This is a genomic window from Streptomyces lasalocidi, from assembly GCF_005280215.1.
In the GTDB taxonomy this organism is placed as follows: Bacteria; Actinomycetota; Actinomycetes; order Streptomycetales; family Streptomycetaceae; genus Streptomyces; species Streptomyces longwoodensis.
This window is the reverse complement of sequence record NZ_SZNQ01000001.1, coordinates 4,126,091-4,182,204: the sequence shown is the minus strand read 5'-3', so window position 1 is coordinate 4,182,204 and position 56,114 is coordinate 4,126,091. Positions and strand designations below refer to the sequence as shown.

The 56,114-nt window shown below is 72.2% G+C and carries 53 protein-coding genes, 1 tRNA gene and 1 pseudogene (1 of these 55 cut by a window edge); 15 read left to right on the top strand and 40 right to left on the bottom strand.

Going from position 1 to position 56,114, the window contains the following annotated elements; genetic code table 11:
- From E4U91_RS18795 to E4U91_RS18705, 19 genes are all read right to left on the bottom strand, one after another.
- On the bottom strand, window positions 1–1,072 hold the 5' portion of the coding sequence (locus tag E4U91_RS18795; RefSeq protein ID WP_137307937.1) for a cytochrome P450. Its footprint begins 134 nt before the window's first position; 1,072 of the gene's 1,206 nt are visible here — the first part of the coding sequence; the start codon lies at window positions 1,070–1,072; its stop codon lies beyond the left edge, outside the window.
- Window positions 1,073–1,155: 83 nt separating this feature from the next.
- Window positions 1,156–1,821, bottom strand: a complete 666-nt coding sequence (locus E4U91_RS18790; RefSeq protein WP_137307936.1) for a response regulator — start codon at window positions 1,819–1,821, stop codon at window positions 1,156–1,158.
- Complete coding sequence (locus E4U91_RS18785) at window positions 1,818–3,164, bottom strand: sensor histidine kinase (RefSeq protein ID WP_174867823.1); 1,347 nt, start codon at window positions 3,162–3,164, stop codon at window positions 1,818–1,820. Before E4U91_RS18785 ends, E4U91_RS18790 begins: the two co-directional genes overlap by 4 nt.
- A gap of 94 nt (window positions 3,165–3,258) precedes the next feature.
- On the bottom strand, window positions 3,259–4,005 hold the full coding sequence (locus E4U91_RS18780; protein ID WP_137307934.1) for a response regulator: 747 nt from the start codon (window positions 4,003–4,005) through the stop codon (window positions 3,259–3,261).
- A complete protein-coding gene (locus E4U91_RS18775; RefSeq protein WP_241678625.1) occupies window positions 4,002–5,447 on the bottom strand; it encodes a sensor histidine kinase in 1,446 nt (481 codons plus the stop codon). Before E4U91_RS18775 ends, E4U91_RS18780 begins: the two co-directional genes overlap by 4 nt.
- A complete protein-coding gene (locus E4U91_RS18770) occupies window positions 5,440–6,672 on the bottom strand; it encodes an acyltransferase family protein (RefSeq protein ID WP_137307933.1) in 1,233 nt (410 codons plus the stop codon). The genes E4U91_RS18775 and E4U91_RS18770 overlap by 8 nt, the downstream gene beginning before the upstream one ends.
- Window positions 6,665–7,768 carry an alpha/beta hydrolase gene (locus E4U91_RS18765; protein WP_137307932.1) on the bottom strand — a complete coding sequence of 368 codons (1,104 nt, stop codon included), beginning with the start codon at window positions 7,766–7,768 and terminating at the stop codon, window positions 6,665–6,667. The genes E4U91_RS18770 and E4U91_RS18765 overlap by 8 nt, the downstream gene beginning before the upstream one ends.
- A gap of 252 nt (window positions 7,769–8,020) precedes the next feature.
- Complete coding sequence (locus tag E4U91_RS18760; RefSeq protein ID WP_137307931.1) at window positions 8,021–8,905, bottom strand: alpha/beta hydrolase; 885 nt, start codon at window positions 8,903–8,905, stop codon at window positions 8,021–8,023.
- Between the two features lie 316 nt (window positions 8,906–9,221).
- Window positions 9,222–10,418 (bottom strand): kynureninase, encoded by a 1,197-nt coding sequence (gene kynU, locus E4U91_RS18755; protein WP_137307930.1) that lies wholly within the window; start codon window positions 10,416–10,418, stop codon window positions 9,222–9,224.
- On the bottom strand, window positions 10,411–11,250 hold the full coding sequence (locus E4U91_RS18750; protein ID WP_137307929.1) for a tryptophan 2,3-dioxygenase family protein: 840 nt from the start codon (window positions 11,248–11,250) through the stop codon (window positions 10,411–10,413). Before E4U91_RS18750 ends, kynU begins: the two co-directional genes overlap by 8 nt.
- A gap of 158 nt (window positions 11,251–11,408) precedes the next feature.
- Complete coding sequence (locus E4U91_RS18745) at window positions 11,409–11,822, bottom strand: DUF3151 domain-containing protein (protein ID WP_067240975.1); 414 nt, start codon at window positions 11,820–11,822, stop codon at window positions 11,409–11,411.
- A 229-nt stretch (window positions 11,823–12,051) separates the two neighbouring features.
- A complete protein-coding gene (locus tag E4U91_RS18740) occupies window positions 12,052–13,584 on the bottom strand; it encodes an MFS transporter (protein ID WP_137307928.1) in 1,533 nt (510 codons plus the stop codon).
- Between the two features lie 73 nt (window positions 13,585–13,657).
- Window positions 13,658–14,680 (bottom strand): class II fructose-bisphosphate aldolase, encoded by a 1,023-nt coding sequence (gene fbaA, locus E4U91_RS18735; RefSeq protein ID WP_137307927.1) that lies wholly within the window; start codon window positions 14,678–14,680, stop codon window positions 13,658–13,660.
- A gap of 146 nt (window positions 14,681–14,826) precedes the next feature.
- Complete coding sequence (gene pyrE / locus E4U91_RS18730) at window positions 14,827–15,399, bottom strand: orotate phosphoribosyltransferase (protein WP_137307926.1); 573 nt, start codon at window positions 15,397–15,399, stop codon at window positions 14,827–14,829.
- A gap of 10 nt (window positions 15,400–15,409) precedes the next feature.
- Entirely contained in the window at window positions 15,410–16,198 is a 789-nt protein-coding gene (locus tag E4U91_RS18725) for an aldose epimerase family protein (RefSeq protein ID WP_137307925.1), read from the bottom strand.
- A gap of 562 nt (window positions 16,199–16,760) precedes the next feature.
- Window positions 16,761–17,540: an SRPBCC family protein gene (locus tag E4U91_RS18720; protein ID WP_137307924.1), complete on the bottom strand. Its 780-nt coding sequence runs from the start codon at window positions 17,538–17,540 to the stop codon at window positions 16,761–16,763.
- 52 nt (window positions 17,541–17,592) lie between these two features.
- On the bottom strand, window positions 17,593–19,227 hold the full coding sequence (locus E4U91_RS18715; RefSeq protein ID WP_137307923.1) for a polyamine aminopropyltransferase: 1,635 nt from the start codon (window positions 19,225–19,227) through the stop codon (window positions 17,593–17,595).
- A gap of 204 nt (window positions 19,228–19,431) precedes the next feature.
- Window positions 19,432–19,977 carry a DUF2617 family protein gene (locus E4U91_RS18710; RefSeq protein WP_137307922.1) on the bottom strand — a complete coding sequence of 182 codons (546 nt, stop codon included), beginning with the start codon at window positions 19,975–19,977 and terminating at the stop codon, window positions 19,432–19,434.
- A gap of 202 nt (window positions 19,978–20,179) precedes the next feature.
- Entirely contained in the window at window positions 20,180–20,449 is a 270-nt protein-coding gene (locus E4U91_RS18705) for a hypothetical protein (protein WP_137307921.1), read from the bottom strand.
- A gap of 140 nt (window positions 20,450–20,589) precedes the next feature.
- Between E4U91_RS18705 and E4U91_RS18700 the strand changes: the two genes are divergently transcribed.
- Complete coding sequence (locus tag E4U91_RS18700) at window positions 20,590–21,783, top strand: pyridoxal phosphate-dependent aminotransferase (RefSeq protein WP_137307920.1); 1,194 nt, start codon at window positions 20,590–20,592, stop codon at window positions 21,781–21,783.
- Between the two features lie 19 nt (window positions 21,784–21,802).
- On the opposite strand, the gene E4U91_RS18695 is transcribed toward E4U91_RS18700, so the two are convergent.
- Both E4U91_RS18695 and E4U91_RS18690 read right to left on the bottom strand, forming a co-directional pair.
- Window positions 21,803–22,138: a hypothetical protein gene (locus tag E4U91_RS18695; protein WP_137307919.1), complete on the bottom strand. Its 336-nt coding sequence runs from the start codon at window positions 22,136–22,138 to the stop codon at window positions 21,803–21,805.
- A 97-nt stretch (window positions 22,139–22,235) separates the two neighbouring features.
- A complete protein-coding gene (locus E4U91_RS18690; RefSeq protein ID WP_137307918.1) occupies window positions 22,236–23,990 on the bottom strand; it encodes a cation:proton antiporter in 1,755 nt (584 codons plus the stop codon).
- 404 nt (window positions 23,991–24,394) lie between these two features.
- On the opposite strand from E4U91_RS18690, the gene E4U91_RS18685 reads away from it, so the two are divergent.
- Window positions 24,395–25,582: a hypothetical protein gene (locus tag E4U91_RS18685; protein WP_174867822.1), complete on the top strand. Its 1,188-nt coding sequence runs from the start codon at window positions 24,395–24,397 to the stop codon at window positions 25,580–25,582.
- 18 nt (window positions 25,583–25,600) lie between these two features.
- Here E4U91_RS18685 and E4U91_RS18680 read toward each other — a convergent pair whose 3' ends face one another.
- Together E4U91_RS18680 and clpB are read right to left on the bottom strand one after the other, a co-directional pair.
- Window positions 25,601–26,134, bottom strand: a complete 534-nt coding sequence (locus E4U91_RS18680) for a type III secretion system chaperone family protein (RefSeq protein WP_067240999.1) — start codon at window positions 26,132–26,134, stop codon at window positions 25,601–25,603.
- 183 nt (window positions 26,135–26,317) lie between these two features.
- Window positions 26,318–28,915, bottom strand: coding sequence for an ATP-dependent chaperone ClpB (clpB, locus tag E4U91_RS18675; RefSeq protein ID WP_137307917.1), 2,598 nt, complete (start codon window positions 28,913–28,915; stop codon window positions 26,318–26,320).
- Window positions 28,916–29,056: 141 nt separating this feature from the next.
- On the opposite strand from clpB, the gene E4U91_RS18670 reads away from it, so the two are divergent.
- Window positions 29,057–29,467, top strand: a complete 411-nt coding sequence (locus E4U91_RS18670) for a pyridoxamine 5'-phosphate oxidase family protein (RefSeq protein WP_137307916.1) — start codon at window positions 29,057–29,059, stop codon at window positions 29,465–29,467.
- Between the two features lie 154 nt (window positions 29,468–29,621).
- Here E4U91_RS18670 and E4U91_RS18665 read toward each other — a convergent pair whose 3' ends face one another.
- Window positions 29,622–29,960, bottom strand: a complete 339-nt coding sequence (locus E4U91_RS18665) for a Rieske (2Fe-2S) protein (protein WP_067241006.1) — start codon at window positions 29,958–29,960, stop codon at window positions 29,622–29,624.
- 304 nt (window positions 29,961–30,264) lie between these two features.
- Here E4U91_RS18665 and E4U91_RS18655 point away from each other — a divergent pair, with 304 nt between their 5' ends.
- On the top strand, window positions 30,265–31,275 hold the full coding sequence (locus E4U91_RS18655) for a helix-turn-helix transcriptional regulator (RefSeq protein ID WP_391310433.1): 1,011 nt from the start codon (window positions 30,265–30,267) through the stop codon (window positions 31,273–31,275).
- 553 nt (window positions 31,276–31,828) lie between these two features.
- On the opposite strand, the gene E4U91_RS18645 is transcribed toward E4U91_RS18655, so the two are convergent.
- Window positions 31,829–32,869 carry a helix-turn-helix transcriptional regulator gene (locus E4U91_RS18645; RefSeq protein ID WP_137307915.1) on the bottom strand — a complete coding sequence of 347 codons (1,041 nt, stop codon included), beginning with the start codon at window positions 32,867–32,869 and terminating at the stop codon, window positions 31,829–31,831.
- A gap of 231 nt (window positions 32,870–33,100) precedes the next feature.
- Here E4U91_RS18645 and E4U91_RS18640 point away from each other — a divergent pair, with 231 nt between their 5' ends.
- On the top strand, window positions 33,101–33,682 hold the full coding sequence (locus E4U91_RS18640) for a hypothetical protein (protein WP_137307914.1): 582 nt from the start codon (window positions 33,101–33,103) through the stop codon (window positions 33,680–33,682).
- Between the two features lie 134 nt (window positions 33,683–33,816).
- Here the strand turns inward: E4U91_RS18640 and E4U91_RS18635 are convergent, their stop codons facing one another.
- A complete protein-coding gene (locus E4U91_RS18635; protein ID WP_137307913.1) occupies window positions 33,817–34,920 on the bottom strand; it encodes a sugar ABC transporter substrate-binding protein in 1,104 nt (367 codons plus the stop codon).
- Between the two features lie 296 nt (window positions 34,921–35,216).
- On the opposite strand from E4U91_RS18635, the gene E4U91_RS18630 reads away from it, so the two are divergent.
- Window positions 35,217–37,253, top strand: coding sequence for a fibronectin type III domain-containing protein (locus E4U91_RS18630; protein ID WP_137307912.1), 2,037 nt, complete (start codon window positions 35,217–35,219; stop codon window positions 37,251–37,253).
- Between the two features lie 89 nt (window positions 37,254–37,342).
- Here the strand turns inward: E4U91_RS18630 and E4U91_RS18625 are convergent, their stop codons facing one another.
- The 5 genes from E4U91_RS18625 to E4U91_RS18605 all read right to left on the bottom strand — a co-directional run bounded on the left by E4U91_RS18625 (window position 37,343) and on the right by E4U91_RS18605 (window position 42,690).
- Window positions 37,343–37,789 (bottom strand): heat shock protein transcriptional repressor HspR, encoded by a 447-nt coding sequence (locus tag E4U91_RS18625; RefSeq protein ID WP_137303384.1) that lies wholly within the window; start codon window positions 37,787–37,789, stop codon window positions 37,343–37,345.
- A gap of 5 nt (window positions 37,790–37,794) precedes the next feature.
- The gene (dnaJ, locus tag E4U91_RS18620) at window positions 37,795–38,970 is read right to left on the bottom strand and encodes a molecular chaperone DnaJ (RefSeq protein WP_137307911.1); all 1,176 of its coding nucleotides are present in this window, start codon (window positions 38,968–38,970) and stop codon (window positions 37,795–37,797) included.
- Window positions 38,971–39,027: 57 nt separating this feature from the next.
- The gene (gene grpE, locus E4U91_RS18615) at window positions 39,028–39,696 is read right to left on the bottom strand and encodes a nucleotide exchange factor GrpE (protein ID WP_137307910.1); all 669 of its coding nucleotides are present in this window, start codon (window positions 39,694–39,696) and stop codon (window positions 39,028–39,030) included.
- Complete coding sequence (gene dnaK / locus E4U91_RS18610) at window positions 39,693–41,540, bottom strand: molecular chaperone DnaK (protein ID WP_137307909.1); 1,848 nt, start codon at window positions 41,538–41,540, stop codon at window positions 39,693–39,695. The genes grpE and dnaK overlap by 4 nt, the downstream gene beginning before the upstream one ends.
- A gap of 94 nt (window positions 41,541–41,634) precedes the next feature.
- Window positions 41,635–42,690, bottom strand: a complete 1,056-nt coding sequence (locus E4U91_RS18605) for an MraY family glycosyltransferase (RefSeq protein ID WP_137307908.1) — start codon at window positions 42,688–42,690, stop codon at window positions 41,635–41,637.
- A 206-nt stretch (window positions 42,691–42,896) separates the two neighbouring features.
- Here E4U91_RS18605 and E4U91_RS18600 point away from each other — a divergent pair, with 206 nt between their 5' ends.
- Complete coding sequence (locus E4U91_RS18600; RefSeq protein WP_137307907.1) at window positions 42,897–45,179, top strand: (Fe-S)-binding protein; 2,283 nt, start codon at window positions 42,897–42,899, stop codon at window positions 45,177–45,179.
- A gap of 107 nt (window positions 45,180–45,286) precedes the next feature.
- Complete coding sequence (locus tag E4U91_RS18595) at window positions 45,287–46,303, top strand: Yip1 family protein (RefSeq protein WP_137307906.1); 1,017 nt, start codon at window positions 45,287–45,289, stop codon at window positions 46,301–46,303.
- 73 nt (window positions 46,304–46,376) lie between these two features.
- Here the strand turns inward: E4U91_RS18595 and E4U91_RS18590 are convergent, their stop codons facing one another.
- Genes E4U91_RS18590 through E4U91_RS18575 form a run of 4 tightly spaced genes read right to left on the bottom strand, consistent with a single transcriptional unit; the run spans window position 46,377 to window position 48,796 of the window.
- Entirely contained in the window at window positions 46,377–46,883 is a 507-nt protein-coding gene (locus E4U91_RS18590) for a GNAT family N-acetyltransferase (protein ID WP_137307905.1), read from the bottom strand.
- A 2-nt stretch (window positions 46,884–46,885) separates the two neighbouring features.
- Window positions 46,886–47,299, bottom strand: a complete 414-nt coding sequence (locus tag E4U91_RS18585) for an arsenate reductase ArsC (protein WP_137307904.1) — start codon at window positions 47,297–47,299, stop codon at window positions 46,886–46,888.
- Window positions 47,292–48,389: an ACR3 family arsenite efflux transporter gene (arsB, locus tag E4U91_RS18580; protein ID WP_137307903.1), complete on the bottom strand. Its 1,098-nt coding sequence runs from the start codon at window positions 48,387–48,389 to the stop codon at window positions 47,292–47,294. The genes E4U91_RS18585 and arsB overlap by 8 nt, the downstream gene beginning before the upstream one ends.
- Window positions 48,386–48,796, bottom strand: a complete 411-nt coding sequence (locus E4U91_RS18575; protein WP_137307902.1) for an ArsR/SmtB family transcription factor — start codon at window positions 48,794–48,796, stop codon at window positions 48,386–48,388. The genes arsB and E4U91_RS18575 overlap by 4 nt, the downstream gene beginning before the upstream one ends.
- A 78-nt stretch (window positions 48,797–48,874) precedes the next feature.
- Here E4U91_RS18575 and E4U91_RS18570 point away from each other — a divergent pair, with 78 nt between their 5' ends.
- The 3 genes and pseudogenes from E4U91_RS18570 to E4U91_RS18560 form a co-directional block, all read left to right on the top strand.
- Window positions 48,875–49,354, top strand: a complete 480-nt coding sequence (locus E4U91_RS18570) for an ArsI/CadI family heavy metal resistance metalloenzyme (protein ID WP_137307901.1) — start codon at window positions 48,875–48,877, stop codon at window positions 49,352–49,354.
- Window positions 49,355–49,571: 217 nt separating this feature from the next.
- On the top strand, window positions 49,572–49,805 hold the full coding sequence (locus tag E4U91_RS18565; protein ID WP_137307900.1) for a YozE family protein: 234 nt from the start codon (window positions 49,572–49,574) through the stop codon (window positions 49,803–49,805).
- Window positions 49,806–49,917: 112 nt separating this feature from the next.
- Window positions 49,918–50,037: pseudogene (locus tag E4U91_RS18560) on the top strand (IS5/IS1182 family transposase); the annotation flags it as partial.
- Window positions 50,038–50,111: 74 nt separating this feature from the next.
- Here E4U91_RS18560 and E4U91_RS18555 read toward each other — a convergent pair.
- On the bottom strand, window positions 50,112–51,182 hold the full coding sequence (locus E4U91_RS18555; RefSeq protein ID WP_241678624.1) for a hypothetical protein: 1,071 nt from the start codon (window positions 51,180–51,182) through the stop codon (window positions 50,112–50,114).
- A gap of 193 nt (window positions 51,183–51,375) precedes the next feature.
- Here E4U91_RS18555 and E4U91_RS18550 point away from each other — a divergent pair, with 193 nt between their 5' ends.
- Complete coding sequence (locus E4U91_RS18550) at window positions 51,376–51,888, top strand: RipA family octameric membrane protein (RefSeq protein WP_174867821.1); 513 nt, start codon at window positions 51,376–51,378, stop codon at window positions 51,886–51,888.
- Window positions 51,889–52,126: 238 nt separating this feature from the next.
- The gene (locus tag E4U91_RS39605; protein WP_277755320.1) at window positions 52,127–52,252 is read left to right on the top strand and encodes a hypothetical protein; all 126 of its coding nucleotides are present in this window, start codon (window positions 52,127–52,129) and stop codon (window positions 52,250–52,252) included.
- A 227-nt stretch (window positions 52,253–52,479) separates the two neighbouring features.
- Here E4U91_RS39605 and E4U91_RS18540 read toward each other — a convergent pair whose 3' ends face one another.
- Window positions 52,480–52,989: a phosphoribosyltransferase gene (locus E4U91_RS18540; RefSeq protein ID WP_137307897.1), complete on the bottom strand. Its 510-nt coding sequence runs from the start codon at window positions 52,987–52,989 to the stop codon at window positions 52,480–52,482.
- Between the two features lie 7 nt (window positions 52,990–52,996).
- Entirely contained in the window at window positions 52,997–53,572 is a 576-nt protein-coding gene (gene dcd / locus E4U91_RS18535; protein WP_137307896.1) for a dCTP deaminase, read from the bottom strand.
- 543 nt (window positions 53,573–54,115) lie between these two features.
- Between dcd and E4U91_RS18530 the strand changes: the two genes are divergently transcribed.
- Window positions 54,116–54,186: transfer RNA gene (locus E4U91_RS18530), tRNA-Gly, on the top strand.
- A gap of 87 nt (window positions 54,187–54,273) precedes the next feature.
- On the opposite strand, the gene E4U91_RS18525 is transcribed toward E4U91_RS18530, so the two are convergent.
- Entirely contained in the window at window positions 54,274–54,762 is a 489-nt protein-coding gene (locus E4U91_RS18525; RefSeq protein WP_137307895.1) for a DUF5994 family protein, read from the bottom strand.
- Between the two features lie 177 nt (window positions 54,763–54,939).
- Between E4U91_RS18525 and E4U91_RS18520 the strand changes: the two genes are divergently transcribed.
- On the top strand, window positions 54,940–55,194 hold the full coding sequence (locus E4U91_RS18520) for a hypothetical protein (protein WP_137310889.1): 255 nt from the start codon (window positions 54,940–54,942) through the stop codon (window positions 55,192–55,194).
- A gap of 23 nt (window positions 55,195–55,217) precedes the next feature.
- On the opposite strand, the gene E4U91_RS18515 is transcribed toward E4U91_RS18520, so the two are convergent.
- Window positions 55,218–55,619: a DUF5994 family protein gene (locus tag E4U91_RS18515; protein WP_137307894.1), complete on the bottom strand. Its 402-nt coding sequence runs from the start codon at window positions 55,617–55,619 to the stop codon at window positions 55,218–55,220.
- Between the last annotated feature and the right edge of the window lie 495 nt (window positions 55,620–56,114).

Here is a 56,114-nt window from a genome sequence, read left to right as displayed (position 1 = left end):
CCAGGGGGGCGCCGATGCAGTAGTGGATGCCGGCGCTGAAGGAGATGTGCGGGTTGTCCGCGCGGGTCAGGTCCAGGCGCTCCGGGTCGGTGAACACGGCCGGGTCGTGGTTGGCGGACCCGAACAGCAGGGCCACCTCGGCACCCTTCGGGACGGTCGTGCCGTCGATGTCGATGTCCTCCAGCACCCAGCGCTCGAAGAGCTGCAACGGGGTGTCGTACCGCATCAGCTCCTCGACCGCCGACGGCACCAGCGCGCGGTCGGCGCGCAGCGCGGCCAGCTGGTCCGGGTGGCGGAACAGCGCGTACCAGCCGTTGACCGTGGCGTTGACGGTCGCCTCGTGACCGGCGTTGAGCAGCAGCACGGCCGTGGAGATCATCTCCTGCTCGGTGAGCCGGTCGTCCTCGTCGTGGGCGGCGATGAGCCCGGAGATCAGGTCCTCGCCCGGCTCCTCGCGCCGCGCGGCGATGAGCGCGCGCAGGTAGTCCGAGAACTCCACCGACGCCCGCACGGCCCGCTCCGCCGTCTCCTCGGACGGACTCAGCTCGTACATCCCGCAGATCGCGGCCGACCACGGCCGCAGCAGGTGCCGGTCCCCCTCCGGGACGCCCAGCATCTCCGCGATCACGGCGACGGGCAGCGGCTCGGCGACCTCCGTGAGCAGGTCCCCGCCGCCCCGCGCGCGCAGCCCCTCCACCAGCTCACCGGCCAGCTGCTCGATGTAGGGCCGCAGGCGCTCCACGGTCCGCGGTGTGAACGCCTTCGACACCAGCCGCCTGATCCGGGTGTGGTCCGGGGGCTCCAGGTCCAGCATCCCGTGGTCGTTGAGCGTGTGGAACGGCTCGTGCTCCGGCGGCGGCGCCGTCCGCCCGAACTCCTCGTGCGCGTACCGGTGCAGGTACGTCCGCCCCAGCCGCCGGTCCCGCAGCAGCGCCGACACGTCGGCGTGACGCGGCACCAGCCACTGGTCGGTGGCCTCGAAGTACCGCACCCTCCCCTGGGCGCGCAGCTCGGCATAGGCGGGGTACGGGTCGGCCACGAACGCCGGGTCCCACGGATCGAAGGCAACCATGCGGGGACGCTACCCGCCCGGCCCCCCACTGACCAGGGGCTTCCCGGCGGGCTTCCCGCACACCGGCCCCCGCTGTCCGCCGGCTACCCCGGCGTCACCAGCCGCGCCTCGTACGCGAACACCGCCACCTGCGTACGGTCCCGCAGCCCCAGCTTCACCAGGATCCGGCTGACGTGGGTCTTGATCGTCGACTCGGCGACCACCAGCCGCTCGGCCATCTCGGCGTTGGACAGGCCCTGGGCGATGTGGATCAGCACCTCCGTCTCCCGCTCGGTGAGGTCGCCGTAGGCGGCCTGGGCCGACGGCGGCAGGCGCGGGGTGTCACCGAGCTTGGAGAACTCCGTGATCAGCCGCTTGGTGACCGAGGGCGCCAGCAGGGCCTCGCCCGCCGCCACCACCCGCACCCCGTCGGCCAGCTGCCGCGCCGAGGCGTCCTTCAGCAGGAACCCCGACGCCCCGGCGCGCAGCGCCTGGTAGACGTACTCGTCCAGGTCGAACGTGGTCAGCACCAGCACCTTCGCCGTGGTGTCCGAGGCCACGATCTCCCGGGTCGCCTCGATGCCGTTCAGCTCGGGCATGCGGATGTCCATCAGCACCACGTCGGGGGCCAGCTCACGCACTCGCCGCACCGCCTCCCGGCCGTTCACCGCCTCACCGACCACCTCGATGTCCGGCATGGCGTTGAGCAGGACCGAGAAGCCCTCGCGGACCATCATCTGGTCGTCCGCGACCAGCACCCGGATCGTCACGCCTCCTCCTCGCCCGTGGACCGCGCCGGCAGGAACACCGTCACCTCGTAGCCCCCGGCCTGCGTCGGGCCGGCCGTCATCTCACCGTCCAGCATCGACACCCGCTCCCGCATCCCCGTGATCCCGTGCCCGGCGCCCGGCGACGGCCGCACCTGGCCCGGCTCCGGGGGCGCGGAGTTGACGACGCGCAGGCCCAGCCCGCCCAGGACGTAGGCGACCTCCACCCGGGCACCCGCGCCCGGCGCGTGCCGCAGGGCGTTGCTCAGCGCCTCCTGCACGATCCGGTACGCCGACAGCTCCACCCCCTGCGGCAGCTCCCGCACCGCCCCGGTCACCGTCTTGCTCACGTCCAGGCCCGCCTCCCGCACGTTGGCCAGCAGCGCGTCCAGGTCGGCGAGCGTGGGCTGCGGAGCGTCCGGCGCCTCGTAGTCCTCGGCGCGGACCACGCCCAGCACCCGGCGCAGCTCGGTCAGCGCCGCCACCGCGTTCTCCCGGATGGTGGCGAACGCCTTCTCCAGCTCCTCCGGCGGGTTCTCCACCCGGTAGGGCGCGGCCTCCGCCTGGATGGCGACCACCGACATGTGGTGCGCGACCACGTCGTGCAGCTCGCGGGCGATCGTGGTGCGCTCCTCCAGCAGGGTCCGGCGGGACCGCTCGTGCGCGGTCGCGGTGCGCTGGGCGGTCACCTCCTGCCGGGCGTCGCGCCGGATGTGCCAGACGGTGACCGCCAGCAGGGCGATCGCGGAGACGACCAGCATCGGCGCGGTGTTGGAGCCGTAGTCGTCGCCGCCGCCGAACAGGAACTCCGCGACGAAGCCGTAGGCCCCCGTGAGCGCCCACATCCAGGCCGCCGTGCGCGGGCGGGTGCGTATCGCGACGATCGTCAGCACCGCCACGTGGGAGACGCCCGAGCCCGGCAGCCACGGCCAGTCCAGCAACGAGCCGTTGAGCACGGTCACGACCGTCGTCACCACGAAGGACAGCCAGAAGGCGCCGACCGGGCGGATCAGGGTGAGCAGCACCGGCACGGCGACCAGCAGACCGCCGAGCGTCGGCCCCAGACCCCCGCCGCCCGAGGCCCAGCCCACCAGCATGGCGAACACGGCCACGCCCGCCACCAGCCAGTGCGGCGTCCACAGGGCGTACTGCCGCATGCGGGGCGTGAGGCGGCCGGTGATGGGGCCGTCCACGCTCATCGCGGGCAGCGGGCGGTAGGCGAACGCGTCGTGGAACAGGTCCTGGCGCAGGCCCCGCAGGGCGCCCGCCGCGAGCCGGTACTCCGGGCTGCGCGGTCGGCCGCCCGCTGCGGGCGGGGCCGTCTGGGTGTGGGTCGTCTCGGTCACGCTCCCCAAACTAGAGGCGGCGGGAGGTCCCCGGCGTCACCAGTGAGAGGGGTCCTGCGCCATCCGTCTCAGGTACTACGGGTCCTGCCGCGGCTCAGTACCCCGACGGGCGCACCAGTCCCGACTCGTACGCGAACACCGCCGCCTGGGTGCGGTCCCGCAGGCCCAGCTTGACCAGGATCCGGCCCACGTGGGTCTTCACGGTCTGCTCGGCCACGACCAGGTGCCGGGCGATCTCCGCGTTGGACAGGCCCTGAGCGATCAGCGTGAGCACCTCCGTCTCGCGCTCGGTGAGGTCGCCGACGCGTTCCTTCAGCGGCGGGCGGAGCGTGCCGTTCAGCCGGGAGAACTCGGTGATCAGCTTGCGGGTGATCCCCGGCGCGAGCAGTGCGTCCCCGGCCGCGATCACCCGGACCGCCTCGGCGAGCTGGTCGGCGGAGGCGTCCTTCAGCAGGAACCCGGACGCCCCGGCGCCCAGCGCGTCGTACACGTGCTCGTCCAGGTCGAAGGTCGTCAGCACCAGGACCTTGATGTCCGGTGTGGCCTCCTTGATGCGCCGGGTCGCCTCGATGCCACCGAGCTCGGGCATGCGGATGTCCATCAGCACGACGTCCGGGAGCAGGCCGGCGACCTGCTCCACCGCGTCGAGGCCGTGCACCGCCTGGCCGATCACGTCGATGTCGGGGTAGGCGTTGAGCAGCACGGTGAAGCCCTGCCGGACCATCTGCTGGTCGTCGGCGATCAGCACACGGATCGTCCCGCCGGCGGGGCCGCCGGCCGGGCCGCTGGAGGGACCGCCGGCGGGGTCCTGGACGGGATCGGTGGTCGGGCCGCTGGTCATGGGGTGTGGTCTCCTGTCGGGGGCGGGTCCGGGAAGAACAGTTCCATGCCGTCCGGGGGTTCGGTGTCCTCGTCCGGTGCGGTGGGCCGGGCGGTGCCGTCGCGCGGCAGGAAGGCGAGCACGCAGAACCCGCCGTGCAGCGTGGGGTGCGCGGTGACCCGGCCGCCGAGCATCGCCGCCCGCTCGCGCATGCCGAGCAGGCCGTGCCCCATGCCGGCTCCCGCACGGGATCCCGCACCGGATTCCGCACCGGTGGGCCGCGCGGCGGGCCGGGTCGGGCGGGAGTTCGTTATCTCCAGGCACAGGCCGTCCGGCCGGTGCGTGAGCTCCACGCGCACCCGGGCGCCCGGCGCGTGCCGCATCGCGTTGCTCAGCGCCTCCTGCACGATCCGGTACGCCGACAGCTGCACACCCGGCGGGTACACCGGCGCCGGTCCCCTGATCTCGCTGACGACGTCGAGCCCGGCTGCCCGGGTGTTCTCGATCAGCGCGTCGAGCCGGTCGAGGGTGGGCTGCGGCGCGTCGGCCGTGGCGCCGCCGGTGGCGCCGAGCCCGTACGGGTCGTCGGGGTTCTCCGAGCGCAACACGCCCAGTACCCGGCGCAGTTCGGCCAGGGCCTCCAGGGCGTTCTGCCGGATGCCGTCCAGGTTCTCCCTGAGCTCCCGCGGCGGGTTCTCCACGAGGTGGGGTGCGACCTGGGCCTGGATGGAGATCACCGACATGTGGTGCGCGACCACGTCGTGCAGCTCGCGCGCGATGCGGTTGCGCTCCTCCAGCAGGGTGCGCCGGGCGCGCTCCTCGGCGGTGATGCCCGCCTGCTCGACGAGCTGGTGGCGGGCCACGCGACGGCCGCGCAGCGCGGTGCCGAGGACGACGACACCGGCGAAGAGCGCCACCCCGAGGGCGCCGGTCGGCGTGTAGGAGGCGCCCCCCAGGACACCCTCCAGCCCGTACGTGACCAGAGCGGTCACCGCCAGGACCTCGGCGGACACCCGGGTGGGCAGGCGCAGCGCCAGCAGGAACAGGACCAGGCACTGGGCGACCAGACCCGGCGGCCCCCACGGCCAGGGCGGTTCGATCCGCCCCGGCCCGAGCATCTGCTGCCGGGCGCCCAGCGCCACCACCACGGTCACCGCCGTCGACAGCCACCAGGCCGGCACCGGCCGCCACAGCGCGAGGGCCACCGCGACGCCCTGCGCGGTCGCGCACAGCAGACCGAACTGCGGGCCGAGGCGGTAACCCTGCGCGAACTGGTCCGCGTTGGCGACCGCCACCCCGAACGCCACCAGGCAGACCAGGCCGTGCGGCAGCCACCGCAGCCACACCGACGGCGGCAACGGCGCCGCCCGCAGCGTCCACAAGTCCTCGCGCAGCACCCGCAGTCCGCGGATCAGCCGCTTCTCCACCCCGTCCACCCCGTCCACCTTCACCACCCTATGCACGGCGCACCGTCTCCCCGGCGGCCCTGTCCGACGCCCGCCCCACCCGCACGACGCGGCCCCCGCCCGCACTGCGCGCCCGGCGGGGCCGCCCCTGCTCGAACCCGTGGAACGCCGCCCAGCACACCGCCAGCGCCAGCGCGAACACCGGCAGCCACAGCAGCCGGGCGGCCACCCAGGTCAACCGGTCCGGCACGGTGTGCAGTCCGGGCAGCCGGCCGGCGGCCAGAGCGGTGGCCGTGGTCGCCATCATGGCCGTCTGGTGCCACAGGAACACCGTCATCGCCGACAGGTTCACCAGCGCGACCACCGCCCACACCACGGGCCGGCGCAGCGCCCGGCGCAGCCGCTCCCGCAGCAGCAGGGCCAGCCCGCACTGGGCCAAGCCGAACGTCACCGCGGCCAGCGTCGGCGGGTTCAGGTTGGAGACCGCCGCGCCGGGCACACCGACCATCGACGCCGGATAGCCCGCGCGGGCGACCAGCAGCGCCGTCGCCAGCGCGCCGCCCGCCAGCAGCACCCAGCCCGCCCGCGGACGCTCCAGCTCGCCCCGGGTCCACGCCGCGCCCAGGGTGTACGGCACCAGCCAGCCCGCGGCCAGGTTGACCCAGCCGAGCCAGGCGGGGCCCCCGAGGCCGAAGCGCACCAGGTCGACGTGCAGGACGACCACCAGCGACCAGAGCGGGTTCAGCCGGGTCAGCAGCGGGGTCGCCGCCGTCAGCGCCGCGAACACCAGCAGGAACCACAGGGGCGACAGCGCCAGCTTCAGCACCGTGTGCAGGGTGACGAAGGACGCGCCCGTCAGCAGCAGCCCCAGCGCCGCCACCGCCCACACCCCCAGCACGGCGGCGACCGGCCCGAACAGCCGCGCCAGCCGCGCCCGCAGCCAGGCGCCGTACGACGTGCCCCGGGCGCGGGCCGAGGCGAGGCCCTTCGTCGCCACGTGCCCGCCGACCATGAAGAACACCGCGAGCGTCTGGAACACCCAGGACACCGGGGCCAGCCAGGGCAGGTGCCCCAGCGGGCTGGCGGCGCGCAGGGTGGTGCCGTCCGCGACCAGGGCGGTCACCAGCCAGTGGCCGAGCACCACGCCGAGGATCGCGCAGGCGCGCAGGGCGTCCACCGCGCGGTCGCGGTCGGGCGGGGTGGCGGCGTCGATCCGCACGGCCGCCCGCCGTATCCGCGCGCGGAGCGCGGGGGCCGTCGTGCCGTGGGTCGTCCTACGCACGGGTCACCTCCGCGGTGCGGCCGAGGACGATCCGGGCGACGTTGGCCAGGGAGGCGGAGCCCGGTGCGAAGTAGTCGCTGTGGCCGCCCGGTCCGGCGGCGAAGACGTCGGCGCCGAAGGACGGGGACACCGGGTCGGTGCCGAAACCGACGGTCGTGCCGAACAGGTCCGCGCTGACGTGCGGGACGTGCGCCACCCAGTCGTCGGCGCCCCGGGCCGCCCACACCCGGGCCCGGGTGTGCAGGCCGGCCGCGGTGTCCGCGCCCGTGCCCGGACTGCCGAGCAGGACCAGGTCGCCGACGTCCGCGCCGGCCGCCGTGCGGGCGCACACCACCGAGCCGTAGGAGTGGCACACCAGTGTCAGGCGGGCGCCGGGGCCCGTGACGCCCCGCAGCTCGTGCAGGAAGTCCCCCAGGCGCGGGGCCGCTTCGTCGGCGCGGGCCGTGGTCGTCACCGCCGTGCTGACCGTGCCCGGCGTGCGGTAGCCGAGCCAGGCGACCACCGCCGTACGGGTGCCGGGCGTGGCCGTCCGGGTGAGCCGGTGGTGCAGGGACGCGGCGGCCGTGCGCAGGCGGGCGTAGGTGTCCAGCGAGGTGTCGGAGCCCGGGACCAGCACCGCGACCCGGTCGGCGTGGGCCAGGTCGCCGAACACCTCGGTGACCAGACCGGGCCCGCGCCCGTCGAAGGCCAGCAGGGCGCCGCCCGGGGCCGCCAACGCGCGCTCCGCAGCCGCGCGGTGACCGTCGCCGTGGGCCGCGGCCATGCGGGAGGCCAGCGCCGCGTTGGCCCGGTTGGCGGCGTACGCCTGCGTCAGCGTCGCCGCGGTGACCGGGGCGAGGGCGGCCGGACGGGGAGCGGGGATGCCGGGACGGGCCGCGCCGGACAAGGGGACGACCAGGGCGACGACCACGAGGGCGGCGAGCAGCGCCCGCAGGGGCCGCAGGCGGGGCCGGTCCCGCGCCGTGTCCCCGCGCACCTCCCCGTCCCGGTCCGCGCCACCGACCGCACCCGTCCCCCGGCCCGCTTCCCGGGACACCCCCGCGTCCGTCTCCGCGTCCGTCTCCGCGCCCGTCGCCCCGCCCGTCACCGCGCCCATGCCCGTCGCCCTCCCCGCCCGGCCGGTCCGCCCGTCGGACCGCTCTGGCTGGGAAGTTACGGATCAGCGCACGTCGTTCGCGTCCCGCCGCAGAGCTGTTCCGCGACGTAGCTCTCAGGTACTACGGGTACGACAGGGGGCGCGCGCACCCGATCCACCGGCCAAACAGCCACCCGACCCACCGGCGAACCGGCCGCGCCCCACCCACCGGCGAACCGGCGGCCCTCGAACCACCGGCGAACCGGCCGCGCGTCACCACGCCAGTTGGGCGATCTCCTCCGCCACCACCGCGCACGCGTCCGCCACGGGGTCGATCAGCGGGAAGTGGCCGACGTCCGCCAGCAGCGTCAGCCCCACGACTTCGCCCGCCTTGGCCGCGGCGTCCGCGTAGGCCTCGGCGACCGCCTGCGGGACCACGCGGTCGGCGCGCCCCTGGACGAGCGTCGTGGCGATGCCGGTCGGCAGCAGCAGGGCCGGGTCGGCGTACGGTCGGCGCTGCTCGAACAGGTGGTCGGTGCCCAGCAGTTGGCGTGTGGCGCCCCCGCACACGTCCAGCTTGTCCGCGACGGCGAGGTCGGCGATCGGGGCCAGCGCGACCACGCCCCGCAGCGGCGCCGGGCGGTCCGTGCGCCACGGGGCGTCGGCGGGCAGGAGGTGCCGGGCCGCCGCCCACAGCGCCAGGTGACCGCCGGCCGAGTGCCCGACGAGGACGGTCCGGCGGGCGTCGCCCTGCGGCAGCACCTCCCGCACGAGCGCGGGCAGCGCGTCGAGGGCGGCGGCGACGTCGTCGAAGGTCTCGGGCCAGCGGCCCGCGGCCGCAGCGGTGGCTGTGCCCTCGGGGGTGCCGCCGCCGCGCCGGTACTCGACGCTGGCCACGGCGAAGCCGCGCCGGGCCAGGAAGTCCGCGAACGGGGTGACGTGGCGCCGGTCGTGCGCGGCGCGCCAGGCCCCGCCGTGCAGGACGACCACCAGCGGCACGGGGCCGCCGGGGCCGACCTGCACGCGCGGGGCGTAGAAGTCGATGACCTGGTCGGGCAGATCACCGTAGGGGGCGGTGGCGTCCGGATCGACGGGCGGGTGCGAGAAGGCCGACCGTTCCTCGGCGGCGGCCCGGGCTGCGGCGACGTCGTCCGGCATGCTCCAACCTCTCAGCGGTCACGTGGACTTGACGGTCCAGGCGAGGACGGGCCGACAGGGAGAGCGGCCGTTGGCCGGGACGGTACCAGGCCGGTGACGTGCGCGGACACGCGGATGTCACGCAGGGTGAGGCCGCGGCGGTCCCGCGACGCGCTCCCCGCACGCACGGTCACCGCACGCGCGCGTGCCGCCACCGCCCGGACGATCACGCCCCCACGCGCGCGTGCCGCCGACCCACGAACGGTCACCCCACGCACGCGTGCCGGCACCGCACGAACGGTCACCCCACGCACGCGTGGCGCCACCCGCCCGCCCCCTATCCCAGCCCGCCGCCCAGCACCTCGCCCAGCACCCGCGCCGCCCGCTCCACGTCCGCGAAGCCGACGTACAGCGGGGTGAAGCCGAAGCGCAGGACGTCCGGGTGGCGGAAGTCGCCGACCACCCCGCGGTCGATCAGCCGCTCCATGACGTCCCCGGCGTCCGCGCAGCGCAGCGCCACCTGGCTGCCGCGCTCCGCGTGGGCGAGCGGGGTCAGGCACTCGACGGCGCCCGGCGGGACGTACGCGGTCACGCACTCCAGGAAGAAGTCCGTCAGCGCCAGCGACTTGGCCCGCACCGCCTCGACCGGGACGCCCTCCCACACCTCCAGCGCCGCCTCCAGGGCGAGCAGGGAGAGGATGTCCGGCGTGCCCACGCGTCCGCGCAGCGCACCGGGCGCGGGCTCGTACGCCGGGCTCATCCCGAACGGGTTCACATGGGAGTTCCAGCCGGGCAGCGGCGAGTCGAAACGGTCCTGCAGCTCCCGGCGCACGTACAGGTACGCCGGTGCGCCCGGGCCGCCGTTGAGGTACTTGTAGGTGCAGCCGACCGCCAGGTCGACCCCGTGCTCGTCGAGCCCGACGGGCAGCGCGCCCGCGCTGTGGCACAGGTCCCAGACGGCGAGCGCGCCGGCCGCGTGGACGGCGGCGGTCAGGGACGGCAGGTCGTGCAGCCGTCCGGTGCGGTAGTCGACGTGGTTGACCAGCACCGCGGCGGTGCGCGCGCCCAGCGCGCCCGGCAGCTCGGCGGGCAGGACGGGACGCAGTGCGCAGCCGGTCATACGGGCCGCGGACTCGGCGATGTAGCCGTCCGTGGGGAAGGTGGAGGAGTCGACGACGATCTCGTCGCGGCCCGGCCCCGCCATCCGCACGGCGGCCACGAGCGCCTTGAAGACGTTCACGCTGGTCGAGTCGCCGACCACGATCTGTCCGGGCGCGGCGCCGACCAGCGGGGCGATGCGGTCGCCGATCCGCTCGGGCGCGGTCCACCAGCCGCTCTCGTCCCAGGAGCGGATGCGCAGCCGGCCCCACTGCCGGCGGACGACGTCCTCGACGCGGCCGGGGACGGCGGCGGGCAGGGCGCCGAGCGAGTTGCCGTCCAGGTAGACCGTGTCGTCCAGCTCGAACTCGGCCCGCTTGGCGGCGAGTTCGTCGGAGGCATCCAGCTTCTCGGCGCGGCGGGCGAGGTCAGACATGGGACCTCGCCGTCCACAGCTCGGGGAAGACGCTCTTCTGCGCCCGCTTCTCCAGCCAGGCGACCCCGGCGGAGCCGCCGGTGCCCTGCTTGGCGCCCATCGCGCGGCGGGTGGCGACCAGGTGGTCGTTGCGCCAGCGCCACACCAGTTCACCGACGTCGGTCAACGCCTCGCCCAGGCGCGCCAGTTCGCCGTTCTGGTCGCCCGCGTACACGGCCGCCCAGGCCGCCTCGACCGCGTCCGACGGCTCGTAGCGCCGGGACACGTCGCGCAGCAGCACGTCGTCGGGGATGTCGTAGCCGCGCCGCGCCAGCAGCCGGACGACCTCGTCGTACAGGCTCGGCTCGTGCAGCGCCTTCTCCAGCTCGGCGTGGACGCGGGGCGCGCCGCGGTGCGGGACCAGCATCGACGCGGACTTGTCGCCGAGCAGGAACTCCATCCTGCGGTACATCGCCGACTGGAACCCCGAACCGTCGCCGAGGGCCGAGCGGTAGGAGTTGAACTGCGCCGGGGTGAGCTGCCCGAGCGGCTTCCAGGAGGCGTTCAGCGCCTCCAGCTCCCGCACGGACCGCTTCAGGGCGGCGGTCGCGGTCGGGATGTCGTCCTCGCGCAGGGCGCGGGCCGCGGTCTCCCACTCGTGGACCACGACGGTGAACCACAGCTCCATCACCTGGGTCGTGACCAGGAAGACCATCTCGCCGGGATCGTCGGAGAGGAGGTGCTGGAGGTGGGTGAGGACGTCCGCCTTGACGTAGTCCTCGTACGGCGTCGTGCCCTGGAAGTCGAGATGCGGAGTCGCGGGCTCTTCGGCCTCGTGAGCCTCGTGGGACATCGCTGTCTCCTGTGTTACTCCGGGTAGCGGTCCGCCCCTGCCGTTACCGACACGGGGGCCCCGGTCCCCGCCGGAATCCTCTTCGATGGTCCGACGAAAAGGCAAGGCCCGCCTGGTGGGACAGGCGGGCCTCGGCGCTCGGAACAGCGACGCCGTGCCTAGCCCAGGGTCTGGGCGGCGGTCGGCGAGGAGTCCTTCAGGAACTGGGAGCAGCGCTCGTACTCCTCCTGCTCACCGATCGCCTGCGCGGCGCGGGCGAGGGCGTGCAGGGCGCGCAGGAAGCCGCGGTTCGGCTCGTGCTCCCAGGGGACCGGGCCGTGGCCCTTCCAGCCGCTGCGGCGCAGCGAGTCCAGGCCGCGGTGGTAGCCCGTACGGGCGTAGGCGTACGACTCGACGACGCTGCCCCGCTCGAACGCCTCGTCGGCGAGGCGCGCCCAGGCGAGTGACGACGTCGGGTACTTCGCGGCGACGTCGGCGGCCGGGGTGCCGTTCGCGAGCAGCTCGCGGGGCTCGGGGTCGTCGGGCAGGTGGGTCGGGGGCGGCCCCCCGAGCAGGTTCTCGTGAATCGTCATGGGTTCCAGTCTGTCACCGGCCACCACCGACGGAGGAACACGGTGGCAACCCCCTGGGGGCGCGGGGAACTGCGCGCCCAGCCCCCACACACCCGCAGCCACCAACCCACCGCCACCCGCCACCCCCTCAGGGGCGCGGGGAACTGCGCGACCAGCCCCCACTCACCGGCACCCGACGACGCACCCGAGCCGCCCCCACACACCCGCAGCCGACAACCCAAAGGAACCCCTAGCCCCGTCGCCCACCCTCGAGCGGCGGAGCCACCACGCTCCCGTGCCGCCGACACTCCGGCTTCCGGCAGCCCGGCGCCGGCCGGCGCACCGTCGCCCACGCCAGCACCGCGCCGACGACGAGGACCCCCGCGCACACCGCCATCGCCCGGTCGAAGGCGTGGTCGAAGGCCGGCGCCGACCGGTACGCTTCCGGCCCCATCCCCGTCACCAGCGGCAGCGCGGCCACCGCGACCAGGCCGGCCGCCCGGGCCGCCGCGTTGTTGATGCCGCTGGCCAGGCCCGCCCGGCTCACGTCGACCGAGGCCAGGACCGTCGCCGTCAGGGGCGCGACCAGGCTGACCATGCCGAGCCCGAGCACCAGGACGGCGGGCAGCACGTCGGTGAGGTAGCGGGCGTCCTCGCCGACGCGCAGCATCAGCAGCATCCCGGCCGCGCACAGCAGCGGGCCCACGGTGAGCGGCAGGCGCGGGCCGATGCGCTCGGCCAGTTCCCCGGACCGGGCGGACAGCAGCAGCATCAGCACGGTCGTCGGCAGCAGCGCGGTGCCCGCGCCGAGCGCCGAGTAGCCGGCCACCACCTGGAGCTGCACGGCCGACAGGAAGAAGAAGCCGCCGAACGCCGCGTACACGCACAGCGTCACCAGGTTCACGGCGGTGAACTGCCGGGACGCGAAGATGTCCGGCGGCATCATCGGCTCGGGCCGGCGCCGCTCGACCACGACGAAGGCGACGCCCGCGGCCACCCCGGCGACCGCCACGGGGCCGACGAACAGCGAGCCGCCGGGCGCCTCGATCAGGGCGTACGTCACCAGCGCGAGCGCGAGGGCGCCCAGCGCGGCACCGAGCACGTCGAAGTGACCCCGGGGAGCGCGCCCGGGCGTCTTAGCGCCCAGCGCCCCGGCGTCCACCGCCTCGGCGTCGAGCACCCCGGCGCCCCGCGCCCCGGAGCGGGCGTCCGACTCGGGTACGTGCCGTACGGCGATCGGGGCGCACAGCAGGGCCAGCGGGACGTTCAGCAGGAACACCCAGCGCCAGCCGGGCCCGTCCACCAGCCAGCCGCCGAGGAACGGTCCGACGGCCGCCCCGATGCCCCCGAAGCCCGACCACAGGCCGACGGCGCGGCCCCGGTCGTCGGGGTGGAAGGACGCCTGGATCAGGGCCAGCGAGCCCGGCGTCAGCAGCGCGCCGCCGGCCCCCTGGAGCGCGCGGGCGGCCACCAGCACCCCGGCGTTCGGCGCCAGCCCGCACAGCAGCGAGGCGGCGGCGAACCACACCACCCCGATGACGAACACCTTGCGCCGCCCGTACCGGTCGCCGAGCGACCCGCCGAGCAGGATCAGCCCGGCCAGCGTCACCATGTACGCGTTGACGGTCCACTGCAGGGCCGCCAGGTCGGCGTCGAGGTCCTGGCCGATCCGCGGCAGGGCGACGTTGACGACCGTGGAGTCCAGCAGCGCCATGCTGGAGCCGAGCACGGTGGTCAGCAGGATCCACCGGCCCTGCGGGGAGGCCAGCCGGACGTCGGGCATGTCCCCAGGTATACAGCGAGCCCGGCGCCGAAGCACCGGGCTCACCGCGACGGAGTGGACCGTCGGCCGTCTACTACTTGATCTTCGTGCCCGCGGAGCGCAGGTGCTGCGTGGCCTCGAGGACCCGGGCGGCCATCGACGCCTCGGCCAGCTTGCCCCAGGTACGCGGGTCGTACGTCTTCTTGGAGCCGACCTCGCCGTCGACCTTGAGGACGCCGTCGTAGTTCTTCAGGATGTGGTCGGCGATCGGACGCGTGAAGGCGTACTGCGTGTCCGTGTCGATGTTCATCTTGACCACGCCGTTCTCCAGCGCGGTCGCGATCTCCTGCTCGGTGGAGCCGGAGCCGCCGTGGAAGACGAAGTCGAACGGGTTCTGCTTGCCGAACTTGGCGGCGACGCCGTCCGCGAGCTCCTTCAGCAGCTCGGGACGGAGCACGACGTTGCCCGGCTTGTACACGCCGTGGACGTTGCCGAAGGAGGCGGCCAGCAGGTAGCGGCCCTTCTCGCCCAGGCCCAGGGCCTCGGCGGTGCGGATCGCGTCGTCGACCGTGGTGTACAGGGAGTCGTTGATCTCGTGGGAGACGCCGTCCTCCTCGCCACCGGTCGGGGTGATCTCCACCTCGAGGACGATCTTCGCGGCGGCGGCGAGGGCCAGCAGCTCCTGGGCGATCGCCAGGTTGTCGGCCAGGGTCTCGGCGGAGCCGTCCCACATGTGCGACTGGAACAGCGGGTTGCGGCCGGCCTTGACGCGCTCCTCGGAGATCGCGAGCAGCGGGCGGACGTAGCCGTCCAGCTTGTCCTTCGGGCAGTGGTCGGTGTGCAGCGCCACGGTGACCGGGTACTTCTCGGCGACGATGTGCGCGAACTCGGCGAGGGCCACGGCGCCCGTCACCATGTCCTTGCTGTACTGGCCGCCGAGGAACTCCGCGCCACCCGTGGAGATCTGGATGATGCCGTCGCTCTCCGCCTCGGCGAAGCCGCGCAGAGCCGCGTGCAGGGTCTGGGTCGAGGTGACGTTGATGGCCGGGTAGGCGAACTTGCCTGCCTTCGCCCGGTCGAGCATCTCGTTGTAGACCTCGGGGGTTGCGATGGGCATTCGTCCGCTCCTTGAGTCTGCGGGTTGGCGTTCTACGTGCTACGGCCCTGACCTAGACCTTGCGCTTCGACGTCATCGTCGAGCCCATCTTTCCAGACCTGGAGCGATGGTCCACGCGCGCGACAAGTCCAGGTCAAAGCCGCCCGTCAGTCCAGACCCAGTTCATCCTTCGAGAAGGCGAAGAGGTACGGCACCCCGGCGCCCTCTCGGATCTTGGCGTCGGCGCCGGTCGCGCGGTCCACGATCGTGGCGACCGCGACGACCTCGGCGCCGGCCTCCCGCACGGCCTCCACGGCCGTCAGGGGCGAGCCGCCCGTGGTGGAGGTGTCCTCCACCACCAGCACCCGCCGGCCCTTGATGTCCGGTCCCTCGACGCGCCGCTGCAGCCCGTGCGCCTTGGCCGCCTTGCGCACGACGAAGGCGTCCAGCCGCCTCCCGCGCGCGGCGGCGGCGTGCAGCATGGCGGCGGCCACCGGGTCGGCGCCCATGGTCAGACCGCCGACGGCGTCGAACTCCAGCTCCGCCGTCAGGTCCAGCAGCACCTGCCCGACCAGCGGCGCGGCCTCGCCGTCGAGGGTGACGCGGCGCAGGTCGACGTAGTAGTCGGCCTCCAGACCCGAGGAGAGGGTCACCTTGCCGTGCACCACGGCCTTGTCCTTGATCTGCTGGAGCAGCGCGCTCCGCGGGTCCCGCGGCGTTGCTTCGTCGACGTGCGTCATGCCGACCAGCTTAGAGGCGCCGCCAGCGCCAGGTCGTGGCGGCCTCCAGCGGCTCCAGGGGCGTGACCAGGCGCGGGAGGGTGTTCAGCCCGTCGGGCGGGCCGGTCTGGGGCTCCACGCAGACCGCGGCCTCCTGCTCGTCGTAGACGACGACCCACTCCTCGCGGCTGGACACGTTCAGCTCCAGCTGCCCGGGCCAGGTGAGGGTGACGTCGACACCGCCGGGCATCCCGAAGCAGTCGTCCCACGGGCCGGGCTTCGGCTCGACGCGGTTGCCGGTGGGCAGGTGGTCCTCGCCGCGCTCCTCCTGCCAGGCCGGGGTGAAGTCGAGTGTGACGTCCTCGCCGCCGAGGTTGCGGTGGAACCAGGGGTGCCAGCCGATCTGGGCCGGGAACGACGAGCCGTACGTCTCGACCGACATCGTCAGCGTCAGCGCGTCCTCGGTGAGCGCGACCACCTGGGTGACGCGGCCGGGGTAGGGCCACGGGTCGACCAGGTCGTACGTGATCACCGCCTCGTCCTGCGAGCGGCGGGCCACGCGCCAGGCGCCGTCGCGGACGGTGCCGTGGATGGCGTGCGGCGCGGCGTTGAGCGGCATCTGGTGGACGGTGGCGCCGTCGCGGAAGCGGCCGTCGCGGATGCGGCCGCACCACGGGACCATCGGGAAGCAGCCGAAGCGGTCGCCCTGGCGGAGGAGTTCCGTGCCGGCCACGCACAGGGTGCCGATGCGGCCGCCGTTGGCCGGCTGTACGACTGCTTCCGCGTCGCCCGCGGTCAGCGTGATGTCTTCGTCACTCACGGGACGACCCTACTGGGCTGATCGTCGGGGGGTGAGGGGGCATCGCGCCGTTGGGGTGGCTGGGGGCGTGGTGGGGTGCGGGTGCGTTGTGGGTTTTCGCGCAGTTCCCCGCGCCCCTGAGGGGGGGGGGCTGAGGGGTCGTTGTCGGGTGCGGGTGCGTTGTGGGTTCTCGCGCAGTTCCCCGCGCCCCTGAGGGGGGGGGGCTGAGGGGTCGTTGTCGGGTGCGGGTGCGTTGTGGGTTCTCGCGCAGTTCCCCGCGCCCCTGAGGGGGGTGGCTGAGGGGTCGTCGTCGGGTGCGGGTGCGTTGTGGGTTTTCGCGCAGTTCCCCGCGCCCCTGAACAGGCTGGGTGCGGGTGCGTCGTGGTTGGTCGCGCAGTTCCCCGCGCCCCTGAGCAAGCTGGTGCTGGAGCGTCGGGGCTGGGCGCGCAGTTCCCCGCGCGCCCCTGAACAGGCTGGTGCGGGTGCGTCGTGGTTGGTCGCGCGGTTCCTCGCGCCCCTGAGCAAGCTGGTGCGGGAGCGTCGGGGCTGGGCGCGCAGTTTGCTGCTGCGCCCCTTGGGTGGTTCAGCGGCGGCGGCGTAGGGCTCTTGTCACCACGATGGCCGAGGCCACGACCAGGGCCGCTGCGGGGGCCGCCCAGCGGAGCGTTTCCGTGGGGACGACCGTCTGGGGGGCCGGGACCGGGGCGTAGCGGCCGCGGGGTGGGGCGTGGTCGACCTCCTCCGCGCTGCGGCCGATCATCGTGCGGCGGGCGTGCGCGGCCTCCGCGGGCGGCTCCGGGGAGTCGGTGAAGTCGTCCTCGGCCAGCGGGTCCAGCGCCGGCGGCGGGACCTCGGCCTCGAAGACCGACGTCCGCTTCTCCTGCTCCTGCTCGGGCTCGTCGGGGGCTTCGGGGTCCTCGGGCGCTTCCGGCGCAGCCGGTTCCGCGGCGCCCAGGTTCTCCGCGAAGCGGGTCAGCAGGCGGCGGGTCGTGGAGTCCACGGTGTCGGGTTCGAGTTCGGTGATGCGGCCGTCGGCCGTCGCCGTGCCGTGGACGTGCAGGGTGCTGCCGCCGTCGGCCTCCGTGACCCGGAGGGTCAGCGCGAGCGTGACCGTGCCCGTCCCGCGGGCCTCGGTCGCGTCGCCCTCGACGGTGAACGCGTCGTCGTCGCGGGGGGAGACGCGCAGCTCGCCGCGGTAGGTGATGGTGTGGCCGCCGACGCGGATCCTGAGCCGCCCGGCGACGGGCTGTTCGGCGCCCGCGTCCCGCTGGAGCCCGGGAACCGCACGGGCCACCTGCGCGGGGTCGGCGAGGGACGCCCTCAGCCGGTCGGGCGGGACCGGAACGAACACCTCATGCTCCATGTCGCTGGAGCCTACCCAGCGGGCGTGGAAACGCACCCGTTGTGACCGAGGTTCAGTACCGGGGGTGCACCAGGGTGGACGCCCGCAGTCCGGTCACCCGGAGCTGCTCGGCGGCCCGTGCACCGGCCGTCAACTCGGCCTGGGTGAGGGTCCGCGGGCGGGGTCCCGTCGCGGGGAGCCGCAGGGCGGGCGCGCGCTCGGCGGAGGCCAGGACGAATCCCCAGTCGCGGGGTGCCCGGGACGCGCCGGACGGGCGGTCGGCACCGGCCGCGGAGCCCGTACGGCGGCCGTCGACGACGTAGGGCGCGGTGTGCAGGCCGGCGGCGCGGACCGTCGCCTCCACGGTCCAGAAGGCGCGCGTCCGGCCGGCGACCGGGCCGGCGTGCACGACGAGCCGCCCGTGCGGGGCGAGCGCGCGGCGGACGAGGCCGTAGAACTCCTGGGAGTAGAGCTTGGTGCTGTCGGTGATGCCGGGGTCGGGCAGGTCGGCGACGACGACGTCGTAGCGGCCGGGCGGGGTGGCGCGCAATCGGTGGAAGGCGCCGTCGACGGTGACGTGGAGGCGCGGGTCGCCGTACGCGTGCGCGTTGAGGCGGGCGAGGCCGGGGTCGGTGCGGGCCAGGCGGACCACCTCGGGGTCCGGTTCGACGAGGTCCACGCGGCGGACGCCGGGAAGGGCCAGCACCTCGCGGGCGGCCAGCCCGTCGCCGCCGCCGAGGACGAGCACGCGCGCGTGGGGACCGGCGAGGGCGGGGCGGACCAGGGCCTCGTGGTAGCGGCGCTCGTCGGCGCCGACGCGGAGGCGGCCGTCGAGGTAGAGGCCGAGGGGCCGGCCGGGGGTGCCGCCGGTGAGGACGATCTCCTGGACAGGGCTGCGCACGGCCACGCGGACGTCGGAGCCGTAGACCGCCTGGCGTGCGGCCTGCTCGAAGTCGTCGACGAGGGCGGCAGCGGCGGCCAGCAGCAGCAGCGTGCCGAGGGTGGCGGCGAGGAGGACCCGGCGGGCCCGGCGGGTGAGGTCGCGGCGGAACAGGCCGAGGACCAGCGCGCCGCCCGCGACGACGTTGACCGCGCCGGTGAGCAGGGAACTGGTCAGCTGGCCGAGGACGGGCAGCAGCAGGAAGGGGAAGGCGAGGCCGCCGACCAGCGCGCCGACGTAGTCCGCGGCGAACAGGTCGGCCACCGCGCCGCCCGCGTCCTGGCGGCGGATGCGCTGGATCAGCTCCATCAGCAGCGGCACCTCGGCGCCGATGAGCAGCCCGATGGCCAGGGAGAAGGCGACCAGCAGCAGCCGGGGCCCGTCGGCCCAGATGCCGCCCCAGTCGCCCGTCCAGGCGAAGACCGCGTAGAGCGCCATGGCACTGGAGCCGCCGATCAGCGCGAGGGACGTCTCCAGGGCGGCGAACCCGGCCGCCGCGAACCGGCGCAGCCGCTTGGCGGCGAGCGAGCCGATGCCCATGGCGAACACCATGACCGACAGCACGACGGACGCCTGGGTGACCGAGTCGCCCATCAAGTAGGAGGCGAGGGCGACCAGTTCGAGCTCGTAGACCAGCCCGCAGGCCGCGCAGACGAACACGCAGGCGAGGACCAGGAACCGCCCCGTCGCCGGCCGGACGGGCAGCCGTGCGGGAGCACGCCAGGGCGGCGGGACGCCGGGCGGTGCGGGGGCGTGCGGGTCGATCACGACTGCGACGTTACGTCACGGGTCCGGCACGCCCTGTCACCCACACGTGTGGAACGGGAGACGGATGGGGTGTTCGGGTTTATCCCGCGCCACTGCGCGCGCCTTCGTCGTACGACCTGGTGCGCGCGCCGCCGTTCCGCGCCACCGCGCGCGCCGGCGACCCGAACTGCTGCGCGTACCGTCGCCGCGCGCCACCGCGCGCCGTCACTCCGCAGCGCCGCGCGTGCCGCGCTTCGCGCCGACCGGGACGCGCACGCCGACCCGGGTCCGGGTCGCCACCAGCTGTCCGTCCTGCGGGTACGCGTGCCAGGTCCGCCAGTGCACGTTAGTGCCCTGACGGTGCGCCAGCAGCGCGGTGAAGGCGTGCGGACTGCCGGGGAACACCCCGACGAGGCCGTGCGGGTGGTCGGAGACCAGGGCCAGGAGTTCCTGCGCACGGCCCGCGAAGGAGTGCGGCGGGAGCGCCTCGACGCGCGCGGCGAACTCGTACTCCCAGCCGCCCACCCGCTTGGCCACGCCCAGCGGGAGGGGCGTGCTGCTGCCCGCGATGCACGCGACCGTCTCCGAACAGCGGCCCCGCTCCTCCTCGAGGAGCACCTGGTGCGAGGCGCCGAGGAGGCGTAACTGCAGTCGGGAGCCCGCGAGTTCGAGGTCGAGCGTGGCCAGCGCGGGGAGCGGCTCGCGCCCCAGGGCCCAGGCGAGGTCGGCCGCGCGCGTGTCGGTGTAGGAGGTGTTCAGGGTCGTGAGCATGGGTCGGCTCCGCTAGCACGCAAGAGGGGTAAGTCCGGAGGGAATCATGAACGCCGGTGCGGCCACAGCGTTTTTACCCAAGTTCGGGTGGTTTCCATCCCTCAGGGGGCTCCCCTGCTCACCTGTTCACCCACCCCGCGCGCCGCACGTCACCGGCGTACGCCCGGCCCGCGCCGGTGACGTGGTGCCCCTGCCGCCGGGGTCAGTTGCCCCCGCCGCACCCGCCGCCGCACGAGGACCCGCCGCCGCAGGAGTGGCCTCCCCCGCAGGAGTGGCCTCCCCCGTGGTGGCCGCCCGAGCCGCAGGACGACCCCCCGTCGCCGCCGCCGGCCCACCAGCTGCCGCCGTTCCCGCTGCTCCCACCGCGCCGGCCGGCCGGGCGCCGGGCCCCGGCCGACGGCCGCCGCCCCACCGCGGTGAGCCCGACGACGAGCACCACGGCGACCACCACCAGGCTGATACCGAAGATCATGGCACCGCCCTCCTTCCGTTCCCCCGAAGCGGCCCCCCGTGGGCGCCCCGCGCGGTCCCCGACCGCTTGTGTGCACGGGGGATGCCCGGCCGCCCGAACGGCCAAAGCACACTTGAGGAACTCCAGAGCTTCGGCGCAGGATGGCCGCCATGACCTCCAGCGCACGCCCCTTCCTCAACCGCCGGCTCGCCGAGTTCGGGACCACGATCTTCGCCGAGATGTCGGCGCTGGCCCTGCGGACGGGGTCGATCAACCTCGGGCAGGGCTTCCCCGACACGGACGGTCCCGAGGAGATCCGGGAGGCGGCGGTGCGCGCCCTGCGCGACGGCCGCGGCAACCAGTACCCGCCGGGCCCGGGCGTGCCCGAGCTGCGCCGCGCCGTGGCCGACCACCAGCTGCGCCGCTACGGGCTGGCGTACGACCCCGACACCGAGGTGCTGGTCACCGCGGGGGCCACGGAGGCGATCGCGGCGGCGATGCTGGCGCTGCTGGAGCCGGGCGACGAGGTGGTGGCGCTGGAGCCGTACTACGACTCCTACGCGGCGTGCATCGCGATGGCCGGCGCGCGCCGGGTGCCGGTCACCCTGCGCCCCGCCGAGGGCCGCTTCCGGCTGGACCTGGACGAGCTGCGCGACGCGGTCACCGACCGCACCCGGCTGCTGCTGCTCAACACCCCGCACAACCCGACGGGCACGGTCCTCACCCGCGCGGAGCTGGCGGCGATCGCCGAACTGGCCGTCGAGCGGGACCTGCTGGTGGTGACGGACGAGGTGTACGAGCACCTGGTGTTCGACGACGCCGAGCACGTGCCGCTGGCCACGCTGCCGGGGATGCGCGAGCGGACGGTGACGCTGGGCAGCGCCGGCAAGAGCTTCTCGTTCACCGGCTGGAAGGTCGGCTGGGTGACGGCGTCCGCGCCGCTGGTCACGGCGGTGCGCTCGGCCAAGCAGTACCTGACGTACGTGGCGTCGGGCCCGTTCCAGTACGCGGTCGCGGAGGCCCTGGCGCTGCCGGAGACGTACTTCGAGGACTTCCGCGCCGACATGCGGGCCAAGCGCGACCTGCTGGCCGGGGGCCTGGCGGAGGCGGGCTTCGGGGTCTACGTCCCGTCCGGCACGTACTTCGTCACCACCGACGTGCGCCCCCTCGGCGAGACGGACGGCGTCGCCTTCTGCCGCTCACTGCCGGAGCGCGCGGGCGTGGTCGCCATCCCGAACGCGGTCTTCTACGACCACCGCGAGGAGGGCGCGCCGTTCGTCCGCTTCGCGTTCTGCAAGCGCACGGAGGTCCTGCAGGAGGCGGTGACCCGGCTGAAGGGCCTGGCGCACGCGTGAGCGACGCCGACGCTCCGGTTCACTCGTCGGCGAAGCCGAAGCTGCGCCACAGCCCGGTGGAGTGGACCGCCTCGTCCGAGGACTGCTGCGCGAGGTAGGTGCTCCCGCCGCCCTCCGGCACGGTGCAGTCCTCCGTGGTGTACAGGACGATGTTGCTCAGCATGTGGTTGTCGACGTGGGTCACGCCCTGGGGGAACCGGTGGCACGTGCCGGTCGGCGGGTTCGACAGGGTCTCGACGAGCCTGTCGCCGTTGTGGGCCATCAGCTGACCCGACGCGTTGTCCGCGCAGGCGGTCAACACGGTGCCGAGCAGGGCGATGCCGGCGAGCGCGGCCGACGACCGTGGAGCGCGCATCGGTCCTCCAGTGCGGGTTCGGGGGGACGGCTGCGCCGTCGTTCTCTCCCCCCACCACCCACTATCCGCCGCGGTCGGCGAACCCGCCCGCCGACCGTCAGCGGCCGGGCGTCAGGAGGACCAGGGTGTCCTGGGGCCCGACGTGCGGCGGGCCGCCCCCCGTCACGGGCTCCAGCCGGTGACCGGGGCGGACGACGAACAGCAGGTCGCTGCCGCTCGGCACGGGCTCCCGGGCGGGCACGGCCACGATGCCGGCGCCGTCGTGGTGCCTGCGGGCCAGGGTGCGGCCCGTCAGGTGCGGCCCGAACAGCACCTCGCCCTCGGCGTGCGGGGCCATCACGCCCTGGCTGCCTGCCGCCGGGCCGACGCGGTACACCGGCCCCTCGACACCGCCGCGCAGGATCGCGCTCGCCAGCACGTTGAAGTCGTCCTCCCCGGTGAGGAGGTACACGCCGGTGACGCCCTCCCCCGCGGCGCCGGGACCGGTCGCGTCGGCCAGCATCGCCCCCGGGGCGAGCTCGATGCCGGCCCGCTCGATGCGCTCGCGCTGCTCGGGCCGGCCCGCCCACATCAGCACCTCCATCCCGGTGGACCGCAGGGTCGCCGCGAGGTCGAGCACCCAGGGGTCCCCGCCGACCAGGAGGGGGCGCGAGCGGGAGGGGCGCACCACGCGCAGCAGCCGGGCCACGGGGGCGGCCGTCAGGCCGTAGAGGGTGACGGTGGCGACGATGACCACGAAGGTCGCCGGGAGGATCCTGGCCGCGCCGCCGACGTGCCGGGCGACCAGGGCGGACGTGAACGTCGAGGCGGTGGCGGCCGCGACGATCCCGCGGGGCGCCATCCACCCGAGGAAACCCCGCTCGGCCCGTGTCAGGTCGGTGCGGGCGGTGCACACCGCGACGACGAGGGGGCGTACGACGACGACCAGGAAGGCCGCCAGCCCGAGCGCGGGCAGTCCCACGTGCCGCAGCGACGCGGGGGAGACGGTGGCCGAGATCGAGGTGAAGAGCAGCCCGATGACGAGGCTGACCAGGGTCTCGAAGAACGTCCGGCGCACGGGGACGTCGATGCGGGCGTGGTTGGCCACCGCGAGCCCCATCAGCACGGCGGCGATGAGCCCGGAGTCGTCCTGCACGACGTCGCACGCGGCTGCCACCCCGATCACGACGGCCAGCTGGGCGGTGGTGCCGAGCGCCTCGCCGGGCCGCGCCAGGCGGAACACGGCCCACAGCACGGCCGCCCCGGCCACGCCTCCCGCCACGCCCGTGCCCACGCTGGCCAGGAAGTGCAGGACACCGCGGGACGCCGTGGGCTGGGTGCTGGCGTCGACGGCGCGGAACACGAGCGCGCCGAGGATGCCCCCGACGGGGTCGATGAGGGACCCCTCCCACACGAGGATGTGCCGGAGGCGGTCCGCGGGCCGCACGAGGGCGAGCAGCGGCCCGACGACGGTGGGCCCCGACACCACCAGGACGGCCCCCAGCGTGATGGCCGCCCCGCGGGACATGTCCAGCAGCGGGACGGCGAGGGCGGCGCCGAGGAGGCAGGTGACGGGGACGCCGAGCCAGATCAGCCGGCTGACGACCGTGCGGTTGTGTCCCTTCAGCCTGCCGAGGTCGAGGCCGAGCCCGGCGTCGTAGAGGATCACGGCGACGCCCAGGGACACCAGCGGGGAGAACGCCGGGCCGAGCAGTTGCTGCGGGTCGACGACGTCGGTCAGGGCGCCGGCCGCGAAGCCGACGGGCAGCAGGACGATGAGCGCGGGGATGCGCAGCACGCCGGCCAGCAGCTGGGAACCGACGGCGAGGACCACCAGCAGGCCCACGCCGATGAACACGTCATCCGTCGTCACGAGCAGTCCCTTGGGCGAGGTCGGCAGCGGGGAGGGGCGCCGTGCGCGGCCCCGGGCCACCGCGGCCGGAGCGACGGGGGCGACCGGGGGGTGCCGTGGCCGGCGGGGCGCGCACCGCCTCGCGGGAGAGGCAGGATCCGCTGGACAGGACAGTGCATCGGCGCCGCGGACGGCGGTGCGACGCGCCACGGCCGGCCCGCTTCGGCCCCGGACGTCACCCCGGTGGCCCAGGTACGGCACCCGGCGTGCAGCCCCGGCCGCGGCGTGCCGGTCCCGGCCCGGGAGACACCGTCCGGGCCCGCCCGACGCCCCGTCAGAGGCGCCAACCACCGCCCCGTCAGGGGCGCCACCCACCTGGCGCAGACCCGCTCGCGCCCCCGGCAGGGGCACGGCATCGTGCGGGTGTGACCCATGCCAGCACGCTCGCCCCGTCCGCAGTCACACACCCGCACGCCGAGGCGGGCCGCCGCACCCGCCGGGTGCCGGGACCGGCGGCCGCGCTCGCCCTGTTCACCGCGGCCCGGCTGACCGGGGTCGCGCTCCTCGCGCTCACGGCCGAGGTGACCGGGCAGCAGCCGCTCGCGCTGCTCGGCCGCTCCTGGGACTCGCTGTGGTACCTGGGCATCGCCGCGCACGGCTACGGCCGCACCGTGCGCTTCGCGCCCGACATCGTCCACAGCGACCTGGCGTTCTTCCCGCTCTACCCGGCGCTGGTGCGCGCGGTGACCACGGTGACCCCGCTGGGCGGCGGCGCGGCCGGCCTGGTGGTGTCGTGGACGGCGGCCGCGGTGGCCGCCTGGGGCATCTACGCGGTGGGCCGGCTGCTGCACGGGCGGGCGGTGGCGACGGCGCTGGTCGTGCTCTGGGGGCTGCTGCCGCACTCGATCGTGCTGTCGATGGGGTACACCGAGCCGGTGCTGACCGCGTTCGCCGCGTGGGCGCTGCACGCGGTGCTGCGCGGCCACTGGCGGTGGGCGGGGGCGCTCGCGGCCCTCGCGGGGCTGTCGCGGCCCAACGGCTTCGCGGTGGCCGCCGCCGTCCTGGTCACCGCCGCGTGGACGGTGTGGCGGGCGCGCGGCCGGGTTTCCCACAGGCTGTGGACGGGCGTGGCGCTCGCCCCGCTGGGCTGGGTGTCGTACGTGGCGTGGGTGGGGGCGCGCACGGGCGACCCGCTGCGCGGCTACTTCGCGGTGCAGCGCCTGTGGGGCTCGCGCTTCGACTTCGGGCGGGGCTCGCTGCGGTTCGTGCGCCACCTGCTGCTGCACGGCGACCGGCTGGTCTTCCCGATGACGCTGGTGATCGTCGCGGCGGCGGTGGTGCTGTACGCGCTGCTGCTCGCCGACCGCGCCCCGCTGCCCCTGCTGGTCTACGCCGGGGTGCTGCTGCTGATCGCGCTGGGCGGCTCGGGGTTCTTCGAGTCCAAGCCGCGGTTCCTGCTGCCGGCGTTCCCGCTGCTGCTGCCGCTCGCGGCGGCGCTGGTGCGCACGGCGAGAGCCCGGCCCGTGCACGCCACCGTGGTGGTCGCGGCGCTGGCCGGGCTCTCCTACGCGTACGGCGCGTACCTGGTCGTCCTCGCCCGCACACCGCTGTGAGTCCTGGGGGGCCCGGGGTTACGCGTCGCCCTCCCCGGGCTCGTCGGCGTCGTTGACGTCCTGCTCCAGGCCCAGCTGCTCGACGAGCCACTTGTCGAACTCGATGGCCGCGCGGACCCAGCTGACCGTGGAGGAGACGAAGAACTCGATGTTCACCCCGGCGCCGATCAGCATCTGCGCCTCACCGATCAGACGGACCGTGCCGTCGTCGTGGGTGTGCGTGTAGACCTTGGGCCACAGGGTGCGCCGGTTCCAGTCGTCGATGGACTCCAGCAGCTGCGCCTTGTCCTCGATCGGGTGGGGCCGGTCGTAGAACGTCCGCACCGAGTAGACCATCTGTTCGGGCTGGTCGCCGCGGAACATGAAGTACGTGCGGAATTCCTCCCACGGCGCCGCGAGGTCACCCTCTTCGTCGACGACGTACTTCAGCTCCATCTGGTCGAGCAACTGCTTCACGAGATCCTGATCCGGGACGACGGGGCCCGCCGGTCCTTCAGGCTGCGGCTCGGGCTGGCCCCCGAAGTTCGGAATCGAGGACGGGTCGATGGTCACCGTGATTTTCCCTTCGTACGGATTCCGCCATCCTCCCCCATGCGGGGAGGGGGGTGGCAAGCCCCGCCTTCCATGGTTCACCTGTGCTTGGCGTAATTCAGCTCAGAGCGTTCGCGGGGCGGCCCGGAACGCGCCACGGGCCCGCCACCCGGAGGGTGGCGGGGCCGTGCGGCGCGGCTCGGTTCAGAGGGTCTTCCCGGTGGCCGGGCCCACGATCAGGCCGTCGCCGAAGGCCTCCACCCGGACCGTGTCGCCGTCCTTGACCTCGCCGGCCAGGATCTCCTTGGCCAGCCGGTCGCCGATGGCGGACTGGACCAGACGGCGCAGCGGGCGCGCCCCGTACGCCGGGTCCATGCCCTCGGCGGCGAGCCAGGCCAGCGCGTCCGGCGTGACGTCCAGGGTGAGCCGGCGCTCGGCGAGGCGCCGGGCGAGCCGGTCGATCTGCAGCCGGGCGATGCGGCTGAGCTCCTCCTTGGTGAGGGCCGAGAAGACGACGAGGTCGTCGAGCCGGTTGAGGAACTCGGGCTTGAACGACGCCCGCACGACCTCCAGCACCTGCTCCTTCTTCTCCGCCTCGCTGGTCAGCGGGTCCATCAGGAACTGGCTGCCCAGGTTGGAGGTCAGCACCAGGATGGTGTTGCGGAAGTCGACCGTGCGGCCCTGCCCGTCCGTCAGGCGCCCGTCGTCGAGCACCTGGAGCAGGACGTCGAAGACCTCGGGGTGCGCCTTCTCCACCTCGTCGAGCAGCACCACGGAGTACGGCCGCCTGCGCACCGCCTCGGTGAGCTGGCCGCCCTCCTCGTAGCCCACGTAGCCGGGCGGGGCGCCGACCAGCCGGGCCACGCTGTGCTTCTCGCCGTACTCCGACATGTCGATGCGGACCATCGCCCGCTCGTCGTCGAAGAGGAAGTCGGCGAGCGCCTTGGCCAGCTCCGTCTTGCCCACGCCCGTGGGGCCGAGGAAGAGGAACGAGCCGGTGGGCCGGTCGGGGTCGGAGATCCCGGCGCGGGAGCGGCGCACCGCGTCCGACACCGCCTGCACGGCCTCGCCCTGGCCGATCAGGCGCCGGCCGATCTCCTCCTCCATGCGCAGCAGCTTCTGCGTCTCGCCCTCCATGAGACGGCCGGCCGGGATGCCGGTCCAGGAGGCGACCACGTCGGCGATGTCGTCGGCGCCGACCTCCTCCTTGACCATGGTGTCCTTGGCGACCTCCTCCTCGGCGGCGGAGGCGGCCTCCAGGTCGCGCTCCAGGGTGGGGATCTCGCCGTACAGCAGCTTGGAGGCGGTGTCGAAGTCGCCGTCGCGCTGGGCGCGCTCGGCCTGGCCGCGCAGCTCGTCCAGCTTCTCCTTGAGCTCACCGACCCGGTTGAGGGACTGCTTCTCCTTCTCCCAGCGGGCGGTCAGGCCGCGCAGCTCCTCCTCCTTGTCGGCGAGGTCACGGCGCAGCTTCTCCAGGCGCTCGCGGGAGGCCGCGTCGGTCTCCTTGCCGATGGCCAGCTCCTCCATCTTCAGCCGGTCGACGGCGCGCTGGAGCTCGTCGATCTCGACCGGCGAGGAGTCGATCTCCATGCGCAGCCGGGAGGCCGCCTCGTCGACCAGGTCGATGGCCTTGTCGGGCAGGAAGCGGGAGGTGATGTACCGGTCGGACAGGGTCGCGGCCGCGACCAGCGCGCTGTCGGCGATCTGGACCTTGTGGTGGGCCTCGTAGCGGCCCTTGAGCCCGCGCAGGATGGCGATGCTGTCCTCGACGCTCGGCTCGGCGACCAGCACCTGCTGGAAGCGCCGCTCCAGGGCGGGGTCCTTCTCGATCCGCTCGCGGTACTCGTCGAGGGTGGTGGCGCCCACCATGCGCAGCTCGCCGCGGGCCAGCATCGGCTTGAGCATGTTGCCGGCGTCCATCGCGGAGTCGCCGCCGGCGCCCGCGCCCACGACGGTGTGCAGCTCGTCGATGAAGGTGATGACCTGCCCGTCCGAGTCCTTGATCTCGGCCAGGACGGTCTTCAGCCGCTCCTCGAACTCGCCGCGGTACTTGGCCCCGGCGACCATCGCGCCCAGGTCGAGCGCCACCAGCCGCTTGTCCTTCAGCGACTCGGGCACGTCGCCCTTGACGATGCGCTGGGCGAGGCCCTCCACGACGGCGGTCTTGCCGACGCCGGGCTCGCCGATCAGCACCGGGTTGTTCTTGGTACGCCGGGACAGCACCTGCACGACCCGCCGGATCTCGGTGTCCCGCCCGATGACGGGGTCGAGCTTGCCCTCGCGGGCGGCGGCGGTGAAGTCGGTGCCGAACTTCTCCAGCGCCTTGTACGAGCCCTCGGGGTCGGCGGTGGTGACGCGCCGGCCGCCGCGGGCCTTGCGGAAGGCCTCCAGCAGCTTCCTGGCGCTCGCGCCCTGCTGGACGAGCACGTCGGCGGCGGCCCCGCCCTTGGCGGCCAGGCCGATGAGCAGGTGCTCGGTGGAGAGGTACTCGTCGCCGAGGTCACGGGCCCGGCTCTGGGCGTCGGCGACCACGGCGAGCAGCTCGCGGTTGGGCTGCGGCGGCGCGACGGTGGACCCGGCGACCCGGGGCAGCGTGTCGAGGACCTTCTCGGCACCGGCGCGCACGGCGGCCTGGTCGGCCTCGACGGCCGCCAGCAGGTCCACGATGTTCTCGTTGTCCTGACCCTGGAGCAGGGCCAGCAGCAGGTGGGCGGGGGTGAGGTCCGGGTTGCCCTCGGTCACGGCCCGGTTGCTGGCCGCGTTGATCGCGTCCCGGCTCCGGTTGGTCAGCTCGGCGTCCACGGTCTGCTTCTCCTCCTTGCGTCAGCGGTCGGTGCCACGTCGTCCGGCGTTCCCGTACTGACTCAGTCAACGTACACAAAGTTGAGTCTATTCCACTCAAGGCTCGATGCGGGAGGGCCGGGGCGGCTAAGTTCGGCGGTCATGACGAACCAACGGGACCCGGGTGCGCCGGACGAGCCGTATCTCACCTTCTGGCGCGAGCGGCACCTGTGCACGCTGACGACCACGCGCCCCGACGGCAGCCCGCACGTGGTGCCGGTGGGCGTGACCTACGACCCGGAGCGGCGGCTGGCCCGTGTGATCGCGGACCGGGCGAGCCGGAAGGTGCGCAACGTGCTGGCGGCCGGCCCGGACGGCGCACGGGTCGCGGTGTGCCAGGTCGACGGGCGCCGCTGGGCGACGCTGGAGGGCCGCGCGACGGTCAGCGAGGACCCGGAGCGGGTGGCGGAGGCGGTACGGCGCTACGCCGAGCGCTACGGGCGCACCCCGCGCCCCAACCCCACCCGGGCGGTGATCGAAATCGCCCTGACCCGGGCGATGGGACAGGGCTGACCCGATACGACCCGTCGTTTTCCGGCCAGTGACGGGATCGGCGGACAGCGGGACATTTCCCCGCACAACACAGCGGCGTCACCGTGTTCAGGTCACGGTGACGCCGCTGCGGGGGGAAGCACCTGAGGCGATCTGTTACGACGGGGGAATCGCGTCAGGCACTGCGGGGGGTGGCTGAGATGGTGCGCGGGGCAGTGGGGGCCGCCGGCTCGTCCAGCTCGTGGTCGCGCTGGTCGAGGTTGACGAAGATCATGCCGTACCGGATCGCGCACCGGACCGGCTGCGGCGCCCCCCGAGGCCGCCGCAGACACCGGTACGCCCGTACGTCGTCGTCCTCGTCCCGCGTGACGACGACCGGCTCGCCGAACACGGTGACCATCAACGAGTCGCCGCTGTGGGGGATGGCGGTGACCAGGTCGATGAAGTGCCAGCCGGAGCGGTAGGCGGTGGCCATCTCGCGGCGGAAGCTGCGGTCGTCGGGAGGTGTCGTCATGTCAGGACCAAATACTGTCGTTGGGGGTGGCCACGACCCCGTCGGCCTCGTCGGTGGGGCCGGCGGACTGGACCACAACAGACCACCGGCTGTCCGCTTGTGCGTCGCCCTTCGCAGTGGAGAGGCCATTCAGAGTCCCGAAGGCCACAACGGCGGAGAAGGCGGCGACAAGCACCGAGCGAAGCATTCTCTTACGCATAGTCGGCTTCGTCCTCACTTGAAGGTCCCCTCATTCCCCCGTCGCGTAAGACGATGGCTCATTCAGGCACGTCATGACCACACAATCGGTGCATCATGTTCCTGCATGTTCAGGACCCTGGGGGGTGGAGATTTGACAACAAATCCGGCTAAAGCGACACATCCCCACGCCATCACTGAACTGTGCGAGGAGGGAGGGCGCCTCTACGCCCACGCGCTGCGCACCGGGCGAATCGCCCGCGCGGAGGTGGAGACGGCCCCCTGCCTGATGGAGTTCGCGCTGCTCCACCCCGACCCGGACGACGCGGGCTGGCTGCGCCCGGTTCCCCCGACGGTGGCACTGGCGCAACGGCTGAATCCGATCGAACGGGAGATCACCGAGCGCCGGCGCACCTCCATCGAGCTGGCCGGGGTCTTCGAGCCGTTCATGGCGCTCAGCGCCCAGGACACGGCCCCCACCCACGCCATCACCGTGCTGGAGGGCCTGGACCGCATCAACGCGTCCCTGGACCTGGCCGCCGACCAGTGCCGCAACGAGATGCTCACCGTGCAGCCCAGCGCCCGCCACCCCGAGCGCCGGGTCATCGAGGGCCTGGAGCGCGACCAGACCCTGATCGACCGCGGGGTGCGCATCCGCACCCTGTACCAGCACACCGCCCGCTACAGCCCCGAACGGCTGGCCTACGTCGACCGCTTCGCCAACGGCAAGGCGGAGTACCGCACCATCGACGAACTGGTCGAGCGGCTGATCATCTGCGACGAGACGGTCGCCTTCATCCCCATACGCGACGACCGTCAGGTCGCCCTCGAACTGCGCCACCCCGGGCTGGTGCAGTACCTGGTGAAGGTCTTCGAGTTCATGTGGAGCCGCGCGGTCCCGCTGACCGCCGGCGCGCCCTACGAGACCGCCCCCGACGGCATCACGGAGATCCAGCACTCCATCGCCAAGCTCCTCGTCGAGGGCCACGTCGACGAGGCCATCGCCCGCCGCCTGGGGATGAACGTCCGCACCTGCCGGGCCCACATCGCCAAGCTCGCGACGGCGTTGGGCAGCGGCAGCCGGGCCCAACTGGGGTACTTGATAGCGCAGTCGGGAATCCTGGAGCAGGACACCTAGGACCGGGGCGGGAGCCGGACGTCGCCGGGGGCCAGCTTTTGACGGGCGCCGGCTTGTGAGGCGCGTCGGTTCGTGAGGCGCGCCGGACCTGTCACTGGGGTCGGCTCGCGGCGGGTGCCGGACCGTATTACGGGGCCCGCATGTGACAGGTGCCGGACCGGGCCCCGGCGGCCAGCTTTTGACACGCGGCGGACCGGGCCACCGGCGCCGGCGCGTGACGGGTGCCGAACCAGGCCCCGGCGGCCAGCTTTTGACACGCGCCAGACCGGGCCACGGGCGCCGGCGTGTGACAGGTGCCGAACCAGGCCCCGGCCGCCAGCTTTTGACACGCGGCGGACCGGGTCACGGGGGCCGGACCGGGTCACGGGGGCCACACGGGCCCCGGAGGTCCCTAGGGGGTGTCTTGCCGATCAGGCCGGATCAGGGAGCGGCGTCTGGCGCCGTGCATCGCAAGGCGGAGGAGGGCGGCGATGCGGAGCATCGGCAACCGACGACAACGCGGCGAGGTGCGGTGCCAGGCGCCGCGAGCCCGGCGTGATCGGCAAGACACCCCCTAGCGGCCCGTGCGGGAGCCCTGGCCCGGCACGGTGACCTGGGTGAGGTCCACGGGCTCCTGGGGGCCGTCCAGGCCCACCTGGGCGATGCGCACACCGAGTTGGGTGCGGCTGGCCGCGCCGAGGGTCTCCGAGAGCCGGGCGATGTGGGCCCGGCAGGTGCGGACGCTGATGCCGAGGCGCTCGGCGATCACCGCGTCCTGGTGGCCCTCCGCCAGCAGCGCCGCGATGGACTGCTCGCGGTGGGAGATGCCCTCGATGCGGGTGTCGGGCAGCGGGGCGGTCAGCGGGATCGCCAGCCGCCACAGCCGCTCGAACACCGTGACCAGGTAGCCGACCAGCGCCGGGTGGCGCAGCTCCAGCGCCATCGTGCGGTCGGTGTTGGCGGGGATGAAGGCGACCGTGCGGTCGAAGAGGATCAGCCGGTCGATCACCTCGTCCAGCGAGCGCGCCTCGACCGCCTCGCCCATCAGCTCCAGGTAGTTGAGCAGGCCCTGCCCGTGCCGGGCCACGTGGGTGTAGAGATCGCGCATGTGCACGCCCCGGCCGCGCAGGGTGAGCGCCCGGTGCAGGCCCTCCGCCAGCTCGTCCTCGCGCCGGATGCCGCCGGGCTGGACGGTCAGCACCTCGCGGGTGCACGCCTCCGTGGCCTCGTCCATCGCGGCCTGGATCCGGGACAGCCCTTCCAGGACGCGGATCGCCGAGCCCTCGCCGGCCGGAGCGGCCGGTGCGGAACCGCCCAGGCCCGCGTACCACTCGTAGGCGGCCACCGCCGTGCCCACCCGGCGCTGGCTCGCGCTGACGTCCTCGTAGAGCCCGCGCAGCAGCCGGGTCATGACCTCCTGCGGGGAGGTCGGCACCAGCCAGTCCATGTCGTCGGGGTCGGGGTGCAGCAGGGCCAGGTCCAGCAGGCAGGGCACCTGGCCGGCGTCACGGCGCGGCACCCGGCCGCGCCGTACGGCCCGGGAATACACGCGATCCCCGGCCTCGCACAGTCGGTCGGCACCGTGAGGATGCTCCTCCGTCCCGGTCCCGGCCATCGCCCATACCACCCCCGCTGCGCGCCTGTTCCGCGACGCCACTATGCGCGGCCCGGACCAGCTCCGCAACACGGCTGCCCCCGGCGGCCACAAGGGAAACCGCCGCTTTGACAGGTTTTCGCACCGCCTCGTACCCACCCCCGCGCGCCGCCGTGCAACAAGCTGTCGTCCGGGCGCTCCAGGAGCGATCAGCCCCTCCCCTTCCGGCCCGGTCCGGCGGACAATCGGCGGATGGCGACGAGGCCGGTGGTGGCGGGGATGACGTGCGCGGTCGTGCTGGGTGTCCTGGCCGGCACGGCCGGCTGCGGCGGCGACGGACCCACGGGGACGGGGACCGAGGGGCGGACGGGGCAGGCGTCCGCGTCGGCCTCGCAGCGGCCCTCCCGCCCCTACCGGGACGGGCACCTCACCTTCACCCTGCTCGACCTGCGCTGCGGGCTGACCGCGGTGGCCGGGTCGCACAGCGAGGCCCAGCCGGACGGGCAGTTCTGTTCGGCGCGGCTGCGGGTCGACAACCAGGACCCGAACTTCCACACCTACGTCGCGGCGCGGCAGCGCCTGGCGGGCGTGACCGGCCCCCGCGCCCGGCCCGACGCCTTCGCCATGGCCGTACGCCGCCAGCACGAGGAGGTCGAGATCGGCGGCCACGACCTCATGGAGGTCGAGCTCTGGTACGACGTCCCGCGCGACGCCCGGGTCACGGGCCTGCGGGTGACGGGTGACCGCGACCCGTCGGGCTACCTCAGCACCCGCCCCGCGGACCACGCGCCGGACGGCGTACTGATCCGCCGGGAGCCGCTGAGCGGTCCCTGACGGGCCCGGGAACGGTCCCGGACCGACGAGTTCCGGCCGAATGCCGGAACGTCAGATTCCGGCCGTTCGGCGGCTGTCCGGATCCGGTCGGCCGACGGCCGTCCGGATCCGGCCCCTCCGGGCCGCAGGGCCGGCTACTTCAGGCCGATGGTCTGGCAGGCCGCCTTGTACTTGCCGGTGCAGATGTCCGACACCTTGAAGATGCCGTCGGCGACCACGGTGTCCTTGATGTTGCTCTTGGTCAGCGCGACCACGGTCACCAGCTGCGCCGGGATGTTCTTGTCGGTCGGGCTGTCGACCTTGTCGCGGGTGAGCGCGTCGAACTGGATGTCACGGCCCTGGACCTTGGCGACGGCCATCTCCGCAGCGGCCTCCGCCTCCTGCGGGTAGGGCTTGTACACGCTCATGTACTGCTCGCCGCTGATGATCCGCTGCACGGCCTCCAGTTCGGCGTCCTGGCCGGTGACCGGCGGGAGTTCGCTGACGCCGGCCTCCTTCAGGGCCTCGATGGCCGCGCCCGCCATGGCGTCGTTGGCGGAGTAGACACCGGCGATGCTGCCCTTGCCGATCTTGGCGATCGCCTCGGCCATCTCCTTCTTCGCCAGCTCCGGCTTCCACTTGTCCGTGTCGTAGGTCGCGGCGATGGTCACCCGGCCGTTGAGCTCGGACAGCGCGCCCTGCTTGAACTGACCTGCGTTCGGGTCGGTGGGCGAGCCGTTGATCATGACGATCTTGTCGGTGGCGTCGGGCGAGCCCATGCCCTCGACCAGGGTGCGCCCCTGCACCTCGCCGACGAGTTCGTTGTCGAAGGAGACGTAGGCGTCGATCGGCCCCTGCGCGAGACGGTCGTAGGCGATGACCGGGATGCCCGCGTCCTTGGCCTTCTTGACGGTGTCGGCGATCGCCTCGGCGTCGACCGCGTCCAGCAGGATGACGTCGACCTTGTCGTCGATCATCTTCTCCATCTGCTGGACCTGCTTGTCCGGGTCCGCCTCACCGTTGGCGTAGACGGTCCTGCCCTCGTCCCGCGTCAGGGACTTCACCTTGGCCTGGATGATGGGGTAGTCGAACCGCTCGTAGCGGGTGTTCGTCGTCTCCGGCATCAGCACGCCGACCGTGATGCCGTTGCCCTTGGTGGGACTTGCGTCGGCCCCGTCCTCCGTCGCGTTCAGCACGCCGCAGCCGGCGAGCGAGAGGGTCATCGTGGCGGCGACCACAGCGATGGCTATTCGACGCATTAAGGGGCTCACTTCGAGTGCGTTCGGGGCATGGGGCAAGTCGACCCAGGTGTCTGAAAAGACAACGCGGCCAGCCGTACCGGCGTCAAGCGGAACTACTTAACGAGATGACAACATCACGCTCCGCTCAGCGGGTGAAGACGCATGGAGACGAAGCGGAATCACCTCCTGACGCCCTTTACGGACCCTTCACCAGCGGGACTTCACGACCCGGCAAAAATCCGTGCAACCAATTCCCTTCCCGGCGCGTCATGATCACGGCGGTTCCCGCCGCCGACCGTCCGACAGGGGAACGAATGAAGCCAGTCAGCCTCGCGACGGCCGTGGTGCTCGCCACGGCCGGCGGCCTGCTCACCGCCGTGGCCGCGAGCCCGGCGTCCGCCGCCACGACCTGCACCGCACCGGTCTACAAGCGGCAGATCTACGCCAACACGAACTTCTCGGGCACCGCCAAGCAGACCGGTTGCGATGCCGCGATCAGCGAGAACTGGGGTACGGGCGCGCCCGCTTCCGGCGTGCCGAGGGACAACTTCTCCGTCCGCTGGTCCGTCACCCGCGACTTCGGCTCCGGCGGCCCCTTCGCGCTGTCCGCGTCCGGTCTGGACGGCATCCGCGTCTACCTCGACGGCAGCCTGAAGATCAGCCTGTGGAAGAACACCTCCACGGCCGTCGGGAAGACCGTCTACCTGACCGTCCCGTCGGGCAAGCACACCCTGCGCGTCGACTACGCGCACTGGACCGGCTCGGCGAAGGTCGCCTTCACCTACACGCCCCGCACCACGGCCACGGTCGACAAGGTGCGCCCCCTCGCCCCGACGGGCACCGCCTGGAACTACCGCGTGGCGGACGCGAACCGGACCACCGCGACGCTGTCCTGGGCCGCCAACAAGGAGATGGACCTGGCCGGTTACCGGGTCTACCGCCAGGCGGCGGGCAGCACCGCCTGGACCCGGATCGGCGCGACCACCACCGCCCGGCGCACCTTCGACGACACCCCGCCGCAGACCGGCCAGTCGTACCGCTACCAGATCCGCGCGTACGACAAGGCGGGCAACGAGTCGGCCGGCACCGCCGCCCTCGGCCCGGTCCCCACGCCCGACCTCACCGCGCCCGCCGCCCCGGTGCTCACCGTCACCAGCTCCGTCGACACCAACACGCTGTCCTGGAAGGCCCCGTCGGACGCGGTCGCCTACTCGGTCTTCCGCAAGAAGTCGGACGAGACGGAGTGGAAGGAGTACACCCCCGAGATCACCACGACCACGTGGAAGGACGACTTCCCGGAGTACGGGAAGCCGTACGACTACAAGGTCCGCGCCTACGACGCCGCCTGGAACCACGCCGACTCGGCCGTGGTGACCGGCCGCACCACCATCGCCGTGCCCCAGCACGTCACGGTCGCCACCCCCGACCAGGGTGCCGTCGTCAGCTGGACCGACCCGGCGGGCAACGACACCGCCGACTACACCGTCCTGCGCTCCCCCGCCACGAGCGCCGCCCGCACCTGGACGAACGTCACCTGTGGCAGCCGCAAGACGGCCACCGACGCGTCCGGCGCCACGGTGCGCACCTGCACCGACAGCAGCGGTGACCGGGGGAAGCCGTACGCCTACGTCGTGCGCCGCAAGGACACCGACGGCCGCTGGTCCTCCCCCTCAGCCGAGACCGTCGTCACCCGCCCCGGCGACGAGGTCGCGCCCCCGGCCGTCACGGGCCTGACCGCCCAGGCGCTGGAGTACGGCGTGCGCCTGCAGTGGCACGCGAGCACGGCGGCGGACCTCGCCGAGTACCGCATCTACGAGCAGCCCGCCGACTTCGACACCCCGCAGTACGTCGGCACGGTGGACGCCACCCGCACGTACGCCACCCTGCGCATGGCGGCGGACGGCGAGCAGAAGCGGTACGTCGTCCTGGCCGCGGACCGCTGGGGCAACGTGGCCTCCTACGTGGGCGACCCCGAGGGCGACGGCACCTACTGGGACCAGCCCGTCGCCGCGGCCAAGATCACCGAGCTCGACCTGCGCCCGACGGCCCAGGCCCCCGAGAACACGGCCTGCGACCTGGACGCCATCGCCCTGGCCTCGGGCGCCGTGCAGGTGGACCCGTACTGCTACGGCGCACGCTTCAAGGAGGCGGACGGCTACCAGGTCTACCGCTGGGACCGCGTGAAGGCCACCTGGACCCGTCTCACCGACGCCCCGGTGACGACCTCCTACTGGACCGACACCACCGCTCCCTCCGGCACCACGCTGTACTACCTGGTGTCCTTCAAGAACGAGGACGGCACGGAGGCCTTCTCCAACGTCGACGACGCGGTCACCGGACCGGCCGTCTGACCCGCCCGCAACGACGGCGAGGGGCCCGGGAGTTCGACTCCCGGGCCCCTCGCCGTGTGCCTGCGTCTGTGCCTGTGTCCGGAGGACCGCTAGTCCTTGGCCTTCTTCGGCCGCCAGACCACCAGCGCGCTGGTCTGCTGGACCTCCTGGTACGGGACCAGGTCGCGGCGGTAGGACGCGTGGACCGCGGCCTCGCGCTGCTGGATGGCCGCCGCGGCGGCGTCCAGGGCCGCCTCCATCTCCGCCACGCGGGACTGGAGCGCGGCCACCTGGTTCTCCAGTTCGATGATCCGCTTGATGCCGGCCAGGTTGACGCCCTCGTCCTGCGACAACTGCTGCACCTGACGGAGCAGTTCGATGTCACGGGCCGAGTAGCGCCGGCCCCGGCCCGCCGTGCGGTCCGGGGAGACCAGGCCGAGGCGGTCGTACTGGCGCAGCGTCTGCGGGTGCAGTCCGGAGAGCTGGGCCGCCACCGAGATGACGTAGACCGGGGTCTCCTCGGTCAGTTCATACGGATTCCGTCGACGGCCTTCCATCTGCGTCATGCTCCCTTCGCGGCCTCGAACAACTCCGCCCGCGGGTCGTCGCCCGCGGTCGCCTCGCGATACGCCTCGAGCGCGTCACGAGCCTTCCCCGACAGGTCGGTGGGGACACTCACCTCGACGGTGACCAGCAGGTCGCCGCGGGTGCCGTCCTTGCGGACCGCCCCCTTGCCCCGGGCGCGCATCGTACGGCCGTTGGGCGTGCCGGGCGGCAGCTTCAGCGTGACCGGCGGACCGCCCAGGGTGGGCACCCTGACCTCGCCGCCGAGCGCCGCCTCCGTGAACGTCACCGGCACGGTGACCGTGAGGTTGTCGCCCTTGCGCCCGAACACCGGGTGCTCGCCGACGTGCACGACGACGTAGAGGTCGCCGGCCGGGCCGCCGCGCTCGCCCGGTGCGCCCTTGCCGCGCAGCCGGATCCGCTGGCCGTCGCTCACCCCCGCCGGAATGCGGACCTGCATGGTCCGGGACGACTTGGCGCGCCCGGAGCCGTGGCAGATCTCGCAGGGGTTCTCCGCGATCAGCCCGCGGCCCTTGCAGTCGGGGCAGGGGTCCGTCAGCGAGAAGCCGCCGCCGGAGCCCCGCGCGACCTGCCCGGTGCCGACGCAGGTCGGGCACACGCGCGGTGTGCCGTTCTTGTCGCCGGTGCCGGAACAGGCCTTGCAGGCCGCCTGCGAGGACATCCGCAGCGGGACCGTCGCCCCCTCGATGGCCTCGGTGAAACTCAGGGTGACCTCGGACTCGATGTCCTGGCCCCGCCGGGGCTGGGTCCGGGTCCCCGCGGCGCCGCCGCGGTTGAACAGGCCCCCGAAGACGTCGCCGAGTCCGCCGCCGAAGCCGCCCCCGCCGCCGCCCTGGGCGGCACCGCCCCCGAAGAGGTCGCCCAGGTCGAAGTTGAAGGAGCCGCCCGCACCCGGGCCGGGCCGGAACCCTCCGTTGCCGAAGAGGGCGCGGGCGTCGTCGTACTCCTTGCGCTTCTTGGGGTCGCCGAGGACGTCGTTCGCCTCGGAGATCTCCTTGAAGCGCTCCTCGGCCTTGACGTTGCCCTTGTTGGCGTCCGGGTGGAACTCGCGCGCGAGCTTGCGGTACGCCTTCTTGATCTCGGCCTCGGTGGCGTCCTTCGGGACGCCGAGGACCTTGTAGTAGTCCTTCTCGATGAAGTCCTTGGTGCTCATCCCCGACGCCCCTCCTTCCTTACGCCAGTGCCTTCAGTGCGTCCGTCGGTGTCGACGTCAGCCCTCCTCCGGGCCACCGTTGTCCTTCGTCGCGGAGTCCTCCGCCGCGGCCTCGCCCTGCTCCTCGGCCTTGACCGTCTGCGCGCCGGGCTGGGGCTCGGCGACCGCGACCCGCGCGGGGCGGATCGTGCGCTCGCCGATGCGGTACCCCGGCTGCAGGATGGCCACGCACGTGGTCTCCGTGACGTCCGGCGCGTAGGAGTGCATCAGGGCCTCGTGGATCGTCGGGTCGAAGGGCTCGCCCTCCTTGCCGAACTGCTGCAGGCCCATCTTGGCCGCGACGGTCTCCAGCGACTCGGCGACGGACTTGAACCCGCCGAGGAGCTCGCCGTGTTCCCGCGCGCGGCCGATGTCGTCGAGCACGGGCAGGAGCTCGGTCAGGAGGTTCGCGACGGCGATCTCCTTGACCGCGATCCGGTCCCGCTCGACCCGGCGGCGGTAGTTCTGGAACTCGGCCTGGAGCCGCTGGAGGTCCGCGGTGCGCTCGTCGAGCGCCTTGCGGGACTGGTCCAGCTGGGCCACCAGACCCGCTGTCTCGTTCGCGTCCCCGGCCGGGGCCGCCGTCTCCTCGGAGGAGGCGTCGGCGGCCTTCGGCTCGGCGTCGTCAGGGGTGGCGCCGGAGGGGACGTCGGGCTTCTCCTCGAAGCCCGGGGTCTCCTCCGTCACGCGGCACCGTCCTTGCGCTCGTCGTCCACGATCTCGGCGTCCACGACGTCGTCGTCGGCCTTGGCCTGGCCGGCACCGGCCTCACCGGCACCGTCGGCGGCCTGGGCCGCGGAGGCGTCGGCGTACATGGCCTGGCCGAGCTTCTGCGAGACGGCCGCGACCTTCTCCGTGGCGGAGCGGATCTCGGCGGTGTCCTCGCCCTTGAGCTTCTCCTTCAGCTCGCCGACGGCTTCCTCGACCTCGGTCTTGATCTCGCCGGGGACCTTGTCCTCGTTGTCCTTGAGGAACTTCTCCGTCTGGTAGACGAGCTGCTCGCCCTGGTTGCGGGCCTCGGCGGCCTCGCGGCGGCGGTGGTCCTCCTCCGCGTACTGCTCGGCCTCCTGGCGCATGCGGTCGACCTCGTCCTTCGGCAGCGAGGAGCCGCCGGTGACGGTCATCTTCTGCTCCTTGCCCGTGCCCAGGTCCTTCGCGGTCACGTGCATGATGCCGTTGGCGTCGATGTCGAAGGAGACCTCGATCTGCGGGACGCCGCGGGGCGCCGGCGGCAGACCGGTCAGCTCGAACATCCCGAGCTTCTTGTTGTAGGCCGCGATCTCGCGCTCGCCCTGGTAGACCTGGATCTGCACGGACGGCTGGTTGTCCTCGGCCGTGGTGAAGATCTCGGAGCGCTTGGTCGGGATCGTGGTGTTGCGCTCGATGAGCTTGGTCATGATGCCGCCCTTGGTCTCGATGCCGAGGGACAGCGGGGTGACGTCGAGCAGCAGGACGTCCTTGACCTCGCCCTTGAGGACACCGGCCTGGAGCGAGGCGCCGATGGCGACGACCTCGTCCGGGTTCACACCCTTGTTGGCCTCCTTGCCGCCGGTCAGCTCCTTGACGAGCTCGGCGACGGCGGGCATGCGGGTGGAGCCACCGACGAGGACGACGTGGTCGATCTCGTTGATGGAGATGCCGGCGTCCTTGATGACGTTGTGGAACGGCGTCTTGCAGCGCTCCAGCAGGTCGGCCGTCAGCTGCTGGAACTGGGCGCGGGTGAGCTTCTCGTCCAGGTGCAGCGGGCCCTCGGCGGACGCCGTGATGTAGGGCAGGTTGATCGAGGTCTCGGTGGACGAGGACAGCTCGATCTTGGCCTTCTCGGCGGCCTCGCGCAGACGCTGCAGGGCCATCTTGTCCTTGCCCAGGTCCACGCCGTGGCCGGACTTGAACTGCTGGACCAGGTAGTCGACGACGCGCTGGTCCCAGTCGTCACCACCGAGGTGGTTGTCGCCGTTGGTCGCCTTCACCTCGACGACGCCGTCACCGATCTCCAGCAGCGAGACGTCGAAGGTGCCGCCACCGAGGTCGAAGACCAGGATGGTCTGGTCGTCCTTGTCCAGGCCGTAGGCAAGGGCGGCCGCGGTCGGCTCGTTGACGATGCGCAGGACGTTCAGACCGGCGATCTCGCCGGCCTCCTTCGTCGCCTGGCGCTCGGAGTCGTTGAAGTACGCCGGGACGGTGATGACCGCGTCGGTCACCTTCTCGCCCAGGTAGGCCTCGGCGTCCCGCTTGAGCTTCTGCAGGATGAACGCGGAGATCTGCTGCGGGTTGAAGTCCTTGCCGTCGAGCTGGATCTTCCAGTCGGTGCCCATGTGGCGCTTCACCGAGCGGATGGTCCGGTCCACGTTCGTGACCGCCTGGCGCTTGGCGACCTCGCCGACGAGCACCTCACCGTTCTTCGCGAAGGCGACGACGGACGGCGTGGTCCTGGCACCCTCGGCGTTGGTGATGACGGTGGGCTCGCCGCCCTCCAGAACGCTGACGACGGAGTTAGTCGTGCCCAGGTCGATGCCGACCGCACGTGCCATGGTTGTTTCCTCCAGCTGACTTGAGTGCAACAGGCTCAAGTGTGCATGAGGTCGGCCGCTGGGTCAACAGACCTGAGTCAGACGGGCTCAACTCTTATCCGTTCCTTACACGCAAGGGCGTCCCGACCTGCGTGGATGTCGGACTCCCGGGCTGGCGGACCACGGTATGGGAGGGGCGCCGGGGGACGTGCACGGGCACCCGGAGCAGCCCCAGCACGATCACGATCGCCGCCCCCGCCGCCCACAGCGGCGCCTGCGCGCTCAGCCGGCCCATGTGCACCAGCACGCCCGCGAGTACCCCGCACGAGGCGAGCAGTCCCAGCAGCACCACCGCGCCCTGGGCGGTGATCCCGAGGCGCCGCAGCCGGTGCGCGAGGTGGTCGGGGGCGCCCCGCAGCAGCGGCCGCCCGGCGAGCCGCCGCGAGAGGACCACGAGCAGGGCGTCGGCGGCGCCCAGGGCGACGAGCGCGAACAGCACGCCCGCGCTCTCCAGCGGATCGTGCCCCACGCGCGCGTACACACCGCCCGCGCCCAGCAGGAACCCGGCGAACAGCGACCCGCAGGCGCCGAGGGCGGCCCGGGCCGGCGGCCAGTTGTGCAGCAGGAACCCGGTCAGCGCGGCCGCCAGCACGCTCAGCAGCACCGCGAGCCCGTCCAGCAGTTCGGCCGCCACACAGGCGCCGACGCCGAACGCGGTGACCACCCCGACGGTCCCGGCCAGCCCGTCGGCGTGGTCGAGCGACCGCAGGGCCAGCGCGGCGAACGTCACCCATCCGGCCCCGAGCAGGCCGCCGAGCACGCCCAGGTCGCCGTAGGGCATGACGCAGGCGGCCGCCACCGCCGTACCGACCACGAGGATGCCCGTCTTCAGGCGCGAGACGTCGGCGACCAGACCGAGGCCCGCGACGGCGGCGGCCGCCACCAGCAGGCGCCCCACGCCGTCGCCCAGCGGGGCCCAGCCGGTGCGGTCGCCCGTGACGGCGACCAGGCTGGTGACGAGCACGACGGCCAGGCCGCCGGACACCGGTACCCGCCGCTGCCGCTGCCGGCGCTCGACCAGCCCGAGGCGGCGGGCCGGCACCCGCAGCAGGGCGGCCAGCACGGCCGTGAGGAGCAGGGCGGTGGTGGCGGCGGCGATTCCGTAGAGCACAGGCTTAAGTTAGTACCGTATATACCAATTTGGTACGAATAACACGATCGGATTGCCCCCCGCATCGGCCCCGCGCACCTGAGGAGACCCTCAGCGACGCAGATCACCGCACTCCCGGCTACAGTGCGGCTCAGGATGGGGGTAGTCTCAGACGGACTGCATAAGTTACCGCTTAGTAATGACGAGGCCGCCCTCCAGGAGCCCCCATGCAACTCGCCGCGATCATCGTGTCGCTGGTGCTCGCCGTGGTCGGCGTGGCGCTGTTCGGCCGCGCCATCGCCCAGATCTATCGGTTCGTCCGGCTCGGCCAGGACGTGCCCGCGGGCACCCGGACCAACGACTGGACCGCCCGCACCGCCACGGTGATCAGGGAGTTCCTCGGTCACACCCGGATGAACCGGTGGGGCGTGATCGGGTTCGCCCACTGGTTCGTCGCGATCGGCTTCTTCTCCCTGGTCCTGACCCTGGTCAACGCCTTCGGCCAGCTCTTCCAGGCCGACTGGATGCTGCCCGTCATCGGGCACTGGCTGCCCTACGAGCTCTTCGTCGAGTTCATCGGCACCATGACGTCGCTGGGCATCCTGACCCTGATCGTCATCCGCCAGCTGAGCCACCCGCGCCGGCCCGGGCGCAAGTCCCGCTTCGCCGGCTCCAACTTCGGCCAGGCGTACTTCGTCGAGTCCGTGATCCTGATCATCGGCCTGGCGATCATGACCCTGCGGGGCCTGGAGGGCGCGCTCGCCGGCGTGCACCACTACGAGGCCGCCTACTTCGCGTCGTACCCGCTGGTCCTCGCCTTCAAGGGCCTGACCACCGGCACGCTGCAGAACCTGGTCTACCTCACCGCGATGATCAAGATCGCGACGTCCTTCATCTGGATGATCGTCGTCTCGCTCCGGACGGACATGGGCATCGCCTGGCACCGGTTCCTGGCGTTCCCGAACATCTACTTCAAGCGCAACGCCAACGGCGCCACTTCCCTGGGCGCGCTGCTGCCGATGACGTCGGGCGGCAGGCCGATCGACTTCACCGACCCCGGTGACGACGACGTCTTCGGTGTCTCGCAGGTCGAGCAGTTCTCCTGGAAGGGCCTGCTGGACTTCTCCACCTGCACCGAGTGCGGCCGCTGCCAGTCGCAGTGCCCTGCCTGGAACACCGGCAAGCCGCTCTCCCCCAAGCTGCTGATCATGGCGCTGCGCGACCACGCCCACGCCAAGGCCCCCTACCTGCTCGCCGGCGGCGGCAAGAGCATGGAAGGCGAGGAGAAGGCCTCCGCCGAGCAGCTGGCAAACGTGCCGGCGGCGGCGCTGGCCGAGGCCGAACGCCCCCTGATCGGCACCGCCGAAGAGGGCGGCGTCATCGACCCGGACGTGCTGTGGTCCTGCACCACCTGCGGCGCCTGCGTCGAGCAGTGCCCCGTCGACATCGAACACGTCGACCACATCCTGGACATGCGCCGCTACCAGGTCATGATCGAGTCCGCGTTCCCCTCCGAGGCCGGCACGATGCTGAAGAACCTCGAGAAGAAGGGCAACCCCTGGGGCCTGGCGAAGAAGCAGCGCCTGGAATGGCTCAAGGAAGTCGACTTCGACATCCCCGTCGTCGGACGCGACATCGAAGACCTCACCGACGTCGAGTACCTGTACTGGGTCGGCTGCGCCGGCGCCCTGGAGGACCGCGCCAAGAAGACCACCAAGGCCTTCGCCGAACTCCTGCACATCGCGGGCGTGAAGTTCGCCATCATGGGCGGCGACGAGAAGTGCACCGGCGACTCCGCCCGCCGCCTGGGCAACGAGCCCCTCTTCCAGGAACTCGGCATGGAGAACGTCATGGCGCTGAACATGGCGTTCGGCGAGGAGACGGACGACGAGGGCAACGTCACGCCGGAGTCGAGGAAGCCGCGCTCGGCGAAGAAGATCGTCGCGACCTGCCCGCACTGCCTGAACACCATCGGCAACGAATACCCCCAGCTCGGCGGCGACTACGAGGTCATCCACCACACCCAGCTGCTGCAGCACCTGGTCGATGAGGGCCGGCTGATCCCCGTCACCCCGGTCGAGGGCATCATCACCTACCACGACCCCTGCTACCTGGGCCGCCACAACAAGATCTACACCCCGCCGCGCGAGATCATCGCCGCCGTCCCCGGCGTGCGCAACGAGGAGATGCACCGCCACAAGGAACGCGGCTTCTGCTGCGGCGCCGGCGGCGCCCGCATGTGGATGGAAGAGCGCATCGGCAAGCGCATCAACAACGAACGCGTCGACGAGGCACTGTCGCTGAACCCGGACATCGTCTCCACCGCCTGCCCCTTCTGCCTGGTCATGCTCACCGACTCCGTCAACGGCAAGAAGAACGAGGGCAAGGCCAAGGAAACCGTCCAGGTCGTCGACGTCGCCCAGCTCCTGCTGGACTCCGTCAAGACCCCGGCCGACCCGGAAGACGCCCCGGAGCCGGAGACGACGCCGGAACCGGAGCCGGTGAAGTAGCCCACGGCACCGGCCGACCGCCCGCCGACCGCCCCCGCGCCCTGCTGAAGGGTGCGGGGGCGGTCGTGTCGTGAGGGGCGAGGGCCTTCCGGGAATTCCCTTAGGGGATGTCACAGGTCAGCCGCAAAGGCCCCCGGGCGGCCGGGGGCCGGACCCGTCCGTCGCCGGGAACGGGTACGTTCGATGACGTGGCTGGATTCAGGATCGGACGCGGCGGCCGGAACGGCCGGACCCCGCAAACGCGACCGCAACACCCTCCGTACGGGCAGCAGGCGCCCCAGGGACCGTCGTACGGCTACCCGCCCGCGCCACCGCAGTACCGCGGGGGCGACGGGCAACCGCCGTACCACGGCGGTGGTCACGGCGGCGGCTACGGCGGCCGGGGCGGCGAGGAGCCGGAGTACTTCGGCGGCGACGCGTACCCGCCGCACGCCCCGCAGGACCCGTACGCGGCGAACAACCCGGGCCACACCCAGGCGTTCTCGATCGACGAGCAGGCGGCGCCGTACGGGCCGGGCGGGCAGGACTACACGCGCGGCGAGACGTACTACGCGGGCTCGGCGGCCCCCTCGGGCCCGATCGGGCCGCGGCTGCACTGGAAGGACCTGCTGCGGGGCATCGTGCTGTCGCCCGCGCAGACCTTCCTGCGGATGCGGGACTACGCGATGTGGGGCCCGGCCCTGATCGTGACGTTCCTGTACGGCCTGCTGGCGGTGTTCGGCTTCGACGGGGCCCGTGAGGACGCGATCAACGCGACGCTGTCCAACGCCGTCCCGATCGTGCTGACCACGGCCGTGGCGATGGTGCTCAGCGCCTTCGTGCTCGGCGTCGTCACCCACACTCTGGCCCGCCAGCTGGGCGGCGACGGGGCGTGGCAGCCCACGGTCGGCCTGTCCATGCTGATCATGTCCCTCACGGACGCGCCCCGCCTGGTAGTGGCGATGTTCCTCGGCGGCGACGCGACGTTCGTGCAGCTGCTGGGCTGGGCGACGTGGGTCGCGGCGGGCGCCCTCCTGACGATGATGGTGAGCCGCTCCCACGACCTGCCGTGGCCGAAGGCTCTCGGAGCAGCGTCGATCCAACTGATCGCCCTGCTGTCGATCGTGAAGCTGGGGACGTTCTGACGGTGGGTCGGGCCGCCTCGAGCGGGCGGGGCCCTCTGCCGGGCCCTCCCCGCCCCTTGGCGCGGGCGTCGGTCTACACGACGACGGGGCTGCGCCGTTCGACCAGGGTGACGTCGCGCCAGACGCCGTGGTGGCGGCCGATGCGTTCGCGGATGCCGATGACGCGGAACCCGGCCCGCTCGTGCAGCGCGAGGCTGCTGGTGTTCTCGGGGAAGATGCCGGACTGGATCGTCCAGATGCCCGCCGCCTCGGTCGATGCGATCAAGGCCCGCAGGAGCGCTGAGCCGACCCTCCGGCCGCGCGCCTCGGGGTGGACGTACACCGAGTGCTCGACGACGCCGGCGTACGCGCACCGGTCGGAGACCGGCACGGCAGCGACCCAGCCGAGCACCCGGCCCGTGCCCTCCAAGGCGACGTGCCGGTGGTGCGGGAGCTTGGCGGCGTCGAACTCCGCCCAAGTCGGAGCGGCGGTCTCGAAGGTGGCGTTGCCCTCGTCGATGCCGAGTCGGTAGATCGCCAGGACCTGCTGGGCGTGCTCTGCGCTCAGCGGGGCGATGCGGTAGTCACCGGCCGTGCTCATGGTCAGCCCACCGGGGCGATGTCGTCGACCAGACCGCGGACGCGCTTCTCGATCTCGTCGCGGATCGGACGTACCGCTTCCACGCCCCGCCCGGCCGGGTCGGGCAGCTCCCAGTCGAGGTAGCGCTTCCCGGGGAACACGGGGCAGGTGTCGCCGCAGCCCATCGTGATGACGACGTCGGACGCCTGGACCGCCTCCACCGTGAGCACCTTGGGAACCTCGGCGGCGATGTCGACGCCCACCTCGGCCATGGCTTCGACGACGGCCGGGTTGACGGTGTCGGCGGGGGCGGAGCCGGCCGAGCGGACCTGGACGCGGTCGCCCGCGAGGTGGGTGAGGAAGGCGGCCGCCATCTGCGAACGTCCGGCGTTGTGGACGCAGACGAAGAGCACGGCCGGCGTGGTGGTGTCAGACATGGGCGGGGTCCTCTTGGGGCGCGGGGACGGCGGGGGCGGTGAAGTAGCGGCGGGCGTACAGGGCGACGTACACCAGACCGATCAGGACGGGGACTTCGATGAGGGGGCCGACGACGCCAGCGAGGGCCTGGCCGGAGGTGGCGCCGAAGGTGGCGATGGCGACGGCGATGGCCAGCTCGAAGTTGTTGCCCGCGGCGGTGAACGCCAGCGTCGTGGCCCGCGAGTGGTCGAGACCGACCGCGCGGCCCAGAGCCATGGACCCGGCCCACATGACGGCGAAGTAGACCAGCAGCGGCAGGGCGATCCGGGCGACGTCGAGGGGCTGTGAGGTGATGGCGTCGCCTTGCAGGGCGAACAGGACGACGATCGTGAAGAGCAGCCCGTACAGGGCGAAGGGGCCGATGCGCGGGATGAGCTCGGCCTCGTACCAGGCGCGGCCCTTGGTCTTCTCGCCGATGCGACGGGTGAGGTAGCCGGCCGCGAGGGGGACGCCGAGGAAGATGAGCACGCTGCGGGCGATCTCCCACACGGACACGTCGAGTCCGGTCTGTTGCAGGCCGAGCCAGCCGGGCAGGGCGGAGAGGTAGAACCAGCCCAGTGCCGAGAAGGCGATGACCTGGAAGACGGAGTTCAGGGCGACCAGGACGGCGGCGGCTTCCCTGTGGCCACAGGCGAGGTCGTTCCAGATGATGACCATGGCGATGCAGCGGGCCAGGCCGACGATGATCAGGCCGGTGCGGTAGGCGGGCAGGTCCGGCAGGAACAGCCAGGCCAGGGCGAACATGAGCGCCGGTCCGACGATCCAGTTCAGCAGCAGCGACGGCACCAGCAGGCGGCGGTCGCGGGTGACGGTGTCGAGGCGGTCGTACCGCACCTTGGCCAGCACCGGGTACATCATCACCAGCAGGCCCAGGGCGATCGGCAGGGACACCCCCGTCACGGTCACCTCGGCCAGCGCGTCACCCAAGCCGGGGACCAGGCGGCCCAGTCCGAGGCCCAACGCCATGGCCGCGAGGATCCACACGGCCAGGTAGCGGTCGACGAAGGACAGGCGTGAGGCCACGTTCCCTTCGGGTACGGCAGAGCTCATGAAGCGGCCCCGGCCGACGCGGTGCGCTCGGGCAGCGGCTCACCAGCCGGACGGGTCAGAATCCCGGCGAGACGGTCGGTCGTCTCCGGGACGAGCCAGTAGTAGACCCAAGTACCCCGCCGCTCGCAGTCGATCAGGCCCGCCTGCCGCAGCAGCTTCAGGTGGTGCGAGATCGTCGGCTGAGACAGCTCGAAGGCCGGGGTCAGGTCACAGACGCACACCTCGCCGCCCGACCGCGAGGCGATCATCGACAACAGGCGCAGCCGCACGGGATCACCCAGGGCCTTGAACACCCTGGCCAGATCCACGGCTTGGTCCTCCTCCAGGGGGGCGGTCAGCAACCCCGGGCAGCACCCTCCGGCGTCGTCGTCGCCCTGCCCGAGCACCACCAGCTCTTGATTCGACATGCCTCTATGTTGACAGGCTTCGATTCAGCGCGCAATCTTGCATCGACAGACGTCAATACAACCGGATGGGAGCCCGCCATGTCTCGCGCTCAGCTCGCCCTGCGTGTCAGCGACCTGGAAGCGTCGATCACCTTCTACGCGAAGCTGTTCGGCGCCGAACCGGCCAAGCGCCGCCCGGGCTACGCCAACTTCGCCCTCACCGAGCCGCCGCTCAAGCTCGTGCTCATCGAGGGCGACCCCGGCGAGGAGACCCGCTTGGACCACCTCGGCGTCGAGGTCGAGTCCACCGACCAGGTCAGCGCCGCCACCGCCCGGCTCAAGGACGCCGGCCTGGCCACCTTTGAGGAGAACGACACGTCCTGCTGCTACGCGCTCCAGGACAAGGTGTGGGTCCACGGCCCCGGAAAGGAGCCCTGGGAGGTCTACGTCGTGAAGGCCGACGCGGACACCCTCGGCAGGAGCGCCGATCCCAACACCGCGACCGGCGACGGATGCTGCACCGGCCAGGCCACGGAGGAAGCCCCGGCAGCAGCAGCGGGATGCGCCTGCGGCCAGTGACGTCGGCCCCAGTCGCCCGGACACCGCACCCGGCTCAGAGCGCTTCCTTGTTCTCCTTGGGCGCCTCGCCGGCACTGCTGACGCCCCTGTCGCTTGTCGTGACGGGACAGGGCCGACTTCGGGAAACCCTGAGCAGGCTCCGCCCTGCGGGCCGACGAGCGACACGCGGAACAGACCCCGTGGGTTAGCCCGGACACGTCGGCGGAAGGATCCCGATATGCCCAAACCAAAGAGCTTCACGGCATGGTTGAACACCCACGCCGATCACCGCACTGCCGTCGGGGATCTCGCGCGGGACGTCTCCCATGACCCCGACTGGCCCTCGGACAAGGGAAAACAGGGCCAGCTTGAGTACCTCGAAGAACACGGCGCCATCGACGCGGCTGTCGAGACGCTCGAACGGGCCTGGTCCCAATACGAGGCGTACCTGGCCGCTCGGACAGATACCTGAGCAGTCAGGGGGTGGAACCTGTCTGGGCCCTCCGAGGTCAACAAACAACGACACGCAACGACCACGAACTCCGCTCGCATGCAGGGCGGATGCGGTACAGCCACCCTTGACGCACGCCTTCGCCCGCATGAAGACCTGGAAGATCCTCCGAGACTGCCGTCGCAAGGGCGATGGCGTCCACCATGCCATGCTCGGCATCGCCCGCCTGCACAACCTCGCCCTCGCGGGATAACGGGCAAACGGCCAGGCCATCCGGCACGTCCAGAGATCATTTACGGGACAAGCCTTAGGCGGCTATAAGCGGTGTCAACGCCTTGGTGCTCGCTCGTCCTGATCGACGGGTGCGGGCTCGAAGCCCAAGCGGGCGAGGTATGCGCGGCAGCGGGTCTTCCAGTCCGACTCGGACACCTGCGACAGACACCGCTCCAGCAGTGCCGCGACCGCACTCTGGAGTCTCTCGCGGGCAATGGCGTCTTCGTACGTCTCCAGAGTCGTGGCCAGCCTGCGCTTGGTGCCCGTGTCATCCATGTCAAGCAGGGCCAGGGCTTCGATCCCTCTCGGCAAATCCATGGCCGGCAGAACGGGAATGAGGCGTCGGGCGATGCCCACGTCGTCAGAGGCATTGGCCACGGCCACGACATGCTCCAAAAACTCCTGGCTGGGTGGCCGAACGGGGTACAGGTCGGCCAGCAACTCCACCGTCATCCGCTGCACGCCCTGCTCGGCGCTACTCAGAAGGGAGTGCAATGCCTCCTCGTCCAGCGCCCGACGGGCGGCCAGGGCACGCAGTGCTTCCTTCCTAACCTGCTTGTCCTCCCACTCGTCGACGGCGATGGTCTGGGCCGCCCTCAGATCGGCCGTGGTGAGTCGCGCGGGATCGGTCAGCAAGGGGCGGATCGATTTCCTCCGATTGCGTTCTTCCATCTGTCCCAAAGCGATGTCGAAGAGTTTGGACAGTTCTCGCCGCAGGACCTCTCCGAACCTCCCGTAATCGAAGGGGACGGCTGTCAGTCGCCTCTCCTGCTCGATCTCACGCAGGGTCCTGACCAGTTGTCTGTTTTCCTCCGAGAGAGAATTGAGATCGGCGGGAGGGCGGAACTCGGCGTCCAGGACAAGGTACTGCTGGTAGGTCGAGTTCAGACAGAGCACCAGGAACGGCTTTCCGCCCAGCAGCGCCGCGGTCACCTCGGTCTCCCAGGTGATGCGTCCGATCTTCTCGACGATGACGAACACACAGACGTCCGCCTCTTGAACCGTGGCTCGAGAGTTGTCCTCCCAATCGGACGAGGCGGAGTTGATGTAATTCACGGTTCCGTCGAGGAAGTGCCAGGGCACGCCGCCGAAAGCTGTGACGGTCCGGACGAACTCGTCCTGCACTCGACGTGTGTCCGCAGCGCCACACAACATGACTCGGATCATGGCGCATCCTGACATGCACCGGCTTGCGGGGTGAAGCGCTGGAAGGGGCAATGGTCCATACCCGTGCACAGCCGTCCACATGTGATCCGTAGCTTGGCGTATTCCTTCTCCTCCGCCTCGCCAAATGCGCCCGCGGGACCACAATGGACCGGTGACGGGTACCGGAGACAACCTGTGGAACGCCGCCATCACCCCCTCCTCGTATGACGCCGAGGGCCAGCACTACCGCGCTGCCGTGTTGGAGCAGTACAAGCTGTGTGTCGAAATGTCGGACCGGATCAGTGCCCGGCGTAACGCGGCGAACACCTTCTTCCTGACGGTGAACAGCGGCCTGATCGCCGCGTTCGCCGTGTCTGGAGGTAGCGGCCTGTCCGCAGCGCCCCAGTGGGCCGTGACGGCGGGGTTGCTCGTGGTGCTGGCCCAGTGCGCCGCCTGGTGGATCACTGTGCGGTCGTACCGCCAGTTGAACAGCGCTAAGTACCGGGTCATCGCATTGCTGGAGGAGCGGCTGCCGGCCATGGCCCTCTCCCGGGCGGAGTGGCGGTCGCTCGGCGAGGGCGCGGACTGGCGGATTTATGTGCCCCTGAGCCTGATCGAAATGTGGGTTCCGCTGATCTTCGGCTCAGCCTACGTCCTCGGTTTCGGAGCGTTGTTGTGGTCTTAAGCACTGCTACTGACAACGGCCGTAGGCGGGCCGTCTCAGTTTCCGTCTCATTCATCTGCGTTCACGGCCGTTCAGGGGGGACTCAAGGCCAAGCCTGGCGCAGCTGTCAGCGGCCCATAAATGCAGGTGAACGGCCCGCGAACGACGCCCAACGCCCCACCACACCACAGTTGGAAAGCGTGCTGCTGCCTGTGACAGAGCCCGGAACGTCGCATGCCAAGGGAGTTACGTTGAGGGTGTGGACGATGAAGTGATCAGCATAAAGCTCACGCGCGATCAGGCATTCGTGCTGTCGGACTGGCTTTACCAGGTGATGTTCCGGTCCGACGATCTTGAGCGGATCGTGCACGACCGGGCCGTCTGATCTCCGACCTACTCGATCTCAGGAGCGCTGGACACAGCACTGCGCGAGATCTTCATGCCCGACTACGGCCCACGACTCGAAGCAGCGAAGCAGCGCCTGTACACCGACCTCTATGGCGCCGACGAGGAGCCGACGTCCCCGGCCGAGGACAGCTGAAACGCGGCTACTCCGACGGGCTATCGCTTGCCCTCATCCACACCAGTACAGGGGCGGCCTAACACTGCAAGTCAGAGGGCTTCCTTGGACGGGGTGATCGGCTCCCCCGACTTACGTACTACGGGCAAAACACTCCACGGGAAGTTGATCCAGTTATCCGTGCGCTTCCAGACGTACTCGCACTTCACCAGGGAGTGCGACTTCTCGTAGATGACGGCGCTGCGCACCTCGGCGACCGTCTCCAGGCAGAAGTCGCGCACCAGCTTGAGCGTCTTGCCGGTGTCGGCGACGTCGTCGGTGATGAGGACCTTCTTGTCGGAGAAGTCGATCAGTTTGGGGACCGGGGCGAGCATGACGGGCATCTCGAGGGTGGTCCCGACGCCGGTGTAGAACTCGACGTTGACCAGGTGCAGGTTCTTGCAGTCGAGGGCGTAGGCGAGGCCGCCGGCGACGAAGACGCCGCCGCGGGCGATGCTGAGCACGATGTCGGGCTCGTAGCCGTCGTCGGCGATGGTCTGGGCGAGCTCACGGACGGCGGTGCCGAAGCGCTCGTAGGTCAGGTTCTCCCGCACGTCGCTCATATGGCCCTCACACCTGCGTCCGATGGAAGTTGAGGAAGGAGCGGGACGCGGTGGGGCCGCGCTGCCCCTGGTACCGGGAGCCGTAGCGCTCGCTGCCGTACGGGTGCTCGGCCGGCGAGCTCAGCCGGAACATGCACAGCTGGCCGATCTTCATCCCGGGCCACAGCTTGATGGGGAGCGTGGCGAGGTTGGACAGCTCCAGGGTCACGTGCCCGCTGAAGCCGGGGTCGATGAACCCGGCGGTGGAGTGGGTCACGAGCCCGAGCCGGCCGAGTGAACTCTTGCCCTCCAGGCGGGAGGCGAGGTCGTCGGGCAGGGTGATGACCTCGTAGGTGGAGGCCAGGACGAACTCGCCGGGGTGGAGGATGAACGGCTCGTCGCCCTCCGGCTCGACGAGCCGGGTCAGGTCCGCCTGCTCGACCGAGGGGTCGATGTGCGGGTACCGGTGGTTCTCGAACACGCGGAAATACCGGTCGAGGCGCACGTCGACGCTGCTCGGCTGCACCATGGATTCGTCGTAAGGATCGATCCGCACGCGCCCGGCGTCGATCTCGGCCCGGATGTCCTTGTCTGAGAGAAGCACGCCCCGAGGATACGCAAGGCGCGCGGACTCGCCCCCACCGGACGAGTCCGCGCGCCGTGCGTGCGTACCGCCTGGCGGTACGACTGCTCCCCTTACTGCTTCTGCAGGGCCACCGATACGGGTACGACGCTCCGGAGCCGGGCACAGCGGGGGCACCGGACGAGGCGTCCGGGTCCGAGTCGCTCGGCCTTCTGCATCGGGAACGAAGCCGTGTTGAACACGTGCCCATCGGCACAGCGGACGACGGTGCTTTCCATCAAGTCCTAGAGTCCCTTCCCCAAGAGCCGCGTCACGTCCGGCTGGGATGCCGTGACGACGAAAGCCACATTACGGGACGGACCGGACGCCCCTCCAGGCGGCACTCCGACCCCGGGAAGACCCTCCCCAACGCCTCCACGGTACGCCCCAACTCGGGCCCACCGCAGGCGGATACCACCGCTGCGGCCCCGCAAACGCACGCGGGCCCCACGGCTTTCAGCGCTGGGGGCCCGGGGTTTGGTACAGTGACCACGCAGTTCGGCACCGACTCCGTCGGCGTCTTACGCGGGTGTAGTTTAATGGTAGAACATCAGCTTCCCAAGCTGAGAGCGCGAGTTCGATTCTCGTCACCCGCTCTTCTCCCAAGCTCCAGGTCGGCGACCCGGGGCTTGTTTGCTTTGTCGTGGAGCCGCTGTGGCCCGCGCGGCCGTGTCAGGCGGTCGTCACGTCTCCGGCGCCATCCGGCCGGGGCCGGCGGTGTCGATGAGGATCTGTGCGGCCTGGGTGACGTTGTCCGCGCGTACCGCTTCGGCCATCGCCGCGCCAGCCGCCCCCGGCGTCATGTCCGGCGGGACGACGAGCAGGGAGAAGTGGTCCTGGTCGCCCCTGGTGACGAGGGCGGTGTCGTCGCCGATCGGGAAGGAGTCGATGTGGACGACGCGGTCGTCGATGATCAGTCGCGTCGGCAGTTGCCCCCAGGCGGTGGCGTCGAGACCGATGCGGGTGACCGGACCGAGGTGCTCGGTCAGCGCGGTGATCAGGGCCGGCAGCTCGGCTGCGATGTCACGGGACCGCGGCCACCACGCCCCGTCGAGAACACCGTCCCGCTCATGTGTCGTCTCCAGCCGTACGACGGCCGTCCCGGGCCTCGCCGCCTGGTGGCGCGTGTCCGGCAGCAAGCTGGTCATCCGCGGGGGATCGGAGTCGGGCATCACACTCACCTGTCTGTCCGTCGGCGGTAACGCGGAGTGGATTCCTCTTTCCACGGTACTCCGCGGCGCACCGCGGCGGGGGGGCACTGATCACGCGGTGTGCCGCGGGACGCGCCGCAGTAGAGTCGAAGATCCGGTCCGTTCGCCCGTGCCCCATTGACCCGACCCGAGGTCGCCATGCAGCAGCCCGAGCACACTCCCTCGGAAGGACACGCCGACGTACGCATCGTCGCGGCCTCCCCCGAGGTCGCCCGCCGTGTCGCGGAGGTGCTCCGCCGCTGCTTCGACGCGACCGAGCAGCGCAGTTATCCCGCGGGCGCCGGAGGCGGCACCCGCCTCGAGCTCGTCGTAGACACGACACGAACGGCGGAACCGGCGCGGTCCTGGCTGGAGAGCAGCCGCCCCCCGGGAGCGGACGGCCGGAGCGGATGAGGAGAGGGCGCGGAGCGGTCCGTTCAGCCGGTCAGCCTGCCCGCGGCGGCTGACATGAGCGGTTCCGCGGCCTCGTCGGTCGTGTCCGGCGGCACGACCAGCAGGTCCCAGCGCCCCCGGCCGGGGGCGACCAGGACGACGGTGCGCGGCGTTGATGCCGCCGGTGTTCTGCGCAGCCGTACGACCTGGTGGGAGACGAGCATGCGGTCCGGCACCGCGGACCACGTCGCTCCGCTGACGGTGACACTGGTGATGTGCCCCCACGCGTGCGGCAACCCGGCGAGCAGATGCGGAAGCTCGGCCACGAGGTCGTACGAACGAGGCCACCACGCGCCGTCGAGAGCCCGGGGCAGGTCACTGTGCGGGGCGAGACGCAGGCGCAGGGCCGGTTCGGAGGGAAGCGGGGGTTGCACTGCGGTGGTCATGACGGCTCCTGCCAACTGCCTTGTGCATGCGGATGGTTGACGTCGGACACGGCGGGCCGCGGCCCGGTCCGACGACGACCGACCGGGCCGGTGGCCGGGAACGACGGGACCACGCCCACTGCGTCGTGGTCCTCGGACGGCGACGCGGTGACCGGCGGGGTCGCCGCGGCGGGCCCGGGTGGCACGGCGGGGCTCCTCGACCTCGGTGGAGGCCGCACGGGGACGGCGATGCGGCCGGGGTCACGGGCTGCCCGTGGCGGACGGGTGGTGTACTGGGGACGACCTGTCAGATGGGTACGACACACCCTCGTGCTCCTCACCGTACTCCCCGTACCGGGAAGCACTCGGAAACCGCTGGTCAGGCCCGTCGGGCGGAGCGTGCTCGAGCCGGTGCCGCGTTGACACGGATCGTCGCGGGACATTGACTGACGGAACGGCGCAGAGCCGTGATGGCGGGGCCGATCGGGCTTCCGGCAGCCCGCGGCAGGCCGCCGA

Excerpts from the sequence above, each read along its gene's own strand:
- E4U91_RS18630 (WP_137307912.1), top strand. The coding sequence starts at position 35,217 with ATGAAGCCAGTCAGCCTCGCGACGGCCGTGGTGCTCGCCACGGCCGGC.
- E4U91_RS18520 (WP_137310889.1), top strand. The coding sequence starts at position 54,940 with ATGCAGCAGCCCGAGCACACTCCCTCGGAAGGACACGCCGACGTACGC.
- E4U91_RS18635 (WP_137307913.1), bottom strand. The coding sequence starts at position 34,920 with ATGCGTCGAATAGCCATCGCTGTGGTCGCCGCCACGATGACCCTCTCG.
- pyrE (WP_137307926.1), bottom strand. The coding sequence starts at position 15,399 with ATGACGCACGTCGACGAAGCAACGCCGCGGGACCCGCGGAGCGCGCTG.
- E4U91_RS18515 (WP_137307894.1), bottom strand. The coding sequence starts at position 55,619 with ATGACCACCGCAGTGCAACCCCCGCTTCCCTCCGAACCGGCCCTGCGC.
- E4U91_RS18600 (WP_137307907.1), top strand. The coding sequence starts at position 42,897 with ATGCAACTCGCCGCGATCATCGTGTCGCTGGTGCTCGCCGTGGTCGGC.
- dnaJ (WP_137307911.1), bottom strand. The coding sequence starts at position 38,970 with ATGAGCACCAAGGACTTCATCGAGAAGGACTACTACAAGGTCCTCGGC.
- E4U91_RS18745 (WP_067240975.1), bottom strand. The coding sequence starts at position 11,822 with ATGACGATTCACGAGAACCTGCTCGGGGGGCCGCCCCCGACCCACCTG.
- E4U91_RS18595 (WP_137307906.1), top strand. The coding sequence starts at position 45,287 with ATGTCACAGGTCAGCCGCAAAGGCCCCCGGGCGGCCGGGGGCCGGACC.
- E4U91_RS18625 (WP_137303384.1), bottom strand. The coding sequence starts at position 37,789 with ATGGAAGGCCGTCGACGGAATCCGTATGAACTGACCGAGGAGACCCCG.
- E4U91_RS18590 (WP_137307905.1), bottom strand. The coding sequence starts at position 46,883 with ATGAGCACGGCCGGTGACTACCGCATCGCCCCGCTGAGCGCAGAGCAC.
- dnaK (WP_137307909.1), bottom strand. The coding sequence starts at position 41,540 with ATGGCACGTGCGGTCGGCATCGACCTGGGCACGACTAACTCCGTCGTC.
- E4U91_RS18540 (WP_137307897.1), bottom strand. The coding sequence starts at position 52,989 with ATGAGCGACGTGCGGGAGAACCTGACCTACGAGCGCTTCGGCACCGCC.
- E4U91_RS18640 (WP_137307914.1), top strand. The coding sequence starts at position 33,101 with ATGGCGACGAGGCCGGTGGTGGCGGGGATGACGTGCGCGGTCGTGCTG.
- E4U91_RS18705 (WP_137307921.1), bottom strand. The coding sequence starts at position 20,449 with ATGATCTTCGGTATCAGCCTGGTGGTGGTCGCCGTGGTGCTCGTCGTC.
- kynU (WP_137307930.1), bottom strand. The coding sequence starts at position 10,418 with ATGTCTGACCTCGCCCGCCGCGCCGAGAAGCTGGATGCCTCCGACGAA.
- E4U91_RS18665 (WP_067241006.1), bottom strand. The coding sequence starts at position 29,960 with ATGACGACACCTCCCGACGACCGCAGCTTCCGCCGCGAGATGGCCACC.
- E4U91_RS18670 (WP_137307916.1), top strand. The coding sequence starts at position 29,057 with ATGACGAACCAACGGGACCCGGGTGCGCCGGACGAGCCGTATCTCACC.
- fbaA (WP_137307927.1), bottom strand. The coding sequence starts at position 14,680 with ATGCCCATCGCAACCCCCGAGGTCTACAACGAGATGCTCGACCGGGCG.
- E4U91_RS18750 (WP_137307929.1), bottom strand. The coding sequence starts at position 11,250 with ATGTCCCACGAGGCTCACGAGGCCGAAGAGCCCGCGACTCCGCATCTC.
- E4U91_RS18710 (WP_137307922.1), bottom strand. The coding sequence starts at position 19,977 with ATGCTCACGACCCTGAACACCTCCTACACCGACACGCGCGCGGCCGAC.
- E4U91_RS18575 (WP_137307902.1), bottom strand. The coding sequence starts at position 48,796 with ATGTCGAATCAAGAGCTGGTGGTGCTCGGGCAGGGCGACGACGACGCC.
- E4U91_RS18565 (WP_137307900.1), top strand. The coding sequence starts at position 49,572 with ATGCCCAAACCAAAGAGCTTCACGGCATGGTTGAACACCCACGCCGAT.
- E4U91_RS18720 (WP_137307924.1), bottom strand. The coding sequence starts at position 17,540 with ATGGAGCATGAGGTGTTCGTTCCGGTCCCGCCCGACCGGCTGAGGGCG.
- E4U91_RS18525 (WP_137307895.1), bottom strand. The coding sequence starts at position 54,762 with ATGCCCGACTCCGATCCCCCGCGGATGACCAGCTTGCTGCCGGACACG.
- E4U91_RS18760 (WP_137307931.1), bottom strand. The coding sequence starts at position 8,905 with ATGCCGGACGACGTCGCCGCAGCCCGGGCCGCCGCCGAGGAACGGTCG.
- arsB (WP_137307903.1), bottom strand. The coding sequence starts at position 48,389 with ATGAGCTCTGCCGTACCCGAAGGGAACGTGGCCTCACGCCTGTCCTTC.
- E4U91_RS18645 (WP_137307915.1), bottom strand. The coding sequence starts at position 32,869 with ATGGCCGGGACCGGGACGGAGGAGCATCCTCACGGTGCCGACCGACTG.
- E4U91_RS18700 (WP_137307920.1), top strand. The coding sequence starts at position 20,590 with ATGGCCGCCATGACCTCCAGCGCACGCCCCTTCCTCAACCGCCGGCTC.
- E4U91_RS18765 (WP_137307932.1), bottom strand. The coding sequence starts at position 7,768 with ATGGGCGCGGTGACGGGCGGGGCGACGGGCGCGGAGACGGACGCGGAG.
- E4U91_RS18695 (WP_137307919.1), bottom strand. The coding sequence starts at position 22,138 with ATGCGCGCTCCACGGTCGTCGGCCGCGCTCGCCGGCATCGCCCTGCTC.
- E4U91_RS18780 (WP_137307934.1), bottom strand. The coding sequence starts at position 4,005 with ATGACCAGCGGCCCGACCACCGATCCCGTCCAGGACCCCGCCGGCGGT.
- E4U91_RS18570 (WP_137307901.1), top strand. The coding sequence starts at position 48,875 with ATGTCTCGCGCTCAGCTCGCCCTGCGTGTCAGCGACCTGGAAGCGTCG.
- E4U91_RS18655 (WP_391310433.1), top strand. The coding sequence starts at position 30,265 with ATGTTCAGGACCCTGGGGGGTGGAGATTTGACAACAAATCCGGCTAAA.
- E4U91_RS18585 (WP_137307904.1), bottom strand. The coding sequence starts at position 47,299 with ATGTCTGACACCACCACGCCGGCCGTGCTCTTCGTCTGCGTCCACAAC.
- E4U91_RS18740 (WP_137307928.1), bottom strand. The coding sequence starts at position 13,584 with ATGCCCGACGTCCGGCTGGCCTCCCCGCAGGGCCGGTGGATCCTGCTG.